Raw genomic sequence first — 56,803 nt, forward strand, 5'->3', positions numbered from 1 at the left:
GCCGGGCGCCGCGGGTGTGCAGCCACAGCAGCCGGCGGCCCAGCGCGACGCCGCTGCGCCAGTCGCCGGGGTCGGCGGGCAGCGGCACCTCGCAGCCGCCGGGGGCGGGCCTCGCCGCGGCGGCGACCCAGGCCGCGATGTCCTGCGCGGTGACCTCGGCGGTCAGCCGCGTCGACAGCAACTCGGCGAGACCGGGCGCGAGGTTGGGGTCCCTGCCACCCGGCTGCCGGAACAGCGGGCGTATCCGGCCAGGGCGGCCCGCGGGAACGCTGCCGTCGGGCAGCAGCGCGCTGAAGGCCACGGCCGGCTCGTGCGTGTCGGGCAGCCAGGGCTGCTCGACGGCGAAGACCTGCCGGTCGTCGAGCACCCGCCACAACTCGGGCCGTGCGGCGTCGATCAGCCGGTGGTCGGGTATCAGCCACTGCCGGTCGTAGGCCCCGTGCTGGATCTCCACAGGTTCGGGGCAGGAGCCGTCCTCCCCGGCCAGGGCGGTGGTCGGGGTGCGGTGGCCGGGCAGTTGGGCGACCCGGGTGTGCAGCCCGCGTGCCCGGGTGGGGTGCAGCAGCGCCGTACGCTCCGCCTCGCCGACCGCCGCGGTGAACAGCGCCCAGCGGTCCCGCAGCGTGGCGGCGTCGGGGGCCGTCGGCCAGCCGCGGCCGATGCGCAGCGGGCGCACGGACCACGGCATCAGATCGTGCAGCAAAGGCGCGTCGTCGCTCACCGCATGCATGCTACTGACGCCGCTCAGGGTGCCTCCATCGTGACGGTGAAGGAGAAGCGGTCGCCGCGGTAGTGGATGCGCACCACGTCCACCGCCCGCCCCGACTCGTCGTAGGTGACTCCCGTGTAGTGCAGGATCGGGCTCAGCAGCGGCACCTGGAGCAGCCGGGCGGTCTCCGGGGCGGCAAGCCGCGCTTCCACGGTGTCGGTGATCCGGCTGATCCGCACCCCCAGTACGTCCCGCAGCACCTTGGTCATCGGCCAGCGCTCCAGGTCGGCCAGATCGATCCTGGCGGCAAGCTCGGGCCGGACGAAGTTCTCCGCCCAGTTGGTGGGTTCGCCCGTCTCGTCGCAGCGCAGCCGCCGGTAGGCGACCGCCTCGACCAGATCAGGGAAGTGCTCGCCCACCTCGGGCGGCAGCGCCGCCGGGCCGTGCTGGAGGACCGCCGTGTGCCCGCCCGACTGCTGGGCCACGATCGCGTCGACCGATCCCAGCAGCTTGACCGGTGCGCCGCGCAGCGCCGCCGGCTCTATGAAGGTGCCGCGCCTGCGATGCCGCGATATCAGGCCCTCCTCCTCCAGCTCCTTCAGCGCCTGGCGCATGGTGAGCACGCTCACGCCGTAGTGCCCGGCGAGGTCGTCCTCGGTCGGCAGCCGCAGCGGGTCGTCCGGGCGGCGGCCCAGTATCGAGGCGCGCAGCGACTGGGAGACCTGGTACCACAGCGGCAGTTTGCGGTTCAGGACCACGGAGTCGGGGGCGAAGGAGGTCACGGACGTCACAGTTGGAAGTTTCTCGCAAGTCCCTCCCACACCGTGTCGTAGCCCTGCTGCCGGTGGCTCGCGGACAGCGCGAACTCGGTGGGCACGACCGGCCAGCGGGTCTCGAACATGAACGCCAGCCCGTCGTCGACCCGTTGCGGTGTCAACTCCGCGGTGCTGGCCCGGTCGAACGTCGCCCGGTCGGGGCCGTGCGCCGACATCATGTTGTGCAGCGAGGCGCCGCCGGGCACGAAGCCCTCGGCCTTGGCGTCGTAGGCGCCTTCGACCAGGCCCATGAACTCCGACATCACGTTGCGGTGGAAGTACGGCGGGCGGAAGGTGTCCTCGCCGACCAGCCAGCGCGGCGCGAAGACCACGAAGTCCGCACCGGCCAGCCCGGGGGTGTCGGACGGCGAGGTCAGCACGGTGAAGATCGACGGGTCGGGGTGGTCGTAGCTGATCGAGCCCAGCACGTTGAAGCGGCGCAGGTCGTACAGGTAGGGCACGTGGCTGCCGTGCCAGGCGACCACGTCGAGCGGCGAGTGGTCGTAGCGGGCCGACCACAGGTTGCCGCCGAACTTGTTGATGACGTCGGTCTCCTCGTCCCCCTCCTCGTACGCGGCGACGGGGGCCAGGAAATCCCGGGCGTTCGCCAGCCCGTTGGCGCCGATCGGCCCCAGCTCGGGCAGCTGGAAGGGCCGCCCGTAGTTCTCGCACACGTAGCCGCGGGCGGTGCCGTCGGGCAGTTCGACCCGGAAGCGGACGCCGCGCGGGATCAGCGCGACGTGACCCGGCTCGGCGCGCATCACCCCCAACTCCGTGCGCAGCAGCAGCGCGCCCTGCTGCGGCACGATCAGGAACTCCCCGTCCGAGGAGGAGAACACCCGCTGCCGCATGGGGCGGTTGGCGGCATACCAGTGGATGCCGATGCCTTCGCGGCGCAGCACATCGCCGTTGCCGCCGACGGTGACCAGGCCCTGAACGAAGTCGGTCGGCGCCTCGGGCAGCGGCAGCGGACCCCAACGCAGCCGGTTGGGATCGGGCTCGACGTCCTGGAAGGGACCGCTGCGCAGCGACCCGTTCGGCACCCGGTGGAAAGGGGGGTGCGCGGCGGACGGGCGGACCCGGTAGAGCCAGCTGCGCCGGTTGTGCGCGCGTGGCTCGGTGAAGGCGGTACCGCTCAACTGCTCGGCATACAGCCCGAAGGGGGCGCGCTGCGGTGCGTTGCGCCCGACCGGGAGTGCGCCGGGCACGGCCTCGCTGCTGTGCTCGTTTCCGAAGCCCGCCGAGTAGTCGAGGTCCTTGCCGTCCAGGCTGATGTCCATGGTGCGCTCCCCGCGTCGTCGTCCTGATTCCTATGCTGAACCATAGGAATCAGGACGGCAACCCCCGCCTCAGGCCTGTGGACAACTCTCCCCACCGGTCGCGATCCGCCTGCTCAGCGCCCGTATCGTGGCCGCGGCGATCACCGCGTGCCCGCGGGCGGTGGCGTGGACGAGGTCGGCGGAGTAGAGGTCGCGGTCGCCGACGGCCGGGTGGTCGTACATATCGACCAGCACCGCCCCGTGGCGCTCCGCGGACCCGCGGACGATGCCGTTGAGCAGCGCGACACCCTGCTCCAGCGGCCCGCCGCGCAGTTCGGGCACCGCGGCGGCCACGTTCGCCAGCGCGAAGGCGAGCAGCGTGGTGCCGGGGGCGGCGAACCGGTCGAAGAGCAGGTCCATCTCGCGGGTGACGGCCGCGGGGGAGAAGCCGGGCAGCAGCAGGTCGTTGCCGCCGCAGACCACCGCGACCAGGTCGGGTGCGAAGGCCGCGGCGCGATCCGCCTGTTCCGCGCGCACCTGCGCGGTGGTCAGGCCGCGCAGGCCGAGATTGGTGTACACCGCGTCGGGTGCGGCGGAGCGCAGCGCCTCCGCGATCCGGTCCGCCCAGGAGGCCGCGCGGTAGCCGGGCAGCGGGTCGCCCAGGCCTTCGGCCAGGCTGTCGCCCACCACGGCGAAGCGCCGCCAGGGTGCGCCGCGCAGCAACTCCCCTCCCTCGTCCTCGCCCAGGCAGTGCGGGTCGGCGGCCTCGGCGGGATACGCGGCCGCCCAGCCGGTCGCGGCGAGCCGCGGGGTGCTCGGTTCGTGGATCACCTCAGGACTCCTTCACCAGGGTGCGGGCCATGGCCAGGCCCGCCAGGGCGGCGACCGCGGCCACCGCGCCGCAGGTCAGGAACACGTCGCGGTACGCCTGCGGTCCGGCGATCCCGTGCGCGGCGATCACCGACGCGGTGGCCGCCACCCCCAGGGAGCCGCCCAACTGCCGTGCGGTGGTGGTCATGCCGACGCCCGAGGCGAACTGCTGGGGCGGCAGCGACCTGGCGGCCGCGGTGGACAGCGCGGTCAGGGTGGCGCCGAAGGCCGCGCCGCCGATCAGGCCCATCGGCAGCCACAGCGCCAGGAACCGGGTGTCCGCACCCAGGCCGAGATATGCCCACACGCTCACCGCCGCGAAAGCGGCCATGGACACCCCGACCACCGCGGGCAGGTGGTGCGGCTTGGCCCGCTTGCCCACTGCCACGGCGGCGATCGCCGAGGTCAGCGCCCCGGGCGTGACGGCGAAGCCGGCCTTGAGCACCGAGTAGTGCCACACCGTGGTCAGGAACAGCGGGCTGCTGAGCAGCCAGCCGAAGAGCGCCGCGCCGGTGAAGGCGGCCGCGGTCGAGGCCGTCGCGAAGGTGCGGTTGCGGAACAGGGCTGTCTCGACGGCGGGCGCGGCATGGCGGGTGGAGCGCACCAGCGCGACGGCGATCAGGGCCGCTCCGCCCGCCACGCTCGCCACCGTGGCCGCCTCGGTCCAGCCCCAGTCGCTGCCCTTGGTGAGTCCCAGCACCAGCAGGGCGATGCCCGCCGTGACCGCGAGCGTGCCCAGCGGGTCGGGGAGCCGCCTCCGGGCTCCGGTGCTCTCGGGCAGGCCGCGGATTCCGGCGAGGACCAGGGCCGCGCCGACCGGCACGTTGATCAGGAAGACCGCCCGCCAGCCGAAGACGTCGACCAGGACGCCGCCGAGCGCGGGTCCTGCCGCGGTGGCCAGCGAGCCGGCCGCTCCCCAGGCGCCTATTGCCGCGGGGAGCCGCTGCGGCGGGGTCGTGGCGAGCAGCAGGCCGAGCGCGGCCGGGATCATGCCCGCCGCGGTCGCGCCCTGCAGGGCGCGTGCGGTGATCAACCACGGCAGGTTCGGCGCGCACGCGCAGAGGGCGGAGGTGACGGTGAAGCCGGCCAGCGAGGACAGGAAGAGCCGTTTGCGTCCGAAGGCGTCGGCGATCCGGCCCGCGGGGGTCAGCAGCGCGGCGAAGAGCACCGCGTAGCTGCTGACCACCCAGGACAGGTCGGAGACCCGGTCGGCGGGGAAGCTCCGCGCCAGGTCGGGGAAGGCGACGTTGACGACGGTGGTGTCGAGGAAGGCGATGAAGGTCGCCCCCGCGCTGAGCAGCAGGACGACACCGGGGCGCACGCCGGTGCCGGACGGGGACGGCTGCCCTGCCGCGGGTGGTGCGGGGGAGGTGGACGTGGGTGAGGACATGGCAGTCCTTGCCTTGGCGACAGAAACATACTGACGGTATGAAACATACATACCGAAGGTATGTGGATGTCAAGCACCGCCTTTGGCTAGGGTGGGCAGCACATCGACGAGGACGGGGGCAGGGCGGCACCGCTGCGGGCGGCGCCGCGGGCCGGCAGAGGAGGGTGGCCGTGGCGACAGCGCGTACGGCGGCGGCAGACGGCACCGGACGGCAGCCGCGCGCCCGCCCGACGCAGCAGGAACGCTCCGACGCGACCGTCGAGGACCTGCTGGCCGCCGCGCGGGCGCTCTTCGCGACCGCCGGCTACGCCGCCACCTCGCTCGACGCCGTCTGCGAGCGGGCAGGTGTCACCAAAGGCGCCCTCTACCACCACTTCGCCGGCAAGAAGCAGCTCTTCAGCGCCGTCTACACCCGCGAGCAGGAGCGCCTGGCCGCCCGGATCAGCAGCGCCTACCTCGCGGTCGCCGCGGACCCGTGGGAAGCGGTCTTCGAGGGCTCCCGGGCCTACCTGGAGGCCTCCCTCGACCCTGAGGTGCAGCGGATCACCCTCTTCGACGCGCCCGGCGCGCTCGGCTGGGAGGCGATGCGCGACCTGGGCGTCAACTGCCGCGAGCTGACCTACAAGGGCATCGCACGGGCCATCAGGAAGGGCGCCATCCCCGACCGCCCCGCCGACCCGCTGACCTCGATGCTCTACGGCGGCCTGAGCGAGAGCGCCATGGCCGTCGTCAGGGCCGCCGACCCGCAGGCGGCGCTGGCCGAGGCGCTCACCGACCTGCGCAGGCTCTTCGACGCGCTCGCCGCCGGGAGCTGACCGGTGGCCGGCGCCGCGGGCGCGTCCGGCGCCGACGGCGGGCTGCTGCGACGCGCGCCCGTGCAGCGGCGCAGCACCGAGCGGCTGGAGCGAATCCTCGACGCGTGCGCCCAACTGCTGGACGAGGCGGGCTACGAAAGGCTCAGCACCAGGGCGGTCGCCGCCCGTGCCGGTGTGCCGATCGGCTCGGTCTACCGCTTCTTCGCCGACAAGCGCGCGATGGCCGACGCGCTCGCCCACCGCAATCTCGACGACTTCCTCGACAGGACCGCGGCGCGGCTGGCCCGGCCGGACACCGGTGACGGCTGGCGTGCGGCCGTCGAGGTGCTGGTCGAGGAGTACACCGCGATGAAGCGCACCGCGCCCGGCTTCGCGCTGCTGGACTTCGGGGTGCCGGGCGAGACCAACCACGACCTCGCCGACCGGCTGCCCGCACTGCTCGGCGACCGGCTCACCACCGACCCCGCCGACCCCCGGCTGCGGCTCGCGCTGGTGATCGCCGTCGAGGCCGCGGACGCCGCCCTCCACCTGGCCTTCCGCACCGACCCGGACGGCGACCCCCGGGTCGTCGCCGAGGCCAAGCAGCTGGTCCTGGCCTATCTCGCCACGGTGCTCGACTGACCCGCGGCGGCCTCGGCCACCGCCGACCGCACGACGGCGTACCGATGTCCGCCGCTCCGGGCGGTGCCGATGTCAGTACCGGTCGGTAGTGTCGGGGACGAACGCGCGCCAGTGCCGTCGCCGTCCAGGGGAGTCACCGATGACCCGTACCGCTCTGCGTATCTGCCCACTGTGCGAGGCCACCTGCGGCCTCGTCCTGACGATCGACCAGGAGCGGGTCACGCACGCCCGCGGTGACCGCGACGACGTCTTCAGCGCCGGCTTCGTCTGCCCGAAGGGCGCCTCCTTCGGCGCGCTCGACGCCGACCCCGACCGGCTCACCCGCCCGCTGGTGCGCAGGGACGGCCGCCTGGTGGAGGCGAGTTGGGCCGAGGCGTTCGAGGCCGTCGCGGCGGGCATCGGCGCGGTCACCGCGGAGCACGGCGGCGAGGCCGTCGGCGTCGTCCTGGGCAATCCCAACGTCCACACGATGGCCGGCGGGCTCTACCCGGCGCAGCTGGTCGCCGCGCTGCGCACCCGCAGCGTCTTCACCGCGAGCACCCTGGACCAGATGCCCAAGCACGTCAGCTGCGGCTACCTCTTCGGCGACCCCAACGCGATCCCGGTGCCCGACCTCGACCGCACCGACCACCTGGTGCTGATCGGTGCCAACCCGCTGGTCTCCAACGGCAGTCTGGCCACGGCGGCGGACTTCCCCGGCAAGCTCAAGGCGCTGCGGCGGCGCGGCGGCCGGCTGACCGTCGTCGACCCCAACCGCACCAGGACCGCCGCGGCGGCCGACCGCCATGTCGCGCCCCGGCCGGGCACCGACGCGGCGCTGCTCTTCGCCATGGTCCAGGTGCTCTTCGCCGAGGGCCTCGCCGACCCGGGCGAGCTTGCACCGCATCTGAGCGGCGTGGCGGAAGTCCGCGCCATGGCCGCGGATTTCACCCCCGAGTCCGTCGCCGCATATTGCGACGTGCCCGCCGAGGACATCCGCACCCTCGCGCGGGAACTGGCCGCCGCGGAGCGGGCCGCGGTCTACGGGCGGCTGGGCAGCACCGCCGTGGAGTTCGGCACCCTGGCCAGCTGGCTGGTCGACGTCCTCAACGCGCTGACCGGGAACCTCGACCGGCCGGGCGGCGCGATGTTCCCGCTGTCGGCCACCGCCAGGGCGCCGCGGCCGCCGCGTCCCGGCCGGGGCTTCACCACCGGGCGCTGGCACAGCCGGGTGTCGGGACACCCCGAGGTCAAGGGCGAACTGCCCGCCGCCGCCCTCGCCGAGGAGATCGACACGCCGGGGGAGGGCCGGCTGCGCGCCCTGGTCGTCGTCGCGTCCAACCCGGTGCTCTCCGCACCCGACGGCCTGCGCACGGACCGCGCGCTGGCCGGGCTCGACTTCATGGTCAGCGTCGATCCGTATCTCAACGAGACGTCACGGCACGCCCACGTCGTCCTGCCGCCGCCCCCGCCGGCCCGCAGCGCGCACTACGACTTCGCGTTCAGCACCCTCGCAGTCCGCAACACCGTCCGCTACAGCCCGCCCGCCGTCCCGCTCGCCGCCGGTACACCGGACGAACCGGAGATCCTGGCGCGGCTGATCCTCGCCGTCCTCGGCCAGGGCGGCCCCGACGCCGACCCGGCACTCGTCGACGGGCAGGCGGTGATGCGCAGGCTCGGCTCCGAGACCGCGGACGCGGACTCGCCGGTCCACGGCAGGGACCCCGCGGACGTGGCCGCACTGCTCGGCGGGCGCACCGGCTACGAGCGGCGGCTCGACCTGATGCTGCGGCTGGGCCCTTACGGCGACGGCTTCGGCGCGGAGCTGGACGGCCTCACCCTGGCCACGCTCCTCGACCACCCGCACGGCATCGACCTGGGGCCGCTGGGCTCCCGGCTGCCCGCCGTGCTGCGCACCGCCTCCGGCACCGTCGAGCTGGCCGCGGCGCCGATCGCCGGGGATGTACCGCGGCTGCTGGCGGCCGTGGCCGGTGGCGACGAGCGGCGGTCGCTGGTCCTGATCGGGCGGCGCCACCTGCGGTCCAACAACAGCTGGATGCACAATGTGCCGGTCCTGACCGGTGGCAGCAACCGCTGCACCGCCCAGCTGCACCCCGAGGACGCCGCCCGGCTGGGCCTGGCGGACGGCGCGCTGGCCCGCATCAAGGGCGACGGCGGCGAGATCACCGCCCCGGTGGAGATCACCGACACGCTGCGCCGCGGAGTGGTGTGCCTGCCCCACGGCTGGGGCCACGACCGCACCGGCACCCGGCTGACCGCCGCCTCGCGCGAGCCGGGGGCCAACGTCAACCAGCTGCTGGACGGCAGCCGCCTCGACCCGCTGTCCGGCACCGCGGTGCTCAACGGCTTCCCGATACAGGTGGAGCCGGCCGGCTGACCGTTCCGTCCGCAGCCGGTGCGGCGGGCGCACGTACGTCCGGGCGGCTTTCGTCCGTGCGTGGCGCACAGGTGACCCAGGGCACGCGACGGACCCTGGCAACCTAAAACTATCGGCGCTAGTTTGGGCGTCGGACGCAGTGGCGACTCGGAGGGCGGCAGGTGGACGGCATGGCTGACGGCGGCGGCACGGACAGGTCGGACGTGGCGGGCGGCGCAGGCGGCGCGGCCCGGGGGAGCGGCGGCGGGATCTACCGCGGGCAGGAGGCGGTCTTCGTCGACGGCCGGTGGCGGCCCGCCGCGGGCGACGGCACGATCGACGTCGTGGACCCGGCCACCGAGCAGGTCATCGGCCGGGTCCCGGCCGGCACCGCGCTCGACGTGGACACCGCCGTACGGGCCGCCCGTACCGCGCTGCCCGGCTGGGCGGCCACCCCGCCCGCCGAGCGTGCCGCGGTCCTGGCCGCGGCACGCGACCTGCTCGCCGCCCGCCGGGAGGAGATCGCCGCCACCGTGTCCGCGGAGCTGGGTGCGCCGCCGGCCTTCGCCACCGCCGTGCACGCCGACCTGCCCACCGCCGTGATGGCCTCCTACGCCGAACTGGCCGCGGCGCACCCCTTCGAGGAGCGGGTCGGCAATTCACGGGTGCTCCAGGAGCCGGTCGGCGTGGTGGGCGCGATCACGCCGTGGAACTACCCGCTGCACCAGATCGTCGCCAAGGTCGCCCCCGCACTCGCCGCCGGCTGCACCGTGGTGCTCAAGCCCGCCGAGGACACCCCGCTGGTGGCGCAGCTCTTCGCCGACATCCTGGCCGCCGCGGGGCTGCCCGCCGGGGTCTTCAACCTGGTCACCGGGCTCGGCCCGGTCGCGGGCCAGGCGCTCGCCGAGCATCCCGGCGTGGACCTGGTGTCCTTCACCGGCTCCACGGCAGTCGGGCGGCAGATCGGTGCGACGGCGGGCGCGGCCGTCAAGCGCGTCGCCCTCGAACTGGGCGGCAAGTCGGCGAACGTGATCCTGCCGGGCGCCGACCTTGCCCGCGCCGTCAACGTCGGCCTGGCGAACGTCTTCGCCAACTCGGGCCAGACCTGCAGCGCCTGGACGCGGATGCTGGTCGACGCCGCGCGCTACGACGAAGCCGTCGCCATTGCCGCGGCCGCCACGGCGAAGTACGTGCCGGGCGACCGGCTCGGCCCGGTCGTCAACGCCAGGCAGCGCGACCGGGTGCGCGGCTACATCCGGCGCGGGCAGGAGGAGGGCGCCAGGATCGTGGCCGGCGGCCCCGACGCCCCGGAGGGCATGGAGACCGGCTACTACGTGCGTCCCACCGTGTTCGCCGACGTGCGGCCCGACATGGCGATCGCCCAGGAGGAGATCTTCGGCCCGGTCGTCGTCATGATCCGCTACGAGGACGAGGAGGACGCGCTGCGGATCGCCAACGGCACGGTCTACGGGCTGGCCGGCGCGGTCTGGGGTGCCGACGAGGAGTCCGCCGTCGCCTTCGCCCGCCGGATGGACACCGGCCAGGTGGACATCAACGGCGGCCGCTTCAACCCGCTGGCGCCCTTCGGCGGCTACAAGCAGTCCGGCGTCGGCCGCGAGCTGGGCGCGCACGGCCTGGCCGAATACCTCCAGACCAAGTCGCTGCAGTTCTGACACCAGAGGAGGCCCGGGGCGGCCCGGGACTGCCGAGGACCGCCCCTGAGCCCCGCCCGGGCCGACAAGACGCCCCACCGACACGTCGCCGAACCGATCAGGAGACCCCGTGGTCCGCGCAGCCGTCCTGCCAGCCGTCAACGCACCCTTGGTCGTCACCGAGATCGACCTGCCGGAGCCCGGTCCCGGCCAGGTGCGGGTACGGCTGGCCGCCGCCGGCGTCTGCCACTCCGACCTCTCGCTGTCCAACGGCACCCTGCGCCAGCCGGTCCCCGCCGTACTCGGCCACGAGGGCGCGGGCACCGTCACCGCCGTCGGCGACGGCGTCGGCCATGTGGCCCCCGGCGACAAGGTGGTGCTCAACTGGGCGCCCGCCTGCGGCAGCTGCCACTTCTGCGGGCTCGGCGAGGTGTGGCTGTGCGCCAACTCGGGCAACGCCGCCGCGACCCCCTACGCCACCCTCGCCGCCGACGGCAGCGCGCTCCACCCGGGCCTGGGCACCGCCGTCTTCGCCGAGGAGACGGTCGTGGCGGCCGGCGCCGTCCTCCCGCTGCCCGACGGAGTGCCGCTCACCGACGCCGCCCTGCTCGGCTGCGCGGTGCTCACCGGCTACGGGGCGGTCCACCACGCCGCCGCCGTACGCCCCGGCGAGTCGGTGGCCGTCTACGGCGTCGGCGGGGTGGGCCTCGCGGTGCTGCAGTCCGCCAGGATCGCGGGCGCGGAGCGGATCGTCGCCGTCGACGTTGCCCCCGGCAAGGAGGAGCTGGCCAGGGCCGCGGGCGCCACCGACTTCGTCGTCGCGGGCGAGGACACCGCCCGGCAGGTCCGCCGCCTCACCGGCGGCCACGGAGCCGACGTCGCCATCGAGTGCGTGGGCCGGGCCGACACCATCCGCACCGCTTGGTCCTCCACGCGGCGCGGCGGCCGTACGACCGTGGTCGGCATCGGCGGCCAGGACCAGAAGGTCACCTTCTCCGCGCTGGAACTGTTCTACTTCGGCCGGACGTTGTCCGGGTGCGTGTACGGCAACTGCGACCCGGCGCAGGATCTCCCCGTGCTCGCCGGGCACGTCCGCGAGGGCCGCCTCGACCTGTCCGGCATGGTCACCGAACACATCGGGCTGGACGGCATCCCCGCCGCGTTCGAGGCGATGACCGCGGGTCGCGGCGGCAGGGCGCTGGTCGTCTTCTGAGCGCCCGCCGCCGCCCTGCGGAGCCCTTAGGCCGCCCCGCCGACCATCGCCAGCCATCCCCGGTGGACCCCGTCGAAGGGGCCGCGGGCCGCCGCGATCGCGTCCATCAGCCAGCCCGCCGACTCCTGGGCCGAGGAGATGACGTCGGCCGAATAGCCGTAGTGCACCTGGTGCTCGGCGAACTCGTCCTCGTCGACCAGGATCGGCCCCGGCGCGGAGCGCCTGAGCAGCACGTCGAGGTCGAGGTCGACCATGGTGACCTCGTCCGGCGACGGCCACTGCGGCGGGGTGGTGATGTCGCAGTAGATCTCGGTGCTGCGCGGCGCCGCGTTGAAGGCCGCCGTCCACCACGCCTCGCGCGGGAAGAGCAGCACATGCGCCTCGGCCATCGCTATCTCGGGGTTGTGGCCCTTGCGCATCACGCTGTCCGCGGGCAGGCCGAGCCAGATGCCGTGCTCGTCCTCGCCGAGCCGGTGCATGCGCAGGTTCCAGTGCAGGGAGCCGTCGTACTTGCGGTAGTTGACCTGGACGAGCCGTCGCGTGCCCGCCTGAGCTGAATCCGGTGTCGACATGGCGCCATCCTGTCAGCCGCCACCGACCGGACGTCAGCCGTTATTGCCCGCGTCCGACTGCCCGTTCGCACGCCTGCCAGGCCAAGCGTCCTGCTGCCCGTCCGCACGCCCGTCCGGCTGCCCGCCGGGCCGTCCGCCCTGCCGCGCGTCCGCGAACTGCAGCGCCAGCCCGTCGACCAGTGCCCGCAGCCCGGTCTCGAAGGCGCCCTCGTCGACCCGTTCGCGGTTCCTGGCCAGCAGATGCGCCTGACCCAGGTGCGGGTAGTCGGCGGGGTCGTAGGCGTCCGCGTCGCCCACGAAGCCGCCCGCGAAGGAGCCGAGCGCGGAACCGGTGACGAAGTACCGCATGAGCGCGCCGATCCGGGTGGCCTGGGCCGGCGGCCAGCCCGCCTCCACCATGCCGCCGAAGACGGCGTCGGCCATCCGCAGTCCCGCCGGGCGCAGGCCGGGTCCCGTGGCGAGGAGAGGGACGATGTTCGGGTGCTCGCTCAGGGCCGCGCGATAGGAGCGGCCCCAGTCGAGCAGCGCCTGACGCCAGTCCCGGCCGCCGCTGAACATCGACAGGTCGACCTGGCCGACCACCGCGTCGGCGGCCGCGTCCAGGATCGCCTCCTTGGTGGCGAAGTGGTTGTAGAGCGAAGGGCCGCTGACGCCCAGCTCCGCCGCCAGCCGCCGGGTGGACAGCGCGGCCAGGCCCTCCCCGTCGACGAGCGCGAGCGCCGCTGTGACGATGCGGTCGCGGCTGAGCAGGGGCTTGCGGGGGCGGGCCATGCGGCACATAGTAGAGGCTTCCCCGCCGAAAACTAGCGGCGGTAGTTTAGGTGCCGGACCGCTGGACGGCACAGATGGCACAGATGGCACACGAGAGCGTGCGGATGAGGGTGCGGATATGGCAGTGAGTTTCGGGCTGTCCGCGGAACAGGCCGACATCAAGGCCCTGGCGAGGGACTTCGCCGACCGCGAGGTCGCTCCGCACGCCGCGGAGTGGGACCGCGCGGAGGCCGTGGACCGCGCCGTCGTGAAGAAGCTCGGCGCGGTCGGCTTCCTCGGCCTGACCATCGACGAGGAGTACGGCGGCTCCGGCGGCGACCATCTGGCCTACTGCCTGGTCACCGAGGAGCTGGGCCGGGCGGACTCGTCCGTGCGCGGCATCGTGTCCGTCTCCCTCGGCCTGGTCGCCAAGTCGGTCGCGCACTGGGGCACCGAGGAGCAGAAGCGGGCCTGGCTGCCCAGGCTGACCTCCGGCGAGGCGATCGGCTGCTTCGGCCTCACCGAGCCCGGCACCGGCTCCGACGCGGCCAACCTGACCACCCGCGCGGTCCGCGACGGGGACGCGTACGTCATCACTGGCGGCAAGACCTTCATCACCAACGGGACCTGGGCCGACGTCGTCCTGCTCTTCGCCCGCACCGGCAGCGCGCAGGACGGGCACCGGGGCGTCAGCGCCTTCCTGGTGCCGGCCGACACGCCGGGCCTCACCCGCCGTGCCATCCACGGCAAGCTCGGCCTGCGCGGCCAGGCGACGGCCGAGCTCGTCCTCGACGGCGTACGGGTGCCGGCGGACGCCATGCTCGGGCCGGCGGGCAAGGGCTTCTCGGTGGCGATGTCGGCGCTGGCCAAGGGTCGGATGTCGGTGGCCGCCGGCTGTGTCGGCATCGCGCAGGCGTGCCTGGACGCGGCGGTCGGCTACGCCGGGCAGCGCGAGCAGTTCGGGGTGCCGATCGCGGGGCATCAGCTGGTACAGGAGCTGCTGGCCGACATCGCGGTGGACGTGGCCACCGCCCGGCTGCTGACCTGGCAGGTCGCCGACCTGATCGACCGCGGGCTGCCCTTCGCGACCGAGTCGTCGGTGGCGAAGCTGCACGCGAGCGAGGCGGCGGTGCGCTGCGCGAACAACGCGCTCCAGGTCTTCGGCGGTTACGGCTACATCGACGAGTACCCGGTGGGCAAGCTGCTGCGGGACGCCCGGGTCATGACCCTGTACGAGGGCACGAGCCAGATACACAAGCTGCTGATCGGCCGGTCGCTCACCGGCGTGTCCGCCTTCTGAGGGGAGGCCGGGCGAGGCGGCGGAAAGGCCGCAGGCCCTAAGCGCTTGCTCACCCGCCAGGTAGGGTGTGACCCTGTCAACCGACCGGGTCAGAGGAGCGTGCGATGAGTGCCGAGGCGGCAACCGGCGAGGCGTGGGAGGACATCACCCCCGACGCCGCCAGGCGGCTGGTGGTCGCGGCGGTGCAGGCGTTCGCGGAACGCGGCTACCACGCCACCACCACCCGGGACATCGCCGGCCGGGCCGGGATGAGCCCGGCGGCGCTGTACATCCACTACAAGACCAAGGAAGAGCTGCTCTACCAGATCAGCAGGGTCGGCCACCAGCGCTCGCTCGCCATGCTCGGCGAGGCGCGGGACGGCGGCGGCACCGCCGCCGACCGGCTCGCCACGGCGGTGCGGGCCTTCGTCCGCTGGCACGCGGAGCACCACACCACCGGGCGGGTGGTGCAGTACGAACTCGGAGCGCTCGCGCCCGACCACTACGCCGAGATCGTCGTCCTGCGGCGGCAGAGCGAGGACGCGATCCGCACGATCATCGCCGACGGTGTGGCCGCCGGCGAGTTCGACGTGCCGGAGGTGTCCGGTACGACGCTGGCCGTGCTGTCGCTGTGCATCGACGTGGCCCGCTGGTTCAACCCGGCCGGCCGGCGTACGCCCGACGAGGTCGGCGCGCTCTACGCCGACCTCGTGCTGCGGATGGTCGGCCCGGGTCAGAGGTAGCGGCTCGGCGGCCGGCCGGCGGCGGTCAGAGGTAGAAGCGTGCGACCGTCTCGGCCACGCAGACCGGCTTGTCGCCGCCCTCGCGCTCGATGGTCACCCGGGTGACCAGCTGCAGGCCGCCGCCCGCCTCGGTCAGTTCGGCCACCACCGCGGTCGCGCGCAGCCGGGAGCCGACCGGGACGGGGGAGGGGAAGCGCACCTTGTTGACCCCGTAGTTGACGCCCATCCGCACGCCCTCGACCCGGAAGAGCTGCGGGGTCAGCGACGGGATCAGCGACAGCGTCAGGAAGCCGTGCGCGATGGTCGTGCCGAACGGGCCTGCCGCGGCGCGCTCCGGGTCGACGTGGATCCACTGGTGGTCGCCGGTGGCCTCGGCGAAGGCGTCGATGCGCTTCTGGTCGATCTCCAGCCAGTCCGTCCAGCCGAGCTGCTCGCCGACGGCGGCCCGCAGTTCGTCGGGCGAAGCGAAGACGCGGGGCTGCTGGGACATGGTCGGGGCCTCCGGGGTCCATAGGTTTCCAAGCGCTTGCTCAGCATGGTTCCGGCGACCCCGGCTGTCAACGGCGCCGCACGCCCGCCGCGTCCGGCCGCGGACCTTCGCCACCGGCTGCGCCGGGAGCCTCGGGTACGCCGGCGAGCAGGGCGTTCAGCGCGGGCCGCAACGCCACCAGCCGGTCCAGCTGGGCGAGCTGGGCGGGGATGTCGGGGGCCGCGATCCGGATCACCAGATGCCGCGCGCCCTGGGCGACGTAGCGGCCCAGCTGCTCCACCACCGCCTCCGGCGTGCCCGCCGCGTTCGCCTGGATCTTCTCCATCTCCTCCACCGGCAGCCCGTAGTTCGCCCTCGCGTACGCGTCCAGGGCCGCGCGCCCGCCGTCCGCCGCGTCGGTGACCAGGGTGTTCACGAACAGTGCGGGCGTCAGCGGGGCGTCGGCGCGGCCCGCCCCGCCCGCGGCGGCCCGGATCGCGGCCAGCCCCGCGCCGTAGTCGGCCGGGTCGGGGGGATACGGCAGCCAGCCGTCGTAGAGCCGCCCGGTGCGGGCCAGTGCGGCGGGGGTGGCGCCGCCGAGCCAGACCGGCGGGCCGCCGGGGCGGAAGGGGCGGGTGGCCGGCAGGAGGTCGTCGAAGTGCAGCACCTTGCCGTGGAAGGACAGCGGACCCTCGCTCGTCCACAGCCGGCGCCACAGCGCCACCGTCTCGTCGAGCCGGGTGAAGCGGTTCTCCCAGGGAGTGCCCGCCATCGCGTAGACCGGCCGCCCGAAGCGGCCGGGGAAGCCCGCGCCGACGCCCAGCACCAGCCGTCCGCCGGACAGCAGGTCGACCGACGCGATGGTTTGTGCGGCCTGGACGGGCGTACGCAGCGCGGGCAGCAGCGCGCCGGTGCCCAGCGTCACCCGTTCCGTCACGGCGGCGAGCGCGGCCAGCGCGGTGAGCGCCTCCAGCCGCGGGGTGAGCAGGGAGTCGGTGGTCCACAGCGAGTCGAAGCCGGTGCGCTCGGCGCGCACACCGAAGGCGACCGCCTCCCGGGGATCGGTGTGCTCGCTCCACTGGGCCTTCGTGCTGGGGACGAAGACGCCCATCCGGACGGTGTCGCCCGAGGCGTCGGCGTCCGGGGCGGGGCCGTCCGGGGCGGGGCCGGTGCCCTCGCGGGTCTGCGTGGTTTCGGTGAACGCGCTTGTCATGCCGCAGATCGTGAGCCGAGCCGGGCATCGCCTCAATTCCCGGCAGGGAATGGCCGCTGCCCACCGACCGGGCTAGAAAGGAGCCGTGAACGCCCCTCGGACCCTCGCCCCGCCCACTCCGCAGCCCTTCCCGCAGGCCCTGCGTGCCAGCCGCAGCCGCCGCCGGCTGAGCCAGCTGGAGCTGGCGCTGCGCGCGGGCACCACCCAGCGGCACATCAGCTTCATCGAGAACGGCAGGTCGACACCGGGGCGCGCGCTGGTCGCCAGGATCGCCGACTCGCTCGCCCTGCCCCTGCGGGAGCGCAACGGCCTGCTGCTGGCCGCCGGATACGCGCCCGTGCACCCGCAGCGCGACCTCACCGACCCCGCGCTCGCCCCGGCACTCGAAGCGCTCGACCACATCCTGACCGGCCATCTGCCGTATCCGGCGATCGTCGTCGACCGCTACGGCGACCTGGTCGCCGCCAACTCCGCCTTCGGCGTGATGACCGAGGGGGCCGACCCGGCGCTGCTCGGCCCGCGGCAGAACATCCTGCGGCTGGCGCTGCACCCGAGGGGAATGGCGCCGCGCATCCGCAACTTCCCGCAGTGGGCGCTCCATGTCATCGAGGCGCTGCGCGAGGAGCAGCGGCGCAATCCGGACGACCGGCTGGCCGCGCTGCACGACGAACTCGCCGGCTATGTACCGCCGCTGACGCCGTCGCCCGGTTCCGCGGCAGGGCAGGGGGCGGGCACCGAGGCGCTGCTCGGCTTCACCGTGCCCATGGAGCTGGAGTCCGCCGGCCGCGGGCTGCTGCGGCTGATGACCACAGTCGCGGTCTTCGCCACCGCCGCCGACGTGACCATTGCCGAGCTGAAACTGGAGGCGTTCCTGCCGGCCGACCGTGCCACGGCGGACGCGCTGCGGAAGGATGCCTGACACACCGGCCGGAGTGCCGGGCATCCGACCGAGGAGCCGTATGAGCCTGCGCCACCACGAGATCGCCGAGTCCCGGCACCGCATCCTCAACCCCATCACCGAGGAGAAGCTGATGCTGCTCGGTGAGATCTGCCGGTTGCAGCCGGGCCGGCGTCAGCTCGACCTGGCCTGCGGCAAGGGCGAGATGCTCACCCGGTGGGCGGAGCGGCACGGCATCGGCGGGGTCGGCGTCGACCTCAGCGAGGTCTTCCTGACCGCCGCCAGGGAGCGGGCGGCCGAACTCGGCGTCTCCGAAAGGGTGAGTTTCGAGCGCGGAGACGCCGGTAAATACCAGGCGGAAGCCGCCGACTTCGACGTCGTGTCCTGCATCGGCGCCACCTGGATCGGCGGCGGCCTGGCCGGCACGATCGAGCTGTTGCGCCCCGCCCTGCGGCCCGGCGGCCTGATGCTGATCGGCGAGCCGTACTGGACGGAACCCGCCCCCGAGGCGGCGCTGGAGGCGATCGGCGCCGAGGCCGACGACTTCACCTCGCTGGTCGGCACCCTCGACCGCTTCGAGGCGGCGGGCATGGACCTGCTGGAGATGGTGCTCGCCGACGGCGACAGCTGGGACCGCTACGCCGCTGAGCAGTGGTTCGCGATCGCGGACTGGCTGCGCGACACCCCGGCCGACCACCCCGACGCGGCCGACATGCGCGACTTCCTCGACCACGGCCGCCGTACCCACCTGGAGTGGAACCGCCGGTATCTGGGCTGGGGCGTGTTCGTGCTGCGCGCGGCGGGCTGAGGGCGGCCGCCGCGGGCCGTGCTGCGCGCGGTGGCCGGAACGAGCCGAGTTGTGAGGAATCCGAAAACCTGACGCATGTTCATCTTCCGGGGTCGATGTACCGGCGGTAACCTCCGCGCACCGGCTTCCGGAAGGAGCAGACATGCCGCTACGGACCCCACGACGGATCGGCAGGATCGGCACGCTGAGAACGGCCACCGCAGGCGCCCTGCTGGCGCTAGCGGCGACCCTGGTGGCCCCGGTGCCACTGGCAGCGCACGCCGCAGACCCGGGCGACTACTGCGCAGGGCAGTGCGCCGACATCCTGCCGCCAGGCGAGAACGGCAACGCCACCCTTGCCGACATCCTGGCGAACAAGGCGCTCGGCACCCGGCCCGCGCACACCTCGGACCAGCTCGGCCCGTACGCCGACCTCGCGAACGGGTACCAGAACCTCACCGACGCCACCATCACGTCCTTCTTCAACGACTCGTCCTTCGGCGTACCGCCGAGCCAGATCGCCTCGATCTCCAGTCCGCGGTCCGACGTGACGATCACCCGGGACAAGAACACCGGGGTGCCGCACATCAAGGGCACCACCCGGCAGGGCACCGAATTCGGTGCGGGATACGCGGCCGCGCAGGACCGGCTGTGGCTGATGGACCTCTTCCGGCACGTCGGCCGCGGCGAGCTGTCGTCGTTCGCCGGCGGCGCCGCCGCGAACCGCGGCCTTGAGCAGGAGTTCTGGAAGCAGGCGCCCTACACCGAGGCCGACCTCCAGACGCAGATCGACCAGCTGGCCAACTCCGGCGGCGCCCGCGGGCAGCAGGCACTCGCCGACGCGCAGGCCTACGTCGACGGAATCAACGCGTACATCACCGCGTCGAAGAACGGCCGGTACTTCCCCGGCGAATACGTACTCACCGGGCACGTCGACGCCATCACCAACGCCGGCACCATAGACCCGTTCAAGCTCACCGACCTGATCGCACTCGCCTCGGTCGTCGGCGCGCTGTTCGGCACCGGTGGCGGCGGCGAGGTGCAGTCGGCGCTGTCCCTGCTGGCCGCACAGCAGCAGTACGGCGTCACCGAGGGCACCAAGGTCTGGGAGTCCTTCCGCGAACGCGACGACCCCGAGGCCACCGCGACCGTCCACGACGGCACCAGCTTCCCCTACGCGGGCAAGCCCGCCGTCGCCCAGGGCCAGGCGCTGCCCGACCCCGGCTCGGTCGTCGCCGAGCCGCTGGTCTACGACGCCACCGGCGGCGCCACGCTCGCCGGCACCGCGAGCCCCGGCGTGCTGCCGGGCAACCTCTTCTCGACCAAGAAGGGCATGTCCAACGCCCTGGTCGTCAGCGGCGCCCACACCGCGAGCGGCCACCCGGTCGCCGTCTTCGGCCCGCAGACCGGTTACTTCGCCCCGCAGTTGCTGATGCTCCAGGAATTGCAGGGTCCCGGCATCAGCGCCCGCGGCGCCTCCTTCGCCGGCTTGGGAATGTACGTCGAACTGGGCCGCGGGCAGGACTACGCATGGAGCGCCACCTCCGCGTCCCAGGACGTCACCGACACCTACGCCGTGGAGCTGTGCCAGGACGCCACGCACTACGTCTTCCACGGCAATTGCGTCGCCATGGAGAAGCTGGAGCGCACCAACTCCTGGAAGTCGACGCTGGCCGACTCCACCGCGGCCGGCTCCTACCGCATGCAGGTCTGGCGGACCGCCTACGGCCCGGTCGAATACCGCGCCACGGTCGGCGGCAAGGCCGTCGCCTACACGCAGCTGCGCAGCTCCTACCGACACGAGGCCGACTCGATCCTGGGCTTCCAGGAACTCAACGACCCCGGCTTCGTCCATGACGCGGCGTCCTTCCAGAAGGCCACGCAGGACATCAACTACACCTTCAACTGGTTCTACGCGGACTCGCGGCAGACCGCGTACTACAACAGCGGCACCAACCCGGTGCGGGCGGGCGGCGTCGACGCGTCCTTCCCGGTCTGGGCGCAGGCCGCGTACGACTGGCGCGGCTGGGACCCGGCGACCAACACCGCGTCCTACACGCCGCCTTCGCAGCACCCGCAGTCCGTCGACCAGGACTACTACGTGTCGTGGAACAACAAGCAGGCCGCCGGATACACCGCGGCGGGCTTCGGCGACGGCGCGGTCCACCGCGCCGACCTGCTCGACGACCGCGTCAAGGCCCTGGTCCGCACGGGCGGCGTCACCAGGTCGGCCCTGGTCAAGGCGATGGACGACGCGGCCCTGACCGACCTGCGGGGCGAGGACGTGCTGCCGGAGCTGCTCCAGGTCATCAACAGCGCGCCCGTGACCGACCCGCAGGAGGCCACCGCCGTACAGCAGCTGACCGCCTGGAGCGCGGCGGGTGCCAAGCGCCACGAGACGTCGGCCGGCTCCCACACCTACGCGAACGCCGACGCCGTCCGCGTCATGGACGCGTGGTGGCCGCTGCTCGTCCAGGGCGAGTTCCAGCCGGGCCTGGGCGGCGGCCTCTACACGGCGTTCACCGCCGACCTCGCGGTCGACGAGTCGCCCTCCGCCGGGCACGGGCCGACCGGGTCGCACGCAGGCAGCGCCTTCCAGTACGGATGGTGGAGCTATGTCGACAAGGACATACGGCAGGTGCTGGGTGGGCAGGTGGCCGGGCCGCTTGCCCGCACGTACTGCGGCGGCGGGCAGCAGGCCGCGTGCCGCGACGTGCTGCTGAACGCGCTCAAGCAGGCGGCTGCCGTGCCGGCCACGACCGTCTACCCGGGTGACGACGGGTGCGGGGCCGGGGACCAGTGGTGCGCCGACTCCATCGTCCAGCGTCCGCTCGGCGGCGTCACGGACGACCGGATCAGCTGGCAGAACCGGCCGACGTATCAGCAGGTGGTCGAATTCCCTGCGCATCGCTAGGCGCTGGGCCTTAGGGGGTGGGCGCGGTCTCGGCTGCGCCTGCCCCTCCCTCCCCGGGTGGCGCTGCGGTTGCGCGGTTCTCCCCCAGAGCTTCACCTAGGGGTACCCCCACGCGCCCCTGAGGGGTTTCCCTCTTGCGCAGAGGGGCTGTGGGGCGGTCAGAGGAGGGTGGCTGCGTGGAGGGTGAGGTGGGCCAGTTGGGGGTGGCAGATGTCGCTGTGGGCGCCGGACGGGGGGCCGCCGGCGCGGACGACGGCGGAGGCGTCGACACTGACGCAGGACGCGGGGAAGGCCGCGGCCAGGGCCGCGGAGAGGGGCAGTGCGGGGGCGCCGGACAGGCCGTGGAAGCCGTCGTGGCCCAGGGCGCCCCAGCGGTCGTCGCCCAGCAGGGACCTGTCGTCGCCGGACAGGCGGGACGCGAGCGGGTAGAAGACGCCGAGTGCCTGGTCGTGCGAGGAGTGGCAGGCCACCACGGGGCCGTTGACCCGGGCCTGCAAGCCGGCGAGCGCGCCGCCGGGGGAGTAGGCGGAGTGTGAGAAGGCGCCCTGCAGCAGGGTGACGGAGGCGACGTTGCGGGCCTCGGGCGGCAGCCCGGCGAGGGCGAAGGAGACCAGCCGGGCGCCGAAGCTGTGCCCGACCAGATGCACCCGGGTGCCTGGTGCGCGGGCGGCCAACTGGCCGAGCAGCGGCCCGAGTCCCGCCTTGCCGACCGTCCCTGCGCGGCCCTTCATGGCGAAGTACGTGGCCTGCCGCAGTAGTTCTCTGGCCCCCGACCAGACCTTCTTGCCCAGCCTCCCCAGCCCGCCCAGCAGGGCCTGCTCGCCCTGCTCGCCCTGCACGGCCGCTACGGCGTCGCCCAGCGCCTCGCACACGGCGGCCGGGTCGCCGGTCAGCAGCTCGGGCGGGGCGCCGTCCTCGCCGGCGTCCTGGGCGAGCAGCGCGGCCTGCGGCGACGTACAGCCGGTCAGCGTGCGGACGAGCGACACGAACTCCTCGATCGCCGCCGGGTCGTCCGGCTGCAGCGCGAGCAGTTCCGCGATCCGGTCGGCGGCCGCGTCGTGCCCCGGCAGCACCCGCTTGAGCGCGGCGATGTCCGCGCCGAGCGGATCCGCGGCGATGGCCGTGGCGTGCGGGAAGTCGGGGATGGGCTCGTCGGAGAACCGCATCGAGGGCCAGTGCACCCCCGCGTACCCGAGGCGTACGCCCGCGGTGCCGGCCAGCAGCGCGGGGAAGGGCGCGAAGAAGCGGTCGTAGAGGGCCGACGCGGTGGACAGGTCGTTGTTCCAGCCGTGCGCGAAGAGCACGAGGTCGGTGAGTTCCCCGGCGTGCGCCAGCAGGGCGTCGCGCTGCGCGGGCTCCGCGTCGCCGTGTGTGTCGAAGGTCAGGTCCCAGTACGGCTGCACACTGGCCACGGCCATGGCTCCCCCTTGCCCGGCGACCGCCGGAAACACCCCCTCGGCGACAGCCGAAAGGCCCGCGAATGTCCGCTCTGCGCGCATCATCCCGGCGGGCCCGGGCGGCGTCCATCCCCCTGGTGGGTGAATACGCATCAGCTACGCCGCCAGGCGGGTCCGGCCCTTCCGGATTGTGTGACCGACTGCTTAGTATGCCAGCACGGGGCAGCCCGGAGTCGAGTCGAAGGAGACACGGTTGTGGTGGAAGCACTGCGCGACGCCCGAGTGGTGGTCACCGGAGCGGGCGGCGGCATCGGCGCCGCCCTGGCGCGCGCCTTCGCGGACCAGGGTGCCCGGGTGGTGGTCAACGACCTCGACGCCGAGGCCGCGCACAAGGTCGCGGACGGCATCGGCGCGGCAGTGGTCGCGGGCGACGCCTCAGGCATCGTGCCCGCCGCCCGCACCGCGCTCGGCGGCCGTATCGACGTCTTCTGCGCCAACGCCGGTGTGGGCACCGGGGGTGGGGCGGACGCCGACGACGCGGCCTGGGAGCTGGCCTGGGACGTCAACGTCATGGCACATGTCCGCGCCGCCCGCGCCCTGCTGCCCGAGTGGCTGGAGCGCGGCAGCGGCCGCTTCGTGTCCACCGTGTCCGCCGCAGGGCTGCTGACGATGATCGGCGCGGCGCCGTACTCCGTCACCAAGCACGGCGCCCTGGCCTTCGCCGAGTGGCTCTCGCTGACCTACCGGCACCGCGGCATCGCGGTGCACGCGGTCTGCCCGCAGGGCGTGCGCACCGCCATGCTGGACGCCGCCGGCGCCGCGGGCGACCTGGTGCTCGCGCCGAACGCCATCGAGCCCGAGGACGTGGCCAAGGCCGTGCTCGACGGCATCGCAGCCGAGCGCTTCCTGATCCTGCCGCACCCCGAGGTCGCCGGGTACCACGCGGCCCGCGCCGCCGAGCCCGAACGCTGGCTCCGCGGGATGAACAAGCTCCAGCGCAGCTACGAGGACCTGCGGGCGAAGGCGGGCGAGGACGCATGAGCGGATACGCCGACCAGCCGTGGCTGCGGTTCTTCACCGAGGAGCAGCGCAGGGACACCGACTACCCGCCCTCCGTGCTGCACGGCTTCCTCGCCGCCGCCGAGGCCGACCCCGACCACCGGGCGCTGGCGTACTTCGACGGCGCGCTGACCTACCGCGAGCTCGACGCCCTCTCCGACGGCCTGGCCCGCCACCTCGCCGCCCGCGGCTTCGCGCCCGGCGACCGGCTCGCCGTCATGCTGCAGAACGTGCCGCAGTTCGTGGTGGCGCTGTTCGCGGCCTGGAAGGCGGGCGGCGCCGTCATCCCGGTCAACCCGATGTACAAGCAGCACGAGCTGGCGCACATCCTCACCGACGCGGGCGCGACCGCCCTGGTCTGCTCGGAGCGCGGCTGGCAGGACTACGTACGGGCGACGGCCGCGTCCTCGCCGGTGCGTATCGCGCTCACCGCCTGCGAACTCGACCTCCAGACCCGCGACGACCCGCGGGTCCTGACCGCGGGCCGGCTGCCCGCGGACGACGCGCAGGACCTGCTCGCCGCGGCCCGTGCCGCCGCCGGGCCGCGCCCCGACGTCCCGCTGCCGGCCGCCGGCGACACCGCCCTGGTCAGCTACACCTCGGGCACCAGCGGACGGCCCAAGGGCGCGCTGAACACCCACGGCAACATCTCCTTCAACGCCCACCGCCAGATACGCGTCCAGGAACTGCCCGGCGACGCCGTGGTCTTCGCGCTGGCCCCGCTCTTCCACATCACCGGCATGGTCTGCCAGCTCTCCGCGGCCCTGGCCGCCGGCCACACCGTGGCGCTGGCCTACCGCTTCGAGCCCGGCGTCGTCCTCGACGCCTTCCGCGAGCACCGCCCCGCCTACACCGTCGGCCCCGCCACCGCCTTCATGGCGCTGCTGGCCAGGCCGGACGCCACCGCGGAGGACTTCGCGTCCTTCCGGCTGATCTCCTCGGGCGGCGCCCCGCTGCCGCCCGCCGTCGTGGAGTCCTTCCGCGCCCGCTCCGGCGGGCTCTACCTCGCCAACGGCTACGGCCTCACCGAGTGCACCGCCCCCTGCGCCAGCGTCCCGCCCGGCCACGAGGCACCGGTCGACCCGGCCTCCGGCACCCTCGCGGTCGGCGTGCCGGGGCCTGGCACGATGGTGCGCATCCTCGACGACAGCGGCGCCGAGCTGCCGTTCGGCGAGGCCGGCGAGATCGCGGTCAGCGGCCCGATGGTCGTACCCGGCTACTGGAACCAGCCGGCCGAGTCGCGGGCCGCCATCCCCGGCGGCGAACTGCACACCGGCGACATCGGCTTCATGGACCCCGACGGCTGGCTCTACGTGGTCGACCGCAAGAAGGACATGATCAGCGCGTCCGGCTTCAAGGTCTGGCCGCGCGAGGTCGAGGACGTGCTCTACACCCACCCGGCCGTCCGCGAGGCCGCGGTCGTCGGCGTCCCCGACGCCTACCGCGGCGAGAGCGTCAAGGCGTACGTCAGCCTGCGCCCCGGCGCGGCCGCGGACCCCGCGGAGCTGGTCGCGCACTGCAAGGAGCGGCTCGCCGCGTACAAATACCCGCGCGAGGTGGAGGTGCTGCCGGAACTGCCCAAGACCGCCACCGGCAAGATCCTCCGCCGGGAGCTGAAAGCGGCGGCCGGATAGGGTCCATACCGGCCGGAATGCCGGTGGGCGCGAGAGAGGGGCAGGTCATGGCACGCAGCACGACGGGCGACGACGGCGGTACGGGGACGGCCGCGGGCACCGCTTCCGGCGGTGGCCCCGGTACCTCCTCCGGCAGCGGCTCGGCCGCGTCGGTGCCCGAGCGGCTGCTCGCCGAGGCCACCCGGCTCTTCGCGGAGCGCGGCTACGACCGCACCTCCGTCCAGGAGATCGTCGAGGCGGCGGGGGTCACCAAGGGCGCCCTCTACCACTACTTCGGCTCCAAGGACGATCTGCTGCACGAGATCTACGGCCGGGTGCTGCGGCTGCAGACCGAGCGGCTCGACGCGATCGCGGCCCGCGAGGGCGACGTGCGCGAACGGCTCGCGGAGGCCGCGGCCGACGTCGTGGTCACCAGCATCCAGAACCTGGACGACACGAAGATCTTCTTCCGCTCGATGCACCAGCTCAGCCCGGAGAAGCAGAAGGCCGTACGGGCCGAACGCCGCCGCTACCACGAGCGGTTCCGCTCGCTGGTCGAGGAGGGCCAGCGGGACGGCCACTTCCGGCCCGGGCTGCGGCCCGACCTGGTGGTCGACTTCTTCTTCGGCTCGGTGCACCACCTCGGCACCTGGTACCACGCGGACGGTCCGCTGTCCGCGGAGCAGGTCGCCACCGAGTTCTCCGACCTGCTGCTGCACTCGGTGCGGCAGCCCTGACCCCATGGGGAGTCCAGCGTGAAGGCATGGCGCGTCCACCACAACGGCGAGCCGCGAGAGGCGATGCGCCTCGACGAGGTCCCGACCCCCGTGCCGGGCGCCGGCGAGGTGCTGCTGCGGGTACGGGCGGCCGGCGTCAACTTCCCCGACGCGATGCTGTGCCGCGGGGAGTACCAGATCCGGCCGCCGCTGCCCTTCACGCCGGGCGTGGAGATGTGCGGCGAGGTCGCCGCGCTCGGCCCGGGGGTGACCGGCCTCGACGCCGGCGCCCGGGTCATCAGCCCCGCCGCGCTGCCGGGCGGCGCCTTCGCCGAATACGCCGTCGTGCCCGCCGCGGGTGTGCTGCCCGCGCCCGAGGCGCTCGACGACGCCGAGGCGGCGGTGCTGCACATCGGCTACCAGACCGGCTGGTTCGGCCTGCACCGCAGGGCCGCGCTTCGGCCCGGCGAGACACTGCTCGTGCACGCGGCGGCCGGCGGGGTGGGCAGCGCGGCCGTCCAGCTCGGCAAGGCCGCGGGCGCCACGGTCATCGGGGTCGTGGGCGGCCCGGAGAAGGCGAAGGCCGCGCGGGAGCTGGGGGCCGACGTCGTCGTCGACCGGCACGCGGAGGACTTCGTGGCGGTCGTCAAGGAGGCGACGGGCGGTCGCGGCGCGGACGTCGTCTACGACCCGGTGGGCGGCGACGCCTACACCCGGTCCACGAAGTGCATCGCCTTCGAGGGGCGGATCGTGGTGGTCGGCTTCGCCGGCGGTACGGTGCCGGCGCCCGGCCTGAACCACGCGCTGGTCAAGAACTACTCGATCCTCGGGCTGCACTGGGGGCTCTACGCGGCGCGCGAGCCGGACGCCGTGCGGCGCGCGCACGCCGAACTCACGCGGCTCGCCGCGTCGGGGGCGGTACGCCCCCTGGTCTCGGCCCGGCTGCCGCTCGCTGACGCGGCGTCCGCGGTCCAACGCGTATCCGACGGCCTCACCACGGGCCGCCTCGCCCTCCTCCCCTGACGCCCCCCGGGACCTTCCCCCGGCGGATGGCTCGTCGCGCCGTTCCCCGCGCCCCTGGAAAACGCTCACCCTCTGCACAGAGGGCAAGCCACCAGGGGCGCGGGGAACGGCGCGACCAGCCACGACGGCGGGAAGAAGGCAACGCCACAGCAAGTGGCAATCACTCCGGGCGGCGCTGGGGGTACCCCCGGGCGAAGCTCTGGGGGCGGAACCGCGCGCGAAACCACGACGCAGCCGCAGGCAGGCAACGCACCGCAAGGGGCAGCCCCCCAGGGGCGCGCGGAACTGCGCGCGTAACCACGACGTACCGAAGGATGCGCGCCCCCAGCAGGGGGCACCCACCCAGGGGCGCGGGGAACCGCGCGACCAGCTACCCACCGGGGGACAGTCCCGGGCGGGCCGCATGGGGCACTAGGCGTAACGAGCGAGCTCGCGGCGAGCGAGTGAGCGGCGGTGCACCTCGTCCGGCCCATCAGCGAGCCGCAGGCTCCTCGCTCCGGACCACAGGCGGGCCAGGGGGAAGTCCTGGGAGACCCCGCCGGCGCCGTGCGCCTGGATCGCGCGGTCGATGATCCGCTGCACCCCCGCCGGCGTGGCGATCTTGATCGCCTGGATCTCCGTGTGCGCACCCTGGTTGCCCACCGTGTCCATCAGCCACGCCGTCTTCAGCACCAGCAGCCGCAGCTGCTCGATCTCGACCCGCGAATCGGCGATCCACTCCTGCACCACGCCCTGCGCGGCGAGCGGCTTGCCGAAGGCGACCCGGGCGTTGGCGCGGCGGCACATCAGTTCCAGGGCGCGCTCGGCCATGCCGATGAGCCGCATGCAGTGGTGGATGCGGCCGGGGCCGAGCCGGGCCTGGGCGATGGCGAAGCCGCCGCCCTCCTCGCCGATCAGGTTCTCCGCCGGCACCCGGACGTCGCGGAAGACGACCTCCGCGTGCCCGCCGTGGTCGGCGTCGTCGTAGCCGAACAGTCGCATGCCGCGGCGCACTTCCACGCCCGGGGTGTCCCGCGGCACCAGGATCTGGCTCTGCTGGCGGTGCCGCTCGGCGCCCGGGTCGGTCTTGCCCATGACGATGAAGACGGCGCAGTCGGGGTTCATCGCCCCGGAGATGTACCACTTGCGGCCGTTGACGACGTAGGAGTCCCCGTCGCGTTCGATCCGGGTCTCGATGTTGGTGGCGTCGGAGGAGGCGACGTCGGGCTCGGTCATGGCGAAGGCCGAGCGGATCTCGCCGGCGAGCAGCGGCTCCAGCCACTCCTTGCGCTGGGCGGGGGTGCCGAACTCGGCGAGCACCTCCATGTTCCCGGTGTCGGGGGCGGCGCAGTTGAGGGCGGTGGGGGCCAGGAAGGGGCTGCGGCCGGTGAGTTCGGCGAGCGGGGCGTACTGCAGGTTGGTCAGCCCGGCGCCGTGCTCGCCGGGCAGGAAGAGGTTCCACAGGCCCTGCCGCCTGGCCTCGGCCTTGAGCCCGGCGACGACCGGCGGTACGGACCAGTGCGCGTCGGGACCCGCCTGCTCGTGCTGCTCGGCGAAGACGGCCTCGGCCGGGAAGACGTGCTCGTCGAGGAAGGCGGCCAGCCTGGACCGCAGCTCCTCGGTACGGGTGTCGAAGGCGAAGTCCATCGTGCTCAGTCCTCCTGGTGCGATGCGGCCCGGTCGCGGGCGTGGTCCTGGAGTTTGCGGAGTCCGCGCTCGATGAAGAGCGGGACGACGGCGCCGATCCGGTCGAACCCGCCGCCGAGGGTCTGGCCGAGGGTCCAGCGGTAGTGGATGCCTTCGAGGATCACCGCGATCTTGAAGTACGCGAACGCGGTGTACCAGTCGACGGCCGAGACGTCGCGGCCGGACCGGGCCGCGTACCGCTCGACGAGCTCCTGCGCGCGGGGGTGTCCCGGGGCGCCGCCCGCGGTGGGGACGGGGAAGCCGGGGATGTCGTGCTGCTCGCCGTACATGACCAGCAGCCCGATGTCGGTGAGCGGGTCGCCGAGGGTGGACATCTCCCAGTCCAGGACGGCGGTGAGCCGGTCGGCGTCGTCGAAGAGGACGTTGTCGAGCCGGTAGTCGCCGTGCACGACGGTCGGGGCGGGGGACTGGGGCAGCGCCCGGCCCAGGGCGGCGTGCAGCTCGTCGATGCCGGGCAGCTCGCGGCTGCGCGAGGCGTCGAGCTGCTTGCCCCAGCGCCGCAGCTGCCGGTCGAGGAAGCCCTCGGGCCGTCCGAAGTCGGCGAGCCCGACCGATCCGGGGTCCACCGCGTGCAGGTCCACCAGGGTGTCGACCAGGGTCAGCGCGACCGCCCTGGTCCGCTCGGGTCCCAGCGCGACGAGCTGGTCCTCGCCGCGGTAGGGCGTGCCCTCGACGAAGTCCATCACGTAGAAGGGGGCGCCGATGACCTCGGGGTCCTCGCAGAGCAGCACCGTGCCCGGCACGGGGACGGGGGTCGGGGCCAGGGCGCTGATCACCCGGTGCTCGCGGCCCATGTCGTGCGCGGTGGCCAGCACATGGCCGAGCGGCGGGCGGCGCACCACCCAGGTGGAGCTGCCGTCGGTGACCCGGTAGGTGAGGTTGGAGCGCCCGCCCTGGATCAGCGTGGCCCGCAGCTCGCCGGCCGCGAGACCGGGGCGCTCCCGGTCCAGATGGCGGCGTAGCCGGTCCAGGTCCAGGCCCCTGGGACTGTCGGTTTCACTCATACGCGAATCGTACCGACTGGTCGGTATGCCGTCCAGTTCCCCGGTCGGCGCCGCCGTCCGCGTTGACGGGCCAGGGGTGTCGCACCTAGGCTCCGGTCTTATGGGTGAACGTAATTCATATATGCAAACAGTGGACCCGGTGGGTCCTTCCGACGCGTTCACCGTCGCCGAGGTGCGGCTGACCCCCATCCTCATCGCCGACCCGCCGCTGCTCAACACCCAGGGCGTCCACCAGCCCTACACCCCCCGGCTCATCATCGAGGTCGTCACCGCCGACGGTACGTCCGGAGTGGGTGAGACGTACGGCGACACCCGCTATCTGGACCTCGCCGCACCCCTGGCCGAGGCGCTGCCCGGGCACCGGGTCACCGATCTGAACGGGCTCTTCACCTTGGCGGAGCAGGTCTGCGGCGACCCGGCCGACGTGTCGGACTCCGTCGACGTCGGCGGGCTGCGCGGGGTGCAGACCGCGGACAAGCTGCGCCTGTCGGTGATCTCCGGCTTCGAGGTGGCCTGCCTCGACGCGCTCGGCAAGCAGCTGGGCCTGCCGGTCCACGCGCTGCTCGGCGGCAAGGTCCGCGACGCGGTCGACTACAGCGCCTACCTCTTCTACCGGCTCGCCGAACACCCCCAGGGCCAGGGCGAGCCCGACGACTGGGGCGCCGCGCTGGACCCGGCGGGCGTGGTCGCCCAGGCCCGCCGCTTCGCCGACCGCTACGGCTTCGGCTCCTTCAAGCTCAAGGGCGGCGTCTTCCCGCCCGAGCAGGAGATCGCCGCCGTCCGCGCGCTGGCCGACGCCTTCCCCGGCAGACCGCTGCGGCTCGACCCGAACGGCGCCTGGTCGGTGGAGACCTCGCTGCGGGTCGCCCGCGAGCTGGGCGGGGTGCTGGAGTACCTGGAGGACCCGGCCAGCGGCACCGGCCGGATGGCCCAGGTCTCCGAGGGCACCGCGGTGCCGCTGGCCACCAACATGTGCGTGACGACCTTCCAGGAGATCAAGGAGGCCTTCGCGCGCGACGCCGTCCAGGTGGTGCTCTCCGACCACCACTACTGGGGCGGCCTGCGCAACACCCAGCAGCTCGCCGCGATCTGCCGCACCTTCGGCGTCGGCCTGTCGATGCACTCCAACACCCACCTGGGCATCAGCCTGGCCGCGATGACCCATGTCGCGGCCACCGTGCCCAACCTGGACTTCGCCTGCGACTCGCACTACCCCTGGCAGACCGAGGACGTCATCACCGAGCGCCATGTCTTCACCGGCGGCGCCCTGACCGTCTGCGACCTGCCCGGGCTCGGCGTGGAGCTGGACCGGGACGCCCTCAAGGCGCTGCACCAGCGCTGGCTGGACGACGACGGCACGATGCGCGACCGCGACGACGCCGCCGCGATGCGCAAGGCCGATCCCGACTGGCGCACCCCGGCCGTACCGCGCTGGTGACCGGCCGGTGACGCGCGCCGAGGGGCGGCGGGCCGCTACGGCCCGCCGCCCCTCACGCATGTGCGGGCGCGTCACATCACCAGCGACAGCAGCATCACGAAGCCGAGCGCCACCACCGAGATGACCGTCTCCATCACCGACCACGTCTTGAGCGTCTGCGGGACGTCCATCCCGAAGTACTCCTTCACCAGCCAGAAGCCGGCGTCGTTGACGTGCGAGAAGAACAGCGACCCGGCGCCGACCGACAGCACCAGCAGCGCGGTGTGCGTGGACGACATGCCCTCGGCCAGCGGTGCGACCAGGCCGGCGGCCGAGATGATCGCCACCGTCGCGGAACCCGTCGCGACCCTGATCAGCACCGCGATCAGCCAGGCGAGAAACAGCGCGGAGATGTGCCAGTCCTTGGACCAGTCCAGGATCATCTGCCCGACGCCGCAGTCGATCAGCGTCTGCTTGAAGCCGCCGCCCGCGCCGACGATCAGCAGGATGCCGGCGATCGGCCCGAGCGAGGAGTCCACCGTCGAGGAGATCCGGTCCTTGGTGAAGCCCGCGGCCCGGCCGAGGGTGAACATCGCCACCATCACCGCGGCCAGCAGCGCGATCAGCGGGGTGCCGATGACGTCGAAGACCCGGTACGCCAGGCTGCTCTGGTCGTCGATGATCACGTCGGCCAGCGCCTTGGCCAGCATCAGCACCACCGGCAGCAGCATCGTGCAGACCGTGGCGGCGAAGCTCGGCCGCCGGTCCAGCTCGTCGGAGGCGCGGGCCGGCGTCATCCGCTCCGGCGGTGCCACGTCCACCCAGCCCGCCGCGACCCTGCCGAACAGCGGTCCGGCGATCGCCAGGGTGGGCAGCGCCACCAGCACGCCGAGCGCGAGGGTGATGCCCATGTCCGCGTGGATCGCGCCGATCGCGGCCAGCGGCCCCGGATGCGGCGGCACCAGACCGTGCATCACCGACAGGCCGGCCAGCGCGGGGATGCCGATCCTGATCAGCGACTGGCCGCTGCGCCGGGCGACCAGCAGCACCACCGGGATCAGGATGACGATGCCGATCTCGAAGAACAGCGGCAGCCCGACCAGGCCCGCGATCAGGGCCATCGCCCACGGCAGCCGCTTCTCGCTGGTCCTGGCCAGGATGGTGTCGACGATCTGGTCGGCGCCGCCGGAGTCGGCGAGCAGCTTGCCGAGGATCGCGCCCAGCGCGATCAGCGTGCCGACGCCCGCCACCGTCGAGCCGAGCCCGGTGGAGTAGCTGGCGACGGTCTTGGCCAGCGGGGCGCCGGCGACGGTGCCGAGCACGCCGGAGCCGATGGTCAGGGCGAGGAAGGCGTGCACCTTCCAGCGGGTGATGAGCAGGACGATGACGGCGATGCCGGCGAGCGCCGCCAGCGCGAGCCGGGTGTTCCCGGCGTCGGCTATCGGCGGTGGCGTGGCGGCGGCCAGCAGCTCGACGCTGAGTGCGGACACAGGTGCTCCAAGGGGGGACGGGGGTACGGGTGATGAGGGGGGTGGCGCCGGGTCAGCGGGGGAGTGCGGCCAGCGCGCGTTCGGTGATCTGCTGCGGGCCGCCGTCGATCGGGACGACCGCGCCGGCCTCGTCGGGGTCCAGCGGTTCGAGCGCGTCGAACTGCGAGGCGAGCAGCCCCGACGGCATGAAGTGCTGCATCCTGGCGGCCAGCCGGGCGGCGATCAGCTCCGGGGGGCCGTCCAGGTGGAGGAAGAAGACCGAGGGCGCGTCGGCCCGCAGCCGGTCGCGGTAGCGGCGGCGCAGCGCGGAGCAGCTGACGACGCCGCCCCGGTCGCCGCGCCCGGCGATCCAGGCGGCTATGGCGTCGAGCCACGGCGCCCGGTCGGCGTCGTCCAGCGGGTGGCCGGCCGACATCTTGGCGATGTTGGCCGGCGGGTGGAAGTCGTCGGCCTCGGCGTAGGGCACCCCGAGCCGCTCGGCCAGCAGCCCGCCGACGGTCGACTTGCCGGAACCCGACACTCCCATGACCACGATCACCGGCCGCGGTGCCGGTCCAGGCGTCATTGCGTGTGCCTCCACGTCATACGTATGTGCCGCGTGCCGCGTCCTGCGGTGCGTGTAGCGACCACTGAACACCTTAAGTACTACTTATTCAAGTAGCTGTGACACAAAAGTCATATGACAGTGCCGCCGCTTAGGCTGTGGTCATGCCACAGCAGGAATCCCGGCGGGACGGGCAGGACGAAGGCGGCGGCCTGCACTCCCGGGTCCTGGCCGAACTCGGCCCGGCCATCGCCTCGGGCGCCTACCCGCCCGGCACGGTTCTGCGTATCGACGAACTGGAGGGCCGCTACGGCGTCTCCCGTACGGTCGTCCGCGAGGCCGTCAGGGTGCTCGAAGCGATGCATCTGGTGGAGACCAGGCGCCGGGTCGGCATCACGGTGCGCCGCACCGAGGAGTGGAACGTCTTCGACCCGGCCGTCATCCGCTGGCGGCTCGCGGGCGCCGACCGCTCACGCCAGCTGCGCTCGCTGACCATGCTGCGGACCGCGGTGGAGCCGGTCGCCGCCGGGCTGGCCGCGGCCGCCGCCACTCCCGCCCAGTGCCGCGAACTGACCGTGCTGGCCGCCGAGATGGCCGCCGCCGGCCGGGCCGCCGACCTGGCGGCGTACCTCGTCCACGACATCGCCTTCCACCGGGTGATGCTGGAGGCGTCGGGCAACGAGATGTTCGCCCGGCTCGGCGACGTGGTCGCCGAGGTGCTGACCGGGCGCACCGAGCACCACGTGATGTTCACCGCGCCCGACCCGGCCGCCGTCACCCTGCACGTCAGGATCGCCGAGGCGGTACGCGCCAGGGACGCGCGCGCCGCCGAGGACCTGATGCGGGAGGTCTGCGTGGGCGCGCTGCGCGAGCTGGACATCCTGGCGCCCTGACCCCGCCGCCGGGCGCCCCGGCCCGACCGTTGTGCGGGACCGCTCAGCGCGCCCGGCGGCCCCGGCGGGTCACCACACCACCGCGGCCCCGAAGACCGCGAGCGCGACCATGCACGCCACCACCGCCAGCGCGGAGCGGGCCGGCAGCAGCACTGGCCGCGGCGCCCCGAGCTGGAGCATCCGGCGGTGCGCGAGCCACAGGAACACCAGGAAGACCAGCGCGGCCAGGCTCGCCGCCAGGGCCGCGGACGCGCCGCCGCTGTGCAGCACCTGCCGCCCGGCCAGCACCGCGGTCACCGCGCACGACAGGGTCGTCCGCCGCCACGCCAGCCGGGTGCGCTCCGGCTGCAGCCCGGGGTCCCGGTCGCTCTCGGCCGGCCTGCGCACCGTCGTCACCGCGCCGTCACCCGGCCCAGCCGAAGAGCACCACCAGGACCATCGCCACCGCGATCACCGCCACCAGCAGCGCGAGCACCGATGGGAAGCGGGACACCGGCAGGTCCGCGCCGCGCCGCATGGCCCGCTCGCAGCGCACCCAGTGGTTGACCGCCCGCAGTGTGCAGGCCACACCCCCGGCCAGCAGCGCGAGGGCCAGCGCCACCCGCGCCCAGTGCGTCAGGTGGTCGGTGAGGAACTGGTCCACGGCGAAGCCGCCGCCGATCAGCGCGAGCGCGGTGCGGATCCAGGCCAGGAAGGTCCGCTCGTTGGCGAGGGAGAACCGGTAGTCCGGCGTCTCGCCCTCGTCCTGGACCCGGGCCGGCGCGAACCACAGCCGCACCGCGTCCCGGCCGGCGCCCAGCTGGTCGAATACGCTCACCCGTCCACACTATGCGCTGCCCCGCACCCCCACCCGCGGGCCCCGCGCGGGCTCACTTGCGGCGCTGCATCGCCGCGTAGACCAGCACCACCACCGCGACGGCCAGCACCACGGACACCACCACCAGCGCGGTGTGGTTGCCGGAGCCCTCGTGTTGGGGCGCGATGTCGGCGAGCAGGGCGGTGCTGCGGATCGCGGTCACGCGGTGCCTCCGGTGGTGGACTGGGGACCCATCCCCAGGACGAGCATGAGCAGGACGGGGAATTCCAGGTAGGCGTGGTAGCCGGCCAGCGCGGAGTAGACCGAGGTGCCCTGGTCGTAGTCGCTGGCGAACAGCGCCGCGAGGGCCGCGCCCGCGCCCAGGCCCAGTGCCCACGCCCGGCGGGCGTTCAGCACGGGCACCCGCCGCTCGAAGGCCGCGGTGGCGTCCGGGGCGTAGCGCGGCATGAACCACACCCACACCAGGTAGTGCATCAGCGCCATGAAGGCGAACACGGTCACGAAGCGCAGGCCCGCGTCGGTGTGCTGCCAGGCCGGCGGGGTGTACGACGCCGACAGCCGCCGCGTCCACCCCGAGCCCGAGCCCATCAGGCCGTCGAGAGCGCCGGACAGGATCAGGGCCGGGACCACCAGCACCCAGCCGATCTGCACCGCGCGGAAGGCCCGGCGGCCGCGCCGCATCTCCCGCGACCACTCCCACAGGAAGAGCAGCGGCACCACGTTGTGCAGATGGGTGAGCACCACGAAGTGGTAGTCGGGGAAGCTCAGCGACGCGGTGGCCGCCGCCGCGATCACCGCGCCCGCCGCGGCCAGCGCCACGGGACGCCGGCGCAACGCGTACACGCATGCCGCGGCCAGCAGGCCGTACGCGAGCAGGATCTCGCCGTCCCTGGTGGCGGTGCCGGCCGGCAGCACCCGGCACAGCACGATGCCGGTGATCAGCGCGGCCAGCAGCCGCAGGAAGGGGCCGTGCAGCACCTGCTCGAAACGCCCCGCCATGTACCGCAGTTCCAGCACATTGTGCAGGATTCCCAGCGCCGCAAGACCCACCACGGCGGTGCCCGCGGGCATCCGCAGCGACAGGGCGAGGACGACGGCGGTGAGCAGGACGAAGCCCGCGACCGGGCCGTTCCCCACCCTTCCGACGCCGCTGCCCGCGCCCTTGCCGATCCCGCCGGGCCGCCGCCTGCCGAAGGCGCCGCCTGCCGTCACATCGGAGCCGACCGCACTGGCCATGGCTTCCCTCCCCGTGACACGATCCCGCCGTGCCCCACCCCGCGGCCCTCGCCCTCACCGTCGTGACCGAGGTGCCCGTCTACGTGGCGGCGCTCGCCATGGCGTCCGCCGCCGCACCGGGCCGCACCGCCTTCGCCGCCGTCATGGTCAACTGTGTGACGCACCCCCCGCTGTGGTGGTTCCTGCGCCATGTACCGGGCGGCGGTTACTGGTACGCCTTCGCGGCCGCCGAGTCCGCGGTGGTCCTGGTCGAGGGCCTGCTGCTCTCCCGCGCCCTGCGGCTGCCAGGCCCGCCGCCCTACGCCGCATCGGCGGCCGCCAACGCGGTGTCCGTCCTCGCCGGCTTCCTGCTCCTTGGCTGAACGCGGCCCGCCGTCGCGCTCCCGGTCACGGCCGGGCGAGCAGCCGCCGGTAGGCCTCAAGGCCGTCGGGCACCCACTGCCACTGGTCGAGGCGCTGCGCCAGCTCCTCCTCGGTGAGGAAGCCGTGCCAGGCGACCTCCGAGGGCTGCGGCGACACCGGCAGGTCGCAGCGCACCTGGTAGACGGCGGACCACCAGGTGTGCGGGCCGTCGTCGTACAGGAAGCGGAAGAGCGGCTCCGGCTCCGGCAGCCCGCTGACCCCTAGCTCCTCCTCGGCCTCGCGCAGCGCGGCCTCGTCGTAGGACTCGCCGGCGCCGAGCACGCCGCCGACGAACAGGTCGTAGAGGGAGGGGAAGACGAGCTTCTCCGCGGTGCGCCGGTGCACGAAGATCCGGCCCGCGCCGTCCCGCACCAGGACGAACGCCGCCCGGTGCCGCAGCCCGCGGGCGTACGCCTCCGCGCGCCGCACCTGCCCGACCACCTGGTCCTGCTCGTCGACGACATCGATGATCTCGTCGGCGGACAGCCCGCCCGCCGAATCGCCTTCGCTCATAGGACGATTCAACCACCCGCGGCACCATCGGCGCTCGCGCGGTCTTGCGTACCGCGAACCGCGGCAAGGATGATCGTCCGCATCGGTGACCCGGGACCGGAGTGACGGGAGAGACGGTTGACCGAACGGCGGGAACCCCTGCGGATCGCGAACTGCTCCGGCTACTACGGCGACCGGCTCTCGGCCGCCCGCGAGATGGTCGAGGGCGGCCCGATCGACGTCCTGACCGGCGACTACCTCGCGGAACTGACCATGCTGCTGCTGTGGAAGGCCAGGCAGCGCGACCCGGAGACCGGCTACGCCCTGTCCTTCCTCGCCCAGATGCGCGACGTCCTCGGCACCTGCCTCGAGCGCGGCATCAAGGTCGTGGTCAACGCCGGCGGCCTCAACCCGGCGGGCCTGGCGGGCAAGCTCCGCGAGCTGGCCGCGCTCGCCGGCCTGCACCCCCGCGTCGCCCACGTCGAGGGCGACGACCTCATCGACCGGCTGCCCGAACTCCAGGCCCGCGGCCACGACTTCGCCCACCTGGCCACCGGCCGCCCGCTGGCCGGCTCCGGGGTGCAGGTGCTCACCGCCAACGCCTACCTCGGCGGCTGGGGCATCACCGAGGCCCTGCGCGCCGGCGCCGACGTGGTCGTCTGCGGCCGGGTCACCGACGCCGCACTGGTCGTCGGCCCCGCCGCCTGGGCACACGAGTGGGCGCTCGACGACTGGGACGCGCTGGCCGGCGCGGTCACGGCGGGCCACATCATCGAATGCGGCACCCAGGCCACCGGCGGCAACTACTCGTTCTTCACCGAGATACCCGACCCCGTCCACCCCGGCTTCCCGATCGCCGAGGTCGCCGCCGACGGCTCCAGCGTGATCACCAAGCACCCCGGCACCGGCGGCGCGGTCACCGTCGGCACCGTCACCGCCCAGCTGCTCTACGAGATCGGCCGGCCGCGCTACCTCAACGCCGACGTCGTCGCCCGCTTCGACACCGTACGGCTCGCCCAGCAGGGACCCGACCGGGTCGCGGTCGGCCGGGTCATCGGCGAACCCGCGCCCGCCGACCTCAAGGTGTGCCTCAACCACCGCGGCGGCTACCGCAACGCGGCCACCTTCGTGCTGACCGGCCTGGACCTCGACGCCAAGGCCGACTTCGCCGAGGCCACCCTGCGCGACGCCACCGGCGGCCCCGCCGGCTTCGCCGCCTACGACCTGCGGCGCGAGCACGGCGGCGCCTGCGACCGGCTGACCCTCACCGTCAAGGATCCCGACCCCGAGGTGGTCGGCCGCGGCTTCTTCACCGCCGTCGCCGGATCCGCGCTGGCCGGCTACCCCGGCCTCCACCTGGAGCACGCCACCGCGCGGCCGACCGAATACGGCGTCTACTGGCCCGCGCTGGTCCCCGCGGACGAGGTCGCCGCGGTCACCGTCCTCCCCGACGGCACCCGGCTGCCCGTGCCGCGCCCGCCCGCCGCCCACCCCGGCTCGCCCGCCGCCCTGCCCGCCCCGCCCGGCGACGACGCCGTACCGCCCGAGCCGCAGCCGCCGCTCGCCGCCGTGCCCGACAGCGCACCGCCGCGCACCGGCAGGCCCGAGCCGTACGACCCCGCGCTCGCCAGGACCGTCAGGCTGCCGCTGGGCACCCTGCTGGGCGCCCGCTCCGGCGACAAGGGCGGCGACGCCAACGTCGGGGTGTGGGCGCGCGACGACAGGACGTACCTGTGGCTGCGCGACTACCTGGACGTACCGCGGCTGCGGGCGCTGCTGCCGGAGAGCGCGAAACTGCCCGTCAGCCGCTACGAGATGCCCAACCTGCGAGCCGTCAACCTCGTGGTCCACGGCCTGCTCGGCGAGGGCGTCGCCGCGTCCACCAGCGCCGACCCGCAGGCCAAGGCGCTCGGCGAACGGCTGCGCGGGTGCCTCGCCGACATCCCCGAGCACCTCGTCGACCTGACCCGCGGCCCGTACGCCCAGCTGCCCGACGAGTGACGCCACCTGGCCGCTGCAGCCCGCCGGCGCGGGGTGGGGGCATGATCGGGGCATGAGCAATCTCGATGTGAAGCCGGCGGCCACCGTCTGCGGTGGCCGCCAGGACGTGTCCGCCGCCCCGGTCCGTGAACTGCTCACCGCCCGCACCGTGACCCTCGGCGAGAGCACGCAGGTACGGCGGCTGCTCCCCAACCTTGGCCGGCGGATGGTCGGCGCCTGGTGCTTCGTCGACCACTACGGCCCCGACGACATCGCGGACGAGCCCGGCATGCAGGTCCCACCGCACCCGCACACCGGCCTGCAGACGGTGAGCTGGCTGCACGAGGGCGAGGTGCTGCACCGCGACAGCCTCGGCAGCAAGCAGACCGTACGGCCCCGCGAACTGGGCCTGATGACCGCCGGCCGCGGCATCTCGCACTCCGAGGAGTCGCCCCGCGACCACGCCCGCTACCTGCACGGCGCCCAGCTGTGGGTCGCGCTCCCCGACACCCACCGCGACGTCCTCCCGGCCTTCGAGCACCACGCGGAGCTGCCCACCGTCACCGGCGGCGGCGGACTGCACGCCCGGGTCATCCTCGGCGAGCTGGACGGCGCGGTCTCCCCGGGCACCGCCTACACCCCCATCGCGGGCGCCGACCTCACTCTCGCCGAGGGCACCGACACCCGGCTCCCGCTGCAGGGCGACTTCGAGTACGCGGTCATGTCGATGTCCGGCGAGGCCGAGGCCGACGGCGTCCGCCTGTCGCCCGGCTCCATGCTCTACCTCGGCTGCGGCCGCACCGAACTGCGGCTGCGCGCCGGCGTCAACAGCTCCCTGATGCTGCTGGGCGGCGAGCCGTTCGCGGAACGCATCGTCATGTGGTGGAACTACGTGGGGCGTTCGGGCGAGGAGATCGCGCAGGCCCGCACCGAGTGGGAGGACGGCGCCACCCGCTTCGGCGAGGTGCACGGCTACGACGGCCCCCGGCTGCACGCCCCCGCGCTGCCGCCCACGCCGCTGAAGCCGCGCGGACGGGAGCGCTGACCCGGGCTCGTCCCGCCGGCGACCGCTGCCTAGGCTTGCGGCAAGCAGGAGCCGACACAGGGGGCGGGGCCATGGCCGGCGAGTTCGACACGCACGAGCGGCACATGTGGGCGGGCGCGGCCGACGCGTACGCGGGGAGCTTCGCGGCCCTGTGCGCGGCGACGGCCGGGGCGCTGCTGGACGCGGCCGCGGTAGGGGCCGGCACGCGGGTGCTGGACGTCGGCACCGGTCCCGGCACGGTCGCGGCTGCGGCGCTGGCGCGCGGCGCGGAGGTCGTGGCGGTGGACGCCGAGCCGAGCATGGTCGCGCTGGCGGCCGCGAACGCGCCCGGGGCGGAGGTCCGGCACGCGGTACTGCCCCGGCTCCCCTTCGCTGACGGCTCGTTCGACGCCGTCGTCGCCAACTTCGTGGTCAACCACGTGGAGGACCAGCAGGCGGCGCTGGTCGAGCTGCGCCGGGTGGTCCGCCCCGGGGGGCGGCTCGCGGTGACGATCTGGCACGGCACCGGCAACGAGGCGATGTCGCTGTTCAACCTGGCGCTGGACGAGGCCGGCGTGGAACGCCCGGTGTACCCCGCCCCGGTGGACTTCGCCAGGACCGCGGAAGGCCTGCGCGGGCTGCTGGAGCAGGCCGGCTGGGCCGGGGTGGACAGCGGCGAGGTCGCCTGGACGCACCGGGAGGACCCGGAGGTCTGGTGGTCGGGGCCGGCCGGCGGGGTGGCAGGCATCGGCCTGGTGGTGACCGGGCAGACGCCCGAGATGTTCGCCAGGGTCAAGTCCGCCTACGACCGGCTGGCGGCCGAGCGGTTGGCGCCGGACGGCCTGATAGCGCTGCCCGCCGTGGCGCTGCTGGCCTCGGGGCAGTGCTGACGGCACGGGTGACCCGAGCGCCCGGGGGGTGCGAGTCCCCCGGGCGGCCCGATCCCGGGTCCTTCTGCTCAGGTCAGCTCGGCAAGTCCGCCTCCGCCTCCGAGTGCGCCGCCCGCGGCCCCGTCGGTGATGGCCCTGATGCAGCGCCAGCCTCTGCGGCGGGCCTGCTCGACACCCGTGGGGCAGCACGGCAGGACGCGCGGATTGCCGACGATGGTGAGTAAACGGCCGCCGCTGCAGGGCTCGGAGTAGACGAAGCACTGGGAGGGATCGGCACCGGTGCCGAGGATGGCTTCGACGACGGCCAGGGTCTTCGCTGCGCCAGGGCAGATGCACGCGGGTCTCTCGTCGTCCGCGGCGTAGTGGGAGATGGCGAGGTCCATACCGAGGGGGATGGGCTGGGTCAGCCGGCTGATCGCTACGAGGAAGTCTCCCTGGCTGCGGTGGTGGTCGATGGCCGTGTGCAGTAGTTCCTGCGCGTCCAATGAGAGTGCGGAATGATCCAGATCGAAGAACACCATTCGTTTGGCAGAGTTCACTGAATGCAGCTCCCCCGTTGCGTCCGTCAGTTCATAGTGTTCGGGTCCCGATGTCGACCGCTTCGACGAAGGTACCAATTATGGGCTTCGCAGTGTTCCCTGGAATTGCACGTTCCGCTTTCGGCTGTGTGAAAACTTTCATCGTGTGGGACGTATGAGGCGAGGTTGAACGCCACTTGAGGACGCTGCGCAGGCCAGCCATCACGCGGGGTGCGTACCTGACAAGTTTGCAGAATCCCAAGTAGCCATCCCTTTTGTCGCGCCAGCGGGCAACAATTGGCAATTGAGGCCGCGGTGGTGCGGTATGCACCGACCTGATGTTGATATTTGTGTTTGTGTGCGTGATGGTGAGGAATGCCGAAAAGGCGCTGATTGGCCTCGGTCGTGCTGGCGGAATTCGGACGCGGAGCTGCCCGGCCGTACGCACGCGCTCCGCCGCCCTGTCCGCGGCCGGGCCGGCCTGCGGAGTCGCCGCGGGAGCCCCCGGTCGCGGGGGTGCTGAGGGGCCGCTACTTGCAGGGGTACCGCCGGCGAACTGACTGCCGGGGCCGCGCCCGCGGCCCGCGCAACATCGCAGGCCCGCGCCCCTTTGGGGTCGGGCGGCCGGCGTGCTGCCCCGGTCAGGCCCCCAGGACCGTGGTTGACAGGAATTGACAGAGCACGTTACATCGCATTCGACAACGCAGCGACGAAGGGGGCGTCATGGTGCGGGATGTGAAGGAGACCGTCGGCATCATCCTTGCCGGCGGGCGGGGCGAACGGGCCAAACCGATCACCTTGGAGTCCGCAGACCACATCCGCAGCAAGGCGCTGATCCCGCTGGCGGGCCGGCGCCTGATCGAGTGGGTCGTGGACGCGTGCAGGGAGCAGGGCATCCGCCGCTTCTTCGTGGTCGCCCAGGGGCTGGAGAACCGCAGCCAGATCAAGGCGGTCCTGGGCCACGGGGAGCGGCACGGGGTCGAAGTGCGGTACTCGCGGCCCAGGTTCGACCGCTACAACGTGGGCTCCGGTGCCGCGACACTGCACAACGTCGAGCAGTGGGATCTGCAGGGCAATGCCCTGGTGCTGCCCGTCGACTCGCTCTTCGATTTCTCCCTGCCGGAGATGCTCTCCGTTCACGAGGAACGGCGCGCACTGGTCACGGTGGCCGCCGTCGAACGCGAACCGGAGGAGATCGCCGGAAAGTACGGCGTGATGGTCACGGGACCTGACGGATGGGTCACCAGTTTCGAGGAAAAGCCCGACCTGGCGCGCATGCGGGAGATCTTTCCCGATTCCCTGCGAACCGCCGGTCCTGGGCTGCCGACCAACGCCGGAATGTACCTCGTCGACTGCGGGCGGCTCCGCGCGGTGGCGCGGCGCCCCCCGCTGCTCCGGCTGGCCTACCAACGGCTGGACTGGGGCGGCGACTTACTGCCCTGGCTGGTCAAGCACGGTGCGCCGGTGACCTTCCACTCGATCCGGGCGCTCGGCGACCTGGGCAACGTCCAGGACTACCTGGACACCCTCACTGACGTGCTGGCCGGCCGTTACCCGCAGATCAGCAACATGCTCGGCGAGCCCACCAGCCAGCGGCCGCGGTACTGGATACACGAGACCAGCCTGCGCACCACCGACGACCTGACCGGCACCACCCTCGCGCAGAAGATCGCCGAGGGCAGCGTGCACATCGGCGAGGGTGTGCGGATCGGACGGCACGTCACGATCGGCGAGGGCGTGCGGCTGGCCTACTGCGACATCGGCGACGGCGCCGACCTGCGCGAGGGTGCCCGTCTGGAGCGCACCTTCTGCGGCGACGCGGCCATGATCGGCCCCTGCGCGTGGGCCACCGACTCCTACATCGGGCCGATGGCCGAGGTCCAGTCCGAGGCAGGCCTGCCCACCCGGCTGAACCGCTACACGGCGGTCGGCGACGGTGCCCGGCTGTCACCCGGCAGCCGGCTGGAAGGCGTCCGCGTCTACCCGCGGCTGGCCGTCCCGCCGCTCGACCACGTGCCGTACGGCACCGAACTGACCAGTTCCAACGACGTTCTGCGCTGGGTCTCCTGACATGTGGACACCCGCGGGCAGGACGCCGACCCCGGCGCGTACGACACCACCCATGACTCGTACGACGCCCCACACGGTTACTGAGGAGGAACACGTGACGAACATCGTCGCGGTCATCGGCGGCACCGGTCGCACCGGCCGATTAGTGGTCCAGCGCCTGGTGGAGCAGCACCACGTGGTCCGGGCCGTCGGCCGCCGCGCCGGGCCGGTGCGCCCGGTGGCGCAGGGCGCCACCTTCCACCGGGCGGACGTGCGCGACCCCGCGACGCTGGCGTCGGTCCTCTCCGACGTCGACGCGGTCGTCTACTGCGTGGAACCCGGCACCGACGACAAGGGTCCCGACAGCCCCCGCGCGACCATGCACGACGGTCTGCTCAACGTGCTGGCCGCGGCCGGCCGGCAGCCGCGGGTCGTGCTGGTGAGCCAGATCCAGGTCACCCACCGCGGGCACCCGCTGGACCTCTTCGGCGGCCTGCTGTCGTGGCGGCTGGCCGGCGAGGAGGTGCTGCGCCGCTCGGGCCTGCCGTACACGGTGGTGCGCCCCGGCTGGCTGACCGACGAGACCGCGGGGGCGCCCGGCGTCCAGCTGCGGCAGGGCGACCGGGCCGCGGGCAGCCTGACACGGGCGAACCTGGCGGAGGTCTGCGTCCAGGCGCTGCGCTGCAGGACCGCACCCGGCACCACCTTCGAGGCGTTCGACAGCCCCTACCCGTCCCCCGCCACCTGGGAGCAGACCTTCGGGGCTCTCGACCCCGACCGGGTGGCCGTCGCCTGACCCTTCCGGGACCTCCCTTCCCGCGCCTTGCCGCTCCTTCCCTCTGCCTGCTCCATCCGTGTCGGCCCAGAGAGATGACAACCACATGACGACGAGCGACTTCAACGCAACGGCCGCCGTAGGCGCAGACGGGGCAGTGACGCCCGGCCATCCCCAGCCGCTGGGCGCCACCGTGACCGAGGAGGGCGTGAACTTCTCGCTCTTCTCCGAGCTGGCCACCCGCGTGGACCTGCTGCTGTTCGACAGCCACGACGCGGCCCAGCCCAGCCGGGTGATCACGATGGACGCCGAACACCACCGCAGTTTCCACTTCTGGCACTGCCATGTGACAGGTGCCCGCCCGGGCCAGGTCTACGCCTACCGGGTGGACGGCCCGAACGACGCCCGGGAGGTGGGGACGCGGTTCAACCCGCGCAAGGTGCTGCTCGACCCGTACGCGCGCGCCAACATCAACTCGCTGTGGGAGCGGACCTCGGCCCTCGGGCCCGAGGACAACTGCGCCCACTCGATGCGCAGCATGGTGGTGGACACCGCGGCGTACGACTGGGAGGGCGACCAGCCGCTGCGCACCCCGCAGGCGGACACGATCATCTACGAGATGCACGTGGGCGGCCTCACGGCCTCGCCGACCTCGAAGGTGGCGTCCCCGGGAACCTTCTCCGGCGTCGTGGAGAAGATCCCGTACCTCAAGGACCTGGGGATCACCGCGGTGGAGCTGCTGCCGGTGTTCGACTTCGACGAGCGCCAGGTGCTGCGGATCGGCCCCGACGGGCTGCCGCTGCGCAACTACTGGGGCTACGACCCGTTCGGCTTCTTCGCGCCGCACACCGGCTACTGCTCGGACCCGCACAACTTCACGCACATCACCGAGTTCAGGGACATGGTCAAGGCCCTGCACAAGGCGGGGATCGAGGTCATCCTCGACGTGGTCTTCAACCACACCAGCGAGGGCAACGAGCACGGTCCGACGATCAGCTTCCGCGGCCAGGCCAACGAGGTCTTCTACCACCTGTGGCCGGGCGACCGGCGGCAGTACATGGACTTCACCGGCTGCGGCAACGCCGTCAACGCCAACCACCCCGCGGTGGCCAAGTTCATCATCGAGTGCCTGGAGTACTGGGTCACCGAGCACCACGTCGACGGCTTCCGCTTCGACCTGGCCTCGGAGCTGTCCCGGGGCGCCGAGGGCTACGAGATGGACGTGCCGCCGGTGCTGTGGGGGATCGAGCTGTCCAGCATCCTGGCCGAGACGAAGATCATCGCCGAGCCGTGGGACGGCGGCGGCCTCTACCAGGTCGGCCGCTTCCCCGGCCGGCGCTGGTCGCAGTGGAACGGACCCTTCAGGGACGAGATGCGGCGCTTCGTGCGCGGCGACCGCGGCCTGGTCGGCACGGTCGCCACCCGGATCGGCGGATCGCACGACCTGTTCCACCGCACCGGCGAACTGGCCACCAACAGCATCAACTTCATCACCTGCCATGACGGCTTCTCGCTGAACGACCTGGTGAGCTACAACCACCGGCACAACGAGGCCAACGGCGAGGCCAACACCGACGGCGCCGCGGAGAACCACAGCTGGAACTGCGGCGTCGAGGGACCCAGCGACGATCCGGTCGTCGAGGCGCTGCGGGTCCGGCAGATCAAGAACCTCACCGCGCTGCTGCTGCTCAGCCGCGGGGTGCCGATGGTGCTGGCCGGCGACGAGTTCCGCAACACCCAGTTCGGCAACAACAACGCCTACTGCCAGGACAGCCCGGTCTCGTGGCTGGACTGGGAGCAGGCCGCCGAGGAGACCGAGATCCACGGCTTCTTCAAGGCGATGATCGAGTTCCGCAAGGCGCACCCGGCGCTGCGCAACCCGCAGTTCTTCTCCGAGCGCCGCAACGAGCGCGGCCTTCCCGACGTGACCTGGCACGGAGTGGCCTTGGAACGCCCCGGGTGGGACGACAGCGAGGCGCGTGTCCTCTCCTACACCCTCGCGGGTTTCGGGGACGCGCGGGACCTGCACGTGATCCTCAACATGTACGACCAGGCACTGGACTTCGAGCTGCCCGAGGTGCCCGACCACCGGTGGGCGCGGGCGGTGGACACCGCCGGCGCCGGCGGTCAGGAGTACGCGCCGCCTGGCAGCGAGCCGTTGGTTCCCGAGTACACCTACCACGCGCAAGGCCGCAGCGTCGTCGTGCTGATCGCGCTGCCCGAACAGGAGGTCACCCCTCGATGAACGACCGCGACTCCCGGCGGACCTACTCCGACACCATCGCCGGATACATCACCCGGTACGAGCCCGCCAACGAGCGGTTCGGCCTGCGGACCTCGGACGGCAGGCTCTTCACCGTGCACCTGGGGGACTCGCTCAGCTCCCAGGTCGTGCGCAACCTCGGCGACCCGCCACGCGACACCAGCGGGCAGAGCCGCGACATGCTGACGGAGGGGCGCTACGTCTTCGTCTACGGCATCCACTACCAGTGGGAGGGCGGTGAGCGGATCGAGGCCCGCTCGCTGATCTTCCCCGAGGAGAGCCGCGGGCGGTACGTCTTCGAGCACCCCGACTGGTGGGTGCAGCAGGCCGGCGAGATCGCCGACTTCTACCTGCGCGGCCACTTCCCCGACGGCACCTACGACTGGCGCAACTTCCGCACCAAGCTGACCCTGCACGGCACCCACGTCGACGAGGCGGCCGGGCAGGACGTGCGCCAGGAGACCGACACCATCTCCCGGCTGGTCTACGGCCTGGCGACCGCGTACATGCTCACCGGGCAGGAGCGCTTCCTTGAGGCCGCCGAGTCCGGCACCGAGTACCTGCGCGAGCACATGCGGGTCGACGACCAGCGCGAGGGCATCGTGTACTGGTACCACGGCATCGACATCACCCCCTCGGGGCAGCGCAAGGTCTACGCCTCGGAGTTCGGCGACGACTTCGACGCGATCCCGATGTACGAGCAGATCTACGCGCTGGCCGGCCCGACCCAGACCTACCGCATCACCGGCGACCCGCGCATCCTGTCGGACATCGACCGCAGCGTCGCGCTCTTCCAGCGCTACTACCGCGACGACCGGCTGGGCGGCTTCTTCTCCCACCTGGACCCGATCACCTTCGACCCGCGGTCGGACTCGCTCGGCCGCAACAGGTCGCGGAAGAACTGGAACTCGGTCGGCGACCACGCCCCGGCGTACCTGATCAACGCCTATCTGGCCACCGGCCGCCAGGACTTCGCCGAACTGCTGGAGGAGACGGCCGACTCGATCACGGCGCACTTCCCCGACGAGCCCAACAGCCCCTTCGTGCAGGAGCGCTTCCACGAGGACTGGGCTCCCGACCGGACCTGGGGCTGGCAGCAGGACCGGGCCGTGGTGGGCCACAACCTGAAGATCGCCTGGAACCTCACGCGGATCAACAGCCTGGTCAACAAGCCCGAGTACGCCCGGCTCGCCTCCCGGATCGCGGAGATCATGCCGGCGGTCGGCGGCGACCAGAACCGCGGCGGCTGGTACGACGTCGTCGAGCGGCGGCCCGACCCCGAGACCGGCGGCCACCGCCTGGTCTGGCACGACCGCAAGGCGTGGTGGCAGCAGGAGCAGGGCATCCTCGCCTACCTGATCCTCGCCGGCGTCACCCGCGACCCCGAGCACCGACGGCTGGCGCGGGAGTCCGCGGCCTTCTACAACGCCTTCTTCCTGGACCACGACGACGGCGCCGTCTACTTCAACGTGCTCGCCAACGGCATCCCGTACCTGGTCGGCACCGAGCGGCTCAAGGGCAGCCACGCGATGGCGGGCTACCACTCGCTCGAACTGTGCTACCTGGCAGCGACGTACACCACGCTGCTGGTCAACTCCTCGCCGCTGACGCTGCACTTCAAGCCGCAGCCGGGCGCCTTCGCCGACCGCGTCCTGCGGGTCGCCCCCGACCTGCTGCCCGCGGGCTCGGTGGAGATCGCGCGGGTGTGGATCGACGACGTGCCGCACGAGGACTTCGACGCCAAGGAGCTGACGGTCACGCTGCCCGACAGCGACCAGGCGCTGCGGGTGCGGGTCGAACTGGAGCCCGCGGCAATGCCGCTGCGGATCTCCACCAGCAACGAGGACACCACCCTCAGCGTCCGGGTCGAGGGCGTCATCGACGACGAGAACCTCGACAAGTTCCGCAGGAGCCTGGCGACGGCGCTCAACTCGGCCCCGCGCCGGGTCGAGTTCGACCTGTGCAAGGTCACCGACATCTGCCAGCCGGCCATCAACGAGCTGCTCTTCCAGCGGGCGAAGGCCGGCCTGGACGTCGACTTCGTGATCGTCGGAAACTCGCTGCCCGAGGTGACGGCGGCGCTGGTCGCCACCGACGCCTTCCTGCTCGACAACACCCACACCTGCCGCTGACCAGCGCCCTCCCGCACCACCGCCTGACCTGACCGCGCCCGGACGACCCCGGCAACCGCGTTGCACGGAAGGGAATCCCATGACCGACGCTCTCCACCCCACGGCACCGCGCGACGGGTCCTCGACCGACCCGTCGGGCGCCACCGCCGACCGCCGCGAGCGAGAAGTCGCGGGGTCGTCCGGCCTGGTCATCTTCGGTGTCACCGGTGACCTGTCCCGCAAGAAACTGCTGCCGGCCGTCTACGACCTGGCCAACCGGGGCCTGCTCCCCGCCGACTTCGCACTGGTCGGCTTCGGCCGCCGCGACTGGAAGGACGAGGACTTCGCGCAGGTCGTCCACGACGCCGTCAAGGAGCACGCACGCACCCCGGTGCGCGACGAGGTGTGGCAGCGGCTCGCCGAGAACTGCCGTTTCGTGCAGGGCGACTTCGACGACGACGACGCCTTCGCGCAGCTCCGCAAGACGATCGAGGCACTCGGCAGGAAGCAGGGCACGGGCGGCGACTTCGCCTTCTACCTGTCGGTGCCGCCCCGGTCCTTCCCGCAGGTGCTGCGGCAGCTGCAGGCGCACTCGCTGGCCGACCCGCCGCCCGGATCGTGGCGGCGGGCGGTCATCGAGAAGCCGTTCGGCCACGACCTGGCCAGCGCGCAGGACCTCAACCGGATCGTGCACGACGTCTTCCCGCCGGGCGAGGTCTTCAGGATCGACCACTACCTGGGCAAGGAGACGGTCCAGAACATCCTGGCGCTGCGCTTCGCCAACACCATGTTCGAACCGCTCTGGAACCGCTCGTACGTCGACCACGTGCAGATCACGATGGCCGAGGACATCGGCATCGGCGGCCGGGCCGGCTACTACGACGGCATCGGCGCGGCCCGCGACGTGATCCAGAACCACCTGCTGCAACTGCTGGCGCTGACCGCGATGGAGGAGCCCGACTCCTTCCGCCCCGAGGCGCTCAGCGCCGAGAAGCTCAAGGTGCTCTCGGCCGTGCGACTCCCCGATGACCTCGCTAGGCACACGGTACGCGGGCAGTACGCCCACGCCTGGCAGCGCGGCGAGGAGGTGCCCGGCTACCTGGAGGAGGACGGCATCGACCCCGCCTCCAGGACCGACACCTACGCGGCGGTCAAGCTGGAGATCAACAACCGCCGCTGGGCCGGGGTGCCGTTCTACCTGCGCACCGGCAAGCGCCTCGGGCGCCGGGTCACCGAGATCGCGGTGGTCTTCAAGCCCGCGCCCTTCCTGCCGTTCGAATCCGGGGCGACCAGCGAACTGGGGCAGAACGCCCTGGTCGTGCGGGTGCAGCCGGACGAGGGCGTCACCGTGCGGTTCGGCTCCAAGGTGCCGGGGAACTCGCTCGAAGTCCGCGACGTCACCATGGACTTCGACTACCGCGACTCCTTCGCCGAGGCCAGCCCCGAGGCGTACGAGCGGCTGATCCTCGACGTGCTGCTCGGCGACGCGAACCTCTTCCCGAAGCATCAGGAGGTCGAGCAGTCCTGGCGGATCCTCGACCCGGTCGAGCGCTTCTGGGACAGCCACGGCAACCCCGCTCAGTATCCGGCCGGCTCCTGGGGGCCGGCCGAGGCGGACGAGATGCTCGCACGGGACGGCAGGAGCTGGCGGCGGCCATGACGAAACCCCACGAAGCAGACGCGGCCGTGATCGGCGGCGGCCCCGCGGGCCTGTCCGCGGCGATCTGCCTGGCCCGCTACAACCGCCGGGTGCTGCTGTTCGACACCGGACGCGGCCGCTCGACCCACCACCAGGTCAACCGCAACTACCTGGGCTTCCCCGGCGGTATCGCCACGGTCGACCTCAGGGCCGTCGGCCTGAAGCAGCTCGCCGACTACCCCGAGGCCTCCGTCGTCCACCACACCGTGACCCACCTGGAGGGCGACGCCGACACGGGCTTCACGGTGCACGGCCAGGGCGACGCCTGGCGGGCCAGGACCGTGGTCATCGCCACCGGCACCCTGGACCACTTCCCGCACTTCGAGGGCTGGGAGCCCTACGTCGGCAGGTCGATGTTCTGGTGCATCGCCTGCGACGGCTACGAGAACCGCGGCAAGCGCATCCTGGTGGTCGGCCACACCGACGCCGCGGCCGGCGAGGCGCTGCAGATGCGCAGCCTCAGCCCCCGGGTGCAGTTGCTGACCAACAGCCACCACGAGGAGTTCAGCCCGCTCTACCGCGAGCGCCTGGCGGTGGCGCGCATCCCGCTGCTGCACGACCAGTTGCTGCACGCCGAGGGGGAGGACGGGCAGCTGCACGCGGTGACCACCCGCGGCGGGCGGCGGATCGAGCTGGACTCGCTGTTCAGCATCCAGGGCGCCACCCCCGAGACCAGGCTCGCCGTACAGCTCGACGTGGCGCTGGCCTCCACCGGATACATCGCCGTCGACGTGGAGCAGAAGACCAGCGTCCCCGGGGTCTACGCGGCAGGCGACGTCACGTCGCTGCACTCGCACCAGGTGAGCGCCGCGGTCCACGAGGGCTCGCAGGCAGCGTCGGCCGCCAACTACTTCCTCTATCCGGAAAGCCTCAAAGCCGGCTGAGCGCCGCGCGCGCCGGCTCGGTCGGACAGCCCGACGCACCGGGCATTCAGGAGGGACGACATGTCAGGCGGAACGAACGAACGGCTGGCGCGAAGACCCCACCCGAACCACCGGCTCCGGGCGCTGCACGCCTCGGTGCCCGTCGTGGGAAAGCGGGTCAGCTGGGTCGAGCTGTTCTACGACCTGGTGCTGGTCTTCGCGATCACCAAGGTGACCCACGAACTCGCCGACGACGTCACATGGTTCGGACTGCTGGACGCCTGGGTGGTCTTCACACCCTTCTGGTGGTCCTGGGTCGGCGCCGGCATCCTGTCCAACCTCACCGACCTCGACCATCCCAAGCGCCGGCTGCGGCTGTTCGGGATGATCCTGATCACCTCGATGATGACGATCGCCGTGCCCATGGCGCTGGACGGCGACGGCCTGCTGTTCGCCGTGCTGTACCTGCTGCTGCGGCTGCTGCTGCTGTGGTGGGCGATCGACGGCTTCGGCGCCATGCGCCTCAACCCGTTCTCCATCTCCGCGCTGTTCACCGCACCGATGCTGGTGGCCACCTCGCTGATGTCCACACCGCACCAGCGGATCGCGTGGACGGCGCTGATGACCGTGGAGCTGTCCACGACCTGGCTGCTGCGCAAGCGCCTCAGCCACATCAAGGTGGACGTCGCGCACCTGCCCGAGCGCTTCGGGCTGGTCGTCATCCTGGCGCTCGGCATGGCGCTCGCGGACTCCGCGGAGAGCATCCCCAACCGGTTCACCACCTGGCACGCGGCGGCGCTGGTGAGCTGTTTCCTGCTGGTGGCCGGCATGTGGTGGATCTACTTCGACTTCACCCACGGCGCCATCTCGCACCGGCTGAGAACCGAGCACGACCACAGCCGGGTGGTGCGCGAGCTGCTCGCGTACGGCCACTACGCGCTCTTCGCCTGCATCTGCGCGGTCGCGGTGGGCATCCGGCTGATCCTCGCCGACCCGCGCAGCCGGGCCGAGCCGCCCAGCGCGGTGCTGCTGTGCGCGGGAACGGGCCTGTACATGGGCGCGTTCGTCTGGTCCCGCTGGGGGCTGCCGCGCTCGCTGTCGTGGATACGCTTCGCCGGCGCGGCAGCCATCGTGCCGACCGGTCTCGTCCTGCGCAACTGCTCGGGCCTGGTGCTGATGACGGCACTGGCGCTGCTGGTCTGCGCGGCCGCGGCCGTCGAGTTCGTGCTGCTGCGAGCCGCGGAGGGCTGAGCGTACGAAGGCCGGCCCCGCAGGATCGCGGGGCCGGCCTTCGTGGTTCGGCTGCCGCCCGGGGGCGGCTCAGGGACGTGCAGGGGGCGGGTCGGTGACGACCCGCCCCCTTCGTCGCTCACGCCTCAGGTAAGGCCACCAGTGCGGCGAGGTAGCTGACGGTGGCGGTGCCCAGCGCCGCTGTCCGCCCGGTGGAGTCCTCCGGCGCGGGGCCGCAGCACACCACCCGGCGCAGCGAGGACAGGTCGGCCCCTGCCGTCGGCGCGGCGGCGGCGAGCTCCGCCAGCGTCGAGGGGGCCAGCAGCGCCGTCTCGATGCCGTGCTGCTCGATGGCCTCCAGCAGCGGCTCGGGGTCGGAGCCGTCCGGGACGAACGTGGTGGCGCCGCTGGCGATGCTGTGGTGCATCAGCAGTTCGCTCTCGCCGGTCTCGGCCCACGGCGCCTCGGCCAGCACCCGCTCGCCCACCGCGAGCGGCAGGCTGTCGTCCAGCGCGTCCAGCGCCCGCGCGACCTCGGCGTGGGTGAGGCGTACGGCCTGCACGCCGCCGCCCTGGCTCACCCGGCGGGTGATCAGCGCGGTGTCGGTGGCCGCGTCGACGGTCACGTCGGGGGCGGCGAAGGTGGAGCCGAACAGGTCCACCAGCGACCGGCGGCTCTCGGACGGGTGGAGCAGGAAGATCTCCCTGAGCGGCGACAGGCCCGCCCCGAGGTTGCGCTCGGCCGCGGCCGCGATCGGGAGCAGCCCTTCCGACGTCACCAGCAGGCGCACGTTGTTGCGGGCCAGGTGGGCGACGAGTTCCGCGACGGTGGCCTGCGCGCTGACCGGGGCCAGCACCGCGCCGATACGGCTGACCGCGTAGAACACCGGTGCGTAGGCCGGGTGGTTGGGGGTGAACAGGCAGACGGTGTCGCCCTTGGCGACGCCTGCCTCCGCGAAGCCGACGGCGAGCTGGTCGACGGCCATCTGCAGCTCCGCGTAGGGGACTTCGCGGCCGGTGGCGCCGTCGATCATGGCGACCACCTCGGCCCGTTCCGCGGTCTGGGCGAGGACGGCCTCCGGCACCGTTGCGAGGGTGCCTGGCCGGTCGGAGGATGAGTGGTGGATTGTCACAGTCGGTCTCCCATGTGAGGGGCGGAGGCAGGCTCCAGCAGGTCTCCCAGCTGGCGCAGGAACTCCTCCCAGCGTTCCTCGAACCGCGGGTCCCGCGGACTGAGGCCGGTCGTCATACGGGTGATCTGGGGAAGCAGACGGGGGTAGTTGGCCAGGGCGAAACTCAGCAGCCCCAGCAGGTCGGCGTCGAGCCGGTCGGGCAGTGAACCGCGCCGCTGGCGCTCGCGGATCTCCGCGATCCGGGCGTCGAGCACCCCGGCGCGGTCGCTCTCGTGCGGAACCCTGCGATCGCCGTACGCCAGCGCCTCGCGGGCCAGGTAGCTGATCCAGGGCGCGTCCTGGTGCGCGACGCGGAAGTTGTGGACCCAGTAGGACCCCAGGCCCTCGGGCGCCTCCTGGTCCTGGTGCAGGCGCTCCTCGGTGACCTTGCCCAGGACGTCCTGGAACTGCCGGTCGCCGACCCGGCCGCCGGTCATCAGGAAGAGCGAGTACGCGACTCCGGTCGTGTGGCCGGAGACCGGACCCAGCAGGGCGTTGCCGGCGCGGGCGCCCTCGTTGCGCGGCAGCCGGGTGACCATGAAGGCCGCCCCCAGCACCGCCAGGGCGGCCAGCGGGAGGACCCGGGAGAAGGCGGATGCGTAGTCGTGCGGGGTGCCGCCGGGGCCCAGGACCGAGAAGAAGACCAGGCTCTGCACCGCGACGCCGGTGGCGTTGCCGACCTGCAGGGTGGTGGTGACCACGCCGGCCCCCGCCCCCGCCTGCGCGGGCGACAGGGTGGAGATGATCGTGCCGATCAGCGGTGTCATCCCCAGGCCCTGCCCGAGCCCCGCCACCAGCAGCGGCGGCGCCAGCTCCCACCCGGACAGCCCGGTGTCGGCCGCGGCCGCCGTCGCGGCCGTGGCCAGCAGCCCGAGCGCGGCCACCGAGTAGCCCAGCGTCAGCACATGCCGTCCCAGCAGCGGCGTCAGCCGCGCCGCGAGCAGCGAACTGGCCAGGAAGCCGATCGCGTCGGGGGTGTAGACCATCGCCGCGTGCAGCGGGGTGAAGTGCAGCCCGGTCTGCAGGTAGATCGCCAGCAGGATCATGAATCCGACGTAGGAGAAGCTGAACATCGCCGCGATCGGGACACCGCGGGCGAAGCCCCGGTTGCGGAACAGCTCGGCGCGGATCAGCGGGGTGCGGCCGCGGTCGGCCACCCGCCGCTCGTGCCGCAGCAGCCAGAAGCCGGCCGGCACGACCGCGGCCAGGCTGACCAGCATCCACACCGGCCAGCCCTCGGTACGTCCGGTCAGCAGCGGGACGGTGAACATCGCCAGGGTGATCGCGGACAGCGCGGAACCGCCCCAGTCCAGGTGGGAGCTGTCCTCCTGCGGGGTGTCGGCCGGCAGCACCAGCCAGGTCGCGATGATGGTCAGCACCCCGATCGGCACGTTCACCAGGAAGGTCGGCCGCCAGCCCAGGTCGAGCGGATTCCAGGCCAGCAGCAGGCCGCCGATGATCTGCCCGGCGATGGCGCCCACGCCGACGACACCGCCGAACACCCCCAGCGCGCGCCCGCGTTCCTTGCCGGGGAAGGCGATCTGGATGATGGCCAGGACCTGCGGGTAGAGCATCGCCGCGCCGAGCCCCTGCAGGGCGCGGGCGCCGATCAGCACATGGACGTCGGGGGCGGCGCCGCACAGCGCGGAGGCGCCGGTGAACACGCTCAGACCGATGAGGAACATCCGTCTGCGCCCCAGCAGGTCGCCGAGCCGCCCGCCGGTCACCAGGAAGCTCGCGTAGAGCAGCGTGTAGGCGGTGACGACCAGCTCGACGGCGCCGAAGCCGGCGTGCAGGTCCTCCTGTACGGACGGCATCGCGACGTTGACGATGGCCACGTCCAGGATGGCCATGAAGGCCCCCGCCATCACGACGCACAGGCTGATCCAACTGCGCCTGGTACCTCCGGCCTGCGAAGACTCATCGCTCATAACGAGAACTCCCTTGTCCGGACACAGTCCCGCGGCAGGTGATTTTCCGCGGGGTTCGCCCGAGTCTCGGCTGTGCGGGGGAGCAGCGTCCCGAACTTTCCGCAGTGTGCGTCAGGCAACCGCAAGTCGTCGCTTGGGGCCTGTCGGCCCCGCTTCACTGATGCCGATGGCGGTCAGCGGCCTGTCCGTATCCGCCGCCGTCCCCCATCCCCGCAGTGCCGAGAGGAGATGCCGTGCCGCGCGACGAAGAGCAGGAAAAGCGCAATGTGGCGCTCGTCGAGAGAATGTACGAACTCTTCAACCAGGGCGACCTCGCCGCCCTCAAGGAGGAGGTCTTCGCACCCGATCTGGTCTGGACGCTGCCGGGTCGCAACCCGGTCGGCGGAGTCAAGAACGGCCCCGACGAGGTCATCGCGTTCTTCGGCGGCCTGGTGGCCTCCGGGATCAAGGTCGACCTGGTCAGCATCGACGCCTGGGGCGAGAACACGGTCGTCGAGGTGCACCGAGGGCACGGCGAGTCCCGCGGGGCGCGCCTGGACGCACTCAACTGCACGCACTACCGCATCCGCGACGGCCGGATCGCCGTGGTCCAGGTCTACCTGAGCGATCAGTACGCGGCGGACAACTTCTTCTGGGCCGCCTACGACCTGGCGCCGATCCCGGACCGCTGGGCCAAGTGACCGCCCGCCGGCTCACCGCTCCGGCGGCCGGGGGTCAGAAGAGGGCAACGCGCAACGCACCGCAATCCACTGGCTACTGAGGAAGGCGACAACCATGCCTGTCATCCGTACGACCATCCTTGAGGGTTTCGCCACGGCGGAACAGCGTTCCGAGATCACCACCCGGCTGGCCGACACCCTCGTCGACATCTTCGGCGACGTCACCCGGCCGTACATCTTCTCCATCGTCGACGAGATCAAGCCCGGCGCGTGGTCCATCGCCGGCTCCGTCGCCAACGAGGAGATGATCGCGGGCGGCCGGCAGATCTCGCAGGAGTCGCTGGCCAAGAAGCTCACCGTCTCCCGGGTGGGCGCCGCCTACGACGCCCTCGCGACCGGCGACCGGGCGAAGATCGAGGAGTACTGGGACGCCGACATCACCTGGCTGGTCCCCGGTGAGACCTCGATCTCGGGTACCAAGACCGGTCTGGACGACTTCCTGAACTTCATGAAGGAGGTCGGGGCG

Annotated in this window: 51 protein-coding genes (1 of these 51 cut by a window edge); 29 read left to right on the forward strand and 22 right to left on the reverse strand. The window is 72.7% G+C overall.

Annotated elements, in window-relative coordinates:
- The 5 genes from NFU81_RS18150 to NFU81_RS18170 all read right to left on the reverse strand — a co-directional run.
- Positions 1–730: type ISP restriction/modification enzyme (locus NFU81_RS18150; RefSeq protein ID WP_303657548.1), on the reverse strand; the 730-nt coding region annotated here is incomplete at its 3' end.
- Between the two features lie 14 nt (positions 731–744).
- Complete coding sequence (locus NFU81_RS18155; protein ID WP_251491343.1) at positions 745–1,491, reverse strand: GntR family transcriptional regulator; 747 nt, start codon at positions 1,489–1,491, stop codon at positions 745–747.
- 5 nt (positions 1,492–1,496) lie between these two features.
- Complete coding sequence (gene hmgA / locus NFU81_RS18160; RefSeq protein ID WP_251491113.1) at positions 1,497–2,804, reverse strand: homogentisate 1,2-dioxygenase; 1,308 nt, start codon at positions 2,802–2,804, stop codon at positions 1,497–1,499.
- 69 nt (positions 2,805–2,873) lie between these two features.
- Positions 2,874–3,614 carry an SGNH/GDSL hydrolase family protein gene (locus tag NFU81_RS18165; protein WP_251491115.1) on the reverse strand — a complete coding sequence of 247 codons (741 nt, stop codon included), beginning with the start codon at positions 3,612–3,614 and terminating at the stop codon, positions 2,874–2,876.
- 1 nt (position 3,615) lies between these two features.
- Positions 3,616–5,043: a DHA2 family efflux MFS transporter permease subunit gene (locus NFU81_RS18170; RefSeq protein WP_251491117.1), complete on the reverse strand. Its 1,428-nt coding sequence runs from the start codon at positions 5,041–5,043 to the stop codon at positions 3,616–3,618.
- Between the two features lie 170 nt (positions 5,044–5,213).
- On the opposite strand from NFU81_RS18170, the gene NFU81_RS18175 reads away from it, so the two are divergent.
- From NFU81_RS18175 to NFU81_RS18195, 5 genes are all read left to right on the forward strand, one after another.
- Entirely contained in the window at positions 5,214–5,858 is a 645-nt protein-coding gene (locus NFU81_RS18175; protein ID WP_251491119.1) for a TetR/AcrR family transcriptional regulator, read from the forward strand.
- A 3-nt stretch (positions 5,859–5,861) separates the two neighbouring features.
- Positions 5,862–6,479 carry a TetR/AcrR family transcriptional regulator gene (locus tag NFU81_RS18180; RefSeq protein WP_251491121.1) on the forward strand — a complete coding sequence of 206 codons (618 nt, stop codon included), beginning with the start codon at positions 5,862–5,864 and terminating at the stop codon, positions 6,477–6,479.
- Positions 6,480–6,618: 139 nt separating this feature from the next.
- Positions 6,619–8,856: a molybdopterin-dependent oxidoreductase gene (locus tag NFU81_RS18185; RefSeq protein ID WP_251491123.1), complete on the forward strand. Its 2,238-nt coding sequence runs from the start codon at positions 6,619–6,621 to the stop codon at positions 8,854–8,856.
- Positions 8,857–9,026: 170 nt separating this feature from the next.
- Entirely contained in the window at positions 9,027–10,508 is a 1,482-nt protein-coding gene (locus tag NFU81_RS18190; protein WP_251491125.1) for an aldehyde dehydrogenase family protein, read from the forward strand.
- Positions 10,509–10,617: 109 nt separating this feature from the next.
- The gene (locus NFU81_RS18195) at positions 10,618–11,700 is read left to right on the forward strand and encodes a zinc-binding dehydrogenase (protein WP_251491127.1); all 1,083 of its coding nucleotides are present in this window, start codon (positions 10,618–10,620) and stop codon (positions 11,698–11,700) included.
- Positions 11,701–11,726: 26 nt separating this feature from the next.
- Here the strand turns inward: NFU81_RS18195 and NFU81_RS18200 are convergent, their stop codons facing one another.
- The gene (locus NFU81_RS18200; RefSeq protein ID WP_251491129.1) at positions 11,727–12,272 is read right to left on the reverse strand and encodes a DUF402 domain-containing protein; all 546 of its coding nucleotides are present in this window, start codon (positions 12,270–12,272) and stop codon (positions 11,727–11,729) included.
- Positions 12,273–12,305: 33 nt separating this feature from the next.
- Positions 12,306–13,043: a TetR/AcrR family transcriptional regulator gene (locus tag NFU81_RS18205; protein WP_251491131.1), complete on the reverse strand. Its 738-nt coding sequence runs from the start codon at positions 13,041–13,043 to the stop codon at positions 12,306–12,308.
- Positions 13,044–13,167: 124 nt separating this feature from the next.
- Here NFU81_RS18205 and NFU81_RS18210 point away from each other — a divergent pair, with 124 nt between their 5' ends.
- Together NFU81_RS18210 and NFU81_RS18215 are read left to right on the forward strand one after the other, a co-directional pair.
- Positions 13,168–14,322 (forward strand): acyl-CoA dehydrogenase family protein, encoded by a 1,155-nt coding sequence (locus NFU81_RS18210; RefSeq protein WP_251491345.1) that lies wholly within the window; start codon positions 13,168–13,170, stop codon positions 14,320–14,322.
- 104 nt (positions 14,323–14,426) lie between these two features.
- On the forward strand, positions 14,427–15,044 hold the full coding sequence (locus NFU81_RS18215) for a TetR/AcrR family transcriptional regulator (RefSeq protein WP_251491133.1): 618 nt from the start codon (positions 14,427–14,429) through the stop codon (positions 15,042–15,044).
- A gap of 25 nt (positions 15,045–15,069) precedes the next feature.
- Here NFU81_RS18215 and NFU81_RS18220 read toward each other — a convergent pair whose 3' ends face one another.
- The gene (locus NFU81_RS18220; RefSeq protein WP_251491135.1) at positions 15,070–15,534 is read right to left on the reverse strand and encodes a MaoC family dehydratase; all 465 of its coding nucleotides are present in this window, start codon (positions 15,532–15,534) and stop codon (positions 15,070–15,072) included.
- Positions 15,535–15,601: 67 nt separating this feature from the next.
- Entirely contained in the window at positions 15,602–16,726 is a 1,125-nt protein-coding gene (locus tag NFU81_RS18225; protein ID WP_251491137.1) for an LLM class flavin-dependent oxidoreductase, read from the reverse strand.
- Between the two features lie 85 nt (positions 16,727–16,811).
- Here NFU81_RS18225 and NFU81_RS18230 point away from each other — a divergent pair, with 85 nt between their 5' ends.
- The 3 genes from NFU81_RS18230 to NFU81_RS18240 all read left to right on the forward strand — a co-directional run bounded on the left by NFU81_RS18230 (position 16,812) and on the right by NFU81_RS18240 (position 21,325).
- A complete protein-coding gene (locus NFU81_RS18230; RefSeq protein WP_251491139.1) occupies positions 16,812–17,645 on the forward strand; it encodes an MmyB family transcriptional regulator in 834 nt (277 codons plus the stop codon).
- Positions 17,646–17,685: 40 nt separating this feature from the next.
- Complete coding sequence (locus tag NFU81_RS18235; RefSeq protein WP_251491141.1) at positions 17,686–18,432, forward strand: SAM-dependent methyltransferase; 747 nt, start codon at positions 17,686–17,688, stop codon at positions 18,430–18,432.
- 142 nt (positions 18,433–18,574) lie between these two features.
- Positions 18,575–21,325 (forward strand): penicillin acylase family protein, encoded by a 2,751-nt coding sequence (locus NFU81_RS18240; RefSeq protein ID WP_251491143.1) that lies wholly within the window; start codon positions 18,575–18,577, stop codon positions 21,323–21,325.
- 158 nt (positions 21,326–21,483) lie between these two features.
- Here the strand turns inward: NFU81_RS18240 and NFU81_RS18245 are convergent, their stop codons facing one another.
- On the reverse strand, positions 21,484–22,743 hold the full coding sequence (locus NFU81_RS18245; protein ID WP_251491145.1) for a serine-threonine protein kinase: 1,260 nt from the start codon (positions 22,741–22,743) through the stop codon (positions 21,484–21,486).
- A gap of 234 nt (positions 22,744–22,977) precedes the next feature.
- Here NFU81_RS18245 and NFU81_RS18250 point away from each other — a divergent pair, with 234 nt between their 5' ends.
- Genes NFU81_RS18250 through NFU81_RS18265 form a run of 4 tightly spaced genes read left to right on the forward strand, consistent with a single transcriptional unit; the run spans position 22,978 to position 27,133 of the window.
- Positions 22,978–23,763 carry an SDR family oxidoreductase gene (locus NFU81_RS18250; RefSeq protein WP_251491147.1) on the forward strand — a complete coding sequence of 262 codons (786 nt, stop codon included), beginning with the start codon at positions 22,978–22,980 and terminating at the stop codon, positions 23,761–23,763.
- Positions 23,760–25,415 carry an AMP-binding protein gene (locus NFU81_RS18255; protein ID WP_251491150.1) on the forward strand — a complete coding sequence of 552 codons (1,656 nt, stop codon included), beginning with the start codon at positions 23,760–23,762 and terminating at the stop codon, positions 25,413–25,415. Before NFU81_RS18250 ends, NFU81_RS18255 begins: the two co-directional genes overlap by 4 nt.
- A 47-nt stretch (positions 25,416–25,462) precedes the next feature.
- Entirely contained in the window at positions 25,463–26,131 is a 669-nt protein-coding gene (locus tag NFU81_RS18260; RefSeq protein ID WP_251491152.1) for a TetR/AcrR family transcriptional regulator, read from the forward strand.
- A gap of 18 nt (positions 26,132–26,149) precedes the next feature.
- Positions 26,150–27,133, forward strand: a complete 984-nt coding sequence (locus NFU81_RS18265) for an NADPH:quinone oxidoreductase family protein (RefSeq protein ID WP_251491154.1) — start codon at positions 26,150–26,152, stop codon at positions 27,131–27,133.
- A 411-nt stretch (positions 27,134–27,544) separates the two neighbouring features.
- Here NFU81_RS18265 and NFU81_RS18270 read toward each other — a convergent pair whose 3' ends face one another.
- Positions 27,545–28,759 carry an acyl-CoA dehydrogenase family protein gene (locus NFU81_RS18270; RefSeq protein ID WP_251491157.1) on the reverse strand — a complete coding sequence of 405 codons (1,215 nt, stop codon included), beginning with the start codon at positions 28,757–28,759 and terminating at the stop codon, positions 27,545–27,547.
- 5 nt (positions 28,760–28,764) lie between these two features.
- Complete coding sequence (locus tag NFU81_RS18275) at positions 28,765–29,823, reverse strand: phosphotransferase family protein (RefSeq protein WP_251491160.1); 1,059 nt, start codon at positions 29,821–29,823, stop codon at positions 28,765–28,767.
- A 121-nt stretch (positions 29,824–29,944) separates the two neighbouring features.
- On the opposite strand from NFU81_RS18275, the gene NFU81_RS18280 reads away from it, so the two are divergent.
- On the forward strand, positions 29,945–31,261 hold the full coding sequence (locus NFU81_RS18280) for a glucarate dehydratase family protein (protein ID WP_251491163.1): 1,317 nt from the start codon (positions 29,945–29,947) through the stop codon (positions 31,259–31,261).
- A gap of 71 nt (positions 31,262–31,332) precedes the next feature.
- Here the strand turns inward: NFU81_RS18280 and NFU81_RS18285 are convergent, their stop codons facing one another.
- Both NFU81_RS18285 and NFU81_RS18290 read right to left on the reverse strand, forming a co-directional pair.
- The gene (locus NFU81_RS18285; RefSeq protein WP_251491167.1) at positions 31,333–32,730 is read right to left on the reverse strand and encodes a GntT/GntP/DsdX family permease; all 1,398 of its coding nucleotides are present in this window, start codon (positions 32,728–32,730) and stop codon (positions 31,333–31,335) included.
- Positions 32,731–32,782: 52 nt separating this feature from the next.
- Positions 32,783–33,295, reverse strand: a complete 513-nt coding sequence (locus NFU81_RS18290) for a gluconokinase (RefSeq protein ID WP_251491171.1) — start codon at positions 33,293–33,295, stop codon at positions 32,783–32,785.
- Positions 33,296–33,438: 143 nt separating this feature from the next.
- On the opposite strand from NFU81_RS18290, the gene NFU81_RS18295 reads away from it, so the two are divergent.
- The gene (locus tag NFU81_RS18295; RefSeq protein ID WP_251491176.1) at positions 33,439–34,167 is read left to right on the forward strand and encodes a FadR/GntR family transcriptional regulator; all 729 of its coding nucleotides are present in this window, start codon (positions 33,439–33,441) and stop codon (positions 34,165–34,167) included.
- 69 nt (positions 34,168–34,236) lie between these two features.
- Here NFU81_RS18295 and NFU81_RS18300 read toward each other — a convergent pair whose 3' ends face one another.
- From NFU81_RS18300 to NFU81_RS18315, 4 genes are read right to left on the reverse strand one after another with little or no spacing between them, the layout of a single operon-like run.
- Positions 34,237–34,554: a DUF202 domain-containing protein gene (locus NFU81_RS18300; protein WP_251491347.1), complete on the reverse strand. Its 318-nt coding sequence runs from the start codon at positions 34,552–34,554 to the stop codon at positions 34,237–34,239.
- A gap of 16 nt (positions 34,555–34,570) precedes the next feature.
- The gene (locus NFU81_RS18305) at positions 34,571–34,984 is read right to left on the reverse strand and encodes a YidH family protein (RefSeq protein ID WP_251491178.1); all 414 of its coding nucleotides are present in this window, start codon (positions 34,982–34,984) and stop codon (positions 34,571–34,573) included.
- Between the two features lie 52 nt (positions 34,985–35,036).
- Positions 35,037–35,186: a hypothetical protein gene (locus tag NFU81_RS18310; protein ID WP_251491181.1), complete on the reverse strand. Its 150-nt coding sequence runs from the start codon at positions 35,184–35,186 to the stop codon at positions 35,037–35,039.
- Positions 35,183–36,220 (reverse strand): hypothetical protein, encoded by a 1,038-nt coding sequence (locus NFU81_RS18315; protein ID WP_251491183.1) that lies wholly within the window; start codon positions 36,218–36,220, stop codon positions 35,183–35,185. Before NFU81_RS18315 ends, NFU81_RS18310 begins: the two co-directional genes overlap by 4 nt.
- Before the next feature lie 29 nt (positions 36,221–36,249).
- On the opposite strand from NFU81_RS18315, the gene NFU81_RS18320 reads away from it, so the two are divergent.
- Positions 36,250–36,582, forward strand: coding sequence for a hypothetical protein (locus NFU81_RS18320; protein WP_251491186.1), 333 nt, complete (start codon positions 36,250–36,252; stop codon positions 36,580–36,582).
- Between the two features lie 25 nt (positions 36,583–36,607).
- Here the strand turns inward: NFU81_RS18320 and NFU81_RS18325 are convergent, their stop codons facing one another.
- Complete coding sequence (locus tag NFU81_RS18325) at positions 36,608–37,135, reverse strand: NUDIX hydrolase (protein WP_251491188.1); 528 nt, start codon at positions 37,133–37,135, stop codon at positions 36,608–36,610.
- Between the two features lie 195 nt (positions 37,136–37,330).
- Here NFU81_RS18325 and NFU81_RS18330 point away from each other — a divergent pair, with 195 nt between their 5' ends.
- From NFU81_RS18330 to NFU81_RS18340, 3 genes are all read left to right on the forward strand, one after another.
- Entirely contained in the window at positions 37,331–39,115 is a 1,785-nt protein-coding gene (locus NFU81_RS18330) for an acyclic terpene utilization AtuA family protein (RefSeq protein ID WP_251491348.1), read from the forward strand.
- Between the two features lie 52 nt (positions 39,116–39,167).
- On the forward strand, positions 39,168–40,139 hold the full coding sequence (locus NFU81_RS18335) for a pirin family protein (RefSeq protein ID WP_251491191.1): 972 nt from the start codon (positions 39,168–39,170) through the stop codon (positions 40,137–40,139).
- A gap of 71 nt (positions 40,140–40,210) precedes the next feature.
- Positions 40,211–41,008, forward strand: a complete 798-nt coding sequence (locus NFU81_RS18340) for a methyltransferase domain-containing protein (protein ID WP_251491194.1) — start codon at positions 40,211–40,213, stop codon at positions 41,006–41,008.
- Between the two features lie 68 nt (positions 41,009–41,076).
- Here the strand turns inward: NFU81_RS18340 and NFU81_RS18345 are convergent, their stop codons facing one another.
- Complete coding sequence (locus tag NFU81_RS18345) at positions 41,077–41,547, reverse strand: HAD family hydrolase (protein ID WP_251491197.1); 471 nt, start codon at positions 41,545–41,547, stop codon at positions 41,077–41,079.
- 702 nt (positions 41,548–42,249) lie between these two features.
- On the opposite strand from NFU81_RS18345, the gene NFU81_RS18350 reads away from it, so the two are divergent.
- From NFU81_RS18350 to NFU81_RS18380, 7 genes are all read left to right on the forward strand, one after another.
- The gene (locus NFU81_RS18350; RefSeq protein WP_251491199.1) at positions 42,250–43,596 is read left to right on the forward strand and encodes a sugar phosphate nucleotidyltransferase; all 1,347 of its coding nucleotides are present in this window, start codon (positions 42,250–42,252) and stop codon (positions 43,594–43,596) included.
- Positions 43,597–43,690: 94 nt separating this feature from the next.
- Positions 43,691–44,371 (forward strand): SDR family oxidoreductase, encoded by a 681-nt coding sequence (locus NFU81_RS18355; protein WP_251491202.1) that lies wholly within the window; start codon positions 43,691–43,693, stop codon positions 44,369–44,371.
- Positions 44,372–44,456: 85 nt separating this feature from the next.
- Positions 44,457–46,595, forward strand: a complete 2,139-nt coding sequence (gene glgX, locus NFU81_RS18360; RefSeq protein WP_251491205.1) for a glycogen debranching protein GlgX — start codon at positions 44,457–44,459, stop codon at positions 46,593–46,595.
- The gene (locus NFU81_RS18365) at positions 46,592–48,745 is read left to right on the forward strand and encodes an AGE family epimerase/isomerase (RefSeq protein WP_251491207.1); all 2,154 of its coding nucleotides are present in this window, start codon (positions 46,592–46,594) and stop codon (positions 48,743–48,745) included. Before glgX ends, NFU81_RS18365 begins: the two co-directional genes overlap by 4 nt.
- Before the next feature lie 79 nt (positions 48,746–48,824).
- Complete coding sequence (gene zwf, locus NFU81_RS18370; RefSeq protein WP_251491209.1) at positions 48,825–50,384, forward strand: glucose-6-phosphate dehydrogenase; 1,560 nt, start codon at positions 48,825–48,827, stop codon at positions 50,382–50,384.
- Complete coding sequence (locus NFU81_RS18375; RefSeq protein ID WP_251491211.1) at positions 50,381–51,307, forward strand: NAD(P)/FAD-dependent oxidoreductase; 927 nt, start codon at positions 50,381–50,383, stop codon at positions 51,305–51,307. Before zwf ends, NFU81_RS18375 begins: the two co-directional genes overlap by 4 nt.
- A gap of 60 nt (positions 51,308–51,367) precedes the next feature.
- Complete coding sequence (locus tag NFU81_RS18380) at positions 51,368–52,537, forward strand: low temperature requirement protein A (RefSeq protein ID WP_251491213.1); 1,170 nt, start codon at positions 51,368–51,370, stop codon at positions 52,535–52,537.
- 118 nt (positions 52,538–52,655) lie between these two features.
- Here the strand turns inward: NFU81_RS18380 and NFU81_RS18385 are convergent, their stop codons facing one another.
- The gene (locus NFU81_RS18385; RefSeq protein WP_251491215.1) at positions 52,656–53,600 is read right to left on the reverse strand and encodes an AMP-binding protein; all 945 of its coding nucleotides are present in this window, start codon (positions 53,598–53,600) and stop codon (positions 52,656–52,658) included.
- A gap of 44 nt (positions 53,601–53,644) precedes the next feature.
- Positions 53,645–55,618, reverse strand: coding sequence for an MFS transporter (locus tag NFU81_RS18390; RefSeq protein WP_251491217.1), 1,974 nt, complete (start codon positions 55,616–55,618; stop codon positions 53,645–53,647).
- Positions 55,619–55,851: 233 nt separating this feature from the next.
- On the opposite strand from NFU81_RS18390, the gene NFU81_RS18395 reads away from it, so the two are divergent.
- On the forward strand, positions 55,852–56,298 hold the full coding sequence (locus NFU81_RS18395) for a nuclear transport factor 2 family protein (RefSeq protein ID WP_251491219.1): 447 nt from the start codon (positions 55,852–55,854) through the stop codon (positions 56,296–56,298).
- A gap of 94 nt (positions 56,299–56,392) precedes the next feature.
- Positions 56,393–56,803: the 5' portion of a nuclear transport factor 2 family protein gene (locus NFU81_RS18400; protein ID WP_251491221.1), read on the forward strand. Its footprint extends 222 nt past the window's final position; 411 of the gene's 633 nt are visible here — the first part of the coding sequence; its start codon is at positions 56,393–56,395; its stop codon lies off the right edge, out of view.

The organism is Actinacidiphila cocklensis, assembly GCF_907177275.1.
Lineage (GTDB): Bacteria > Actinomycetota > Actinomycetes > Streptomycetales > Streptomycetaceae > Actinacidiphila > Actinacidiphila cocklensis.

What these genes read in the sequence shown, in the direction of transcription:
- hmgA (WP_251491113.1), bottom strand. Translation starts at nt 2,804, where the DNA reads ATGGACATCAGCCTGGACGGCAAGGACCTCGACTACTCGGCGGGCTTC.
- NFU81_RS18170 (WP_251491117.1), bottom strand. Translation starts at nt 5,043, where the DNA reads ATGTCCTCACCCACGTCCACCTCCCCCGCACCACCCGCGGCAGGGCAG.
- NFU81_RS18185 (WP_251491123.1), top strand. Translation starts at nt 6,619, where the DNA reads ATGACCCGTACCGCTCTGCGTATCTGCCCACTGTGCGAGGCCACCTGC.
- NFU81_RS18190 (WP_251491125.1), top strand. Translation starts at nt 9,027, where the DNA reads ATGGCTGACGGCGGCGGCACGGACAGGTCGGACGTGGCGGGCGGCGCA.
- NFU81_RS18200 (WP_251491129.1), bottom strand. Translation starts at nt 12,272, where the DNA reads ATGTCGACACCGGATTCAGCTCAGGCGGGCACGCGACGGCTCGTCCAG.
- NFU81_RS18205 (WP_251491131.1), bottom strand. Translation starts at nt 13,043, where the DNA reads ATGGCCCGCCCCCGCAAGCCCCTGCTCAGCCGCGACCGCATCGTCACA.
- NFU81_RS18215 (WP_251491133.1), top strand. Translation starts at nt 14,427, where the DNA reads ATGAGTGCCGAGGCGGCAACCGGCGAGGCGTGGGAGGACATCACCCCC.
- NFU81_RS18220 (WP_251491135.1), bottom strand. Translation starts at nt 15,534, where the DNA reads ATGTCCCAGCAGCCCCGCGTCTTCGCTTCGCCCGACGAACTGCGGGCC.
- NFU81_RS18225 (WP_251491137.1), bottom strand. Translation starts at nt 16,726, where the DNA reads ATGACAAGCGCGTTCACCGAAACCACGCAGACCCGCGAGGGCACCGGC.
- NFU81_RS18235 (WP_251491141.1), top strand. Translation starts at nt 17,686, where the DNA reads ATGAGCCTGCGCCACCACGAGATCGCCGAGTCCCGGCACCGCATCCTC.
- NFU81_RS18240 (WP_251491143.1), top strand. Translation starts at nt 18,575, where the DNA reads ATGCCGCTACGGACCCCACGACGGATCGGCAGGATCGGCACGCTGAGA.
- NFU81_RS18245 (WP_251491145.1), bottom strand. Translation starts at nt 22,743, where the DNA reads ATGGCCGTGGCCAGTGTGCAGCCGTACTGGGACCTGACCTTCGACACA.
- NFU81_RS18255 (WP_251491150.1), top strand. Translation starts at nt 23,760, where the DNA reads ATGAGCGGATACGCCGACCAGCCGTGGCTGCGGTTCTTCACCGAGGAG.
- NFU81_RS18260 (WP_251491152.1), top strand. Translation starts at nt 25,463, where the DNA reads ATGGCACGCAGCACGACGGGCGACGACGGCGGTACGGGGACGGCCGCG.
- NFU81_RS18270 (WP_251491157.1), bottom strand. Translation starts at nt 28,759, where the DNA reads ATGGACTTCGCCTTCGACACCCGTACCGAGGAGCTGCGGTCCAGGCTG.
- NFU81_RS18275 (WP_251491160.1), bottom strand. Translation starts at nt 29,823, where the DNA reads ATGAGTGAAACCGACAGTCCCAGGGGCCTGGACCTGGACCGGCTACGC.
- NFU81_RS18280 (WP_251491163.1), top strand. Translation starts at nt 29,945, where the DNA reads ATGCAAACAGTGGACCCGGTGGGTCCTTCCGACGCGTTCACCGTCGCC.
- NFU81_RS18290 (WP_251491171.1), bottom strand. Translation starts at nt 33,295, where the DNA reads ATGACGCCTGGACCGGCACCGCGGCCGGTGATCGTGGTCATGGGAGTG.
- NFU81_RS18295 (WP_251491176.1), top strand. Translation starts at nt 33,439, where the DNA reads ATGCCACAGCAGGAATCCCGGCGGGACGGGCAGGACGAAGGCGGCGGC.
- NFU81_RS18315 (WP_251491183.1), bottom strand. Translation starts at nt 36,220, where the DNA reads ATGGCCAGTGCGGTCGGCTCCGATGTGACGGCAGGCGGCGCCTTCGGC.
- NFU81_RS18325 (WP_251491188.1), bottom strand. Translation starts at nt 37,135, where the DNA reads ATGAGCGAAGGCGATTCGGCGGGCGGGCTGTCCGCCGACGAGATCATC.
- NFU81_RS18330 (WP_251491348.1), top strand. Translation starts at nt 37,331, where the DNA reads ATGGTCGAGGGCGGCCCGATCGACGTCCTGACCGGCGACTACCTCGCG.
- NFU81_RS18335 (WP_251491191.1), top strand. Translation starts at nt 39,168, where the DNA reads ATGAGCAATCTCGATGTGAAGCCGGCGGCCACCGTCTGCGGTGGCCGC.
- NFU81_RS18340 (WP_251491194.1), top strand. Translation starts at nt 40,211, where the DNA reads ATGGCCGGCGAGTTCGACACGCACGAGCGGCACATGTGGGCGGGCGCG.
- NFU81_RS18350 (WP_251491199.1), top strand. Translation starts at nt 42,250, where the DNA reads ATGGTGCGGGATGTGAAGGAGACCGTCGGCATCATCCTTGCCGGCGGG.
- glgX (WP_251491205.1), top strand. Translation starts at nt 44,457, where the DNA reads ATGACGACGAGCGACTTCAACGCAACGGCCGCCGTAGGCGCAGACGGG.
- NFU81_RS18365 (WP_251491207.1), top strand. Translation starts at nt 46,592, where the DNA reads ATGAACGACCGCGACTCCCGGCGGACCTACTCCGACACCATCGCCGGA.
- zwf (WP_251491209.1), top strand. Translation starts at nt 48,825, where the DNA reads ATGACCGACGCTCTCCACCCCACGGCACCGCGCGACGGGTCCTCGACC.
- NFU81_RS18375 (WP_251491211.1), top strand. Translation starts at nt 50,381, where the DNA reads ATGACGAAACCCCACGAAGCAGACGCGGCCGTGATCGGCGGCGGCCCC.
- NFU81_RS18380 (WP_251491213.1), top strand. Translation starts at nt 51,368, where the DNA reads ATGTCAGGCGGAACGAACGAACGGCTGGCGCGAAGACCCCACCCGAAC.
- NFU81_RS18390 (WP_251491217.1), bottom strand. Translation starts at nt 55,618, where the DNA reads ATGAGCGATGAGTCTTCGCAGGCCGGAGGTACCAGGCGCAGTTGGATC.